The organism is Tianweitania aestuarii, from assembly GCF_018457165.1.
Taxonomy (GTDB): Bacteria; Pseudomonadota; Alphaproteobacteria; order Rhizobiales; family Rhizobiaceae; genus Tianweitania; species Tianweitania aestuarii.
Genome location: NZ_JAFMNX010000002.1, coordinates 622,448 through 677,707, shown reverse-complemented (window position 1 = coordinate 677,707; position 55,260 = coordinate 622,448). Strand labels below are relative to the sequence as shown.

General features: G+C 61.2%; 58 protein-coding genes (2 of these 58 only partly in view). 33 read left to right on the top strand and 25 right to left on the bottom strand.

Annotated elements, in window-relative coordinates; genetic code table 11:
- Window positions 1–97, bottom strand: the 5' portion of a protein-coding gene (locus JYU29_RS18535; protein WP_213984892.1) for a BrnA antitoxin family protein. It extends 119 nt beyond the left edge of the window; the window shows 97 of its 216 coding nt (coding positions 1–97); it begins with the start codon at window positions 95–97; the stop codon falls past the left edge of the window.
- 12 nt (window positions 98–109) lie between these two features.
- Between JYU29_RS18535 and JYU29_RS18340 the strand changes: the two genes are divergently transcribed.
- From JYU29_RS18340 to JYU29_RS11280, 13 genes are all read left to right on the top strand, one after another.
- Window positions 110–799: a hypothetical protein gene (locus JYU29_RS18340; protein ID WP_431192851.1), complete on the top strand. Its 690-nt coding sequence runs from the start codon at window positions 110–112 to the stop codon at window positions 797–799.
- Window positions 800–967: 168 nt separating this feature from the next.
- Window positions 968–1,720: an ABC transporter ATP-binding protein gene (locus JYU29_RS11325; RefSeq protein WP_213984891.1), complete on the top strand. Its 753-nt coding sequence runs from the start codon at window positions 968–970 to the stop codon at window positions 1,718–1,720.
- Window positions 1,713–2,459 carry an ABC transporter ATP-binding protein gene (locus tag JYU29_RS11320; protein ID WP_213984890.1) on the top strand — a complete coding sequence of 249 codons (747 nt, stop codon included), beginning with the start codon at window positions 1,713–1,715 and terminating at the stop codon, window positions 2,457–2,459. The genes JYU29_RS11325 and JYU29_RS11320 overlap by 8 nt, the downstream gene beginning before the upstream one ends.
- Before the next feature lie 43 nt (window positions 2,460–2,502).
- Window positions 2,503–3,699 (top strand): ABC transporter substrate-binding protein, encoded by a 1,197-nt coding sequence (locus JYU29_RS11315; RefSeq protein WP_213984889.1) that lies wholly within the window; start codon window positions 2,503–2,505, stop codon window positions 3,697–3,699.
- A 66-nt stretch (window positions 3,700–3,765) separates the two neighbouring features.
- Window positions 3,766–4,653, top strand: a complete 888-nt coding sequence (locus JYU29_RS11310; protein ID WP_213984888.1) for a branched-chain amino acid ABC transporter permease — start codon at window positions 3,766–3,768, stop codon at window positions 4,651–4,653.
- Window positions 4,653–5,636: a branched-chain amino acid ABC transporter permease gene (locus JYU29_RS11305; protein ID WP_213984887.1), complete on the top strand. Its 984-nt coding sequence runs from the start codon at window positions 4,653–4,655 to the stop codon at window positions 5,634–5,636. The genes JYU29_RS11310 and JYU29_RS11305 overlap by 1 nt, the downstream gene beginning before the upstream one ends.
- Window positions 5,633–6,070, top strand: coding sequence for an acyl-CoA thioesterase (locus JYU29_RS11300; RefSeq protein WP_213984886.1), 438 nt, complete (start codon window positions 5,633–5,635; stop codon window positions 6,068–6,070). The genes JYU29_RS11305 and JYU29_RS11300 overlap by 4 nt, the downstream gene beginning before the upstream one ends.
- Window positions 6,071–6,303: 233 nt before the next feature.
- The gene (gene glf / locus JYU29_RS11295; RefSeq protein WP_213984885.1) at window positions 6,304–8,526 is read left to right on the top strand and encodes a UDP-galactopyranose mutase; all 2,223 of its coding nucleotides are present in this window, start codon (window positions 6,304–6,306) and stop codon (window positions 8,524–8,526) included.
- 41 nt (window positions 8,527–8,567) lie between these two features.
- On the top strand, window positions 8,568–9,647 hold the full coding sequence (locus tag JYU29_RS18530) for a glycosyltransferase family 4 protein (protein ID WP_431192850.1): 1,080 nt from the start codon (window positions 8,568–8,570) through the stop codon (window positions 9,645–9,647).
- Between the two features lie 7 nt (window positions 9,648–9,654).
- A complete protein-coding gene (locus tag JYU29_RS18525; protein WP_431192849.1) occupies window positions 9,655–10,635 on the top strand; it encodes a Gfo/Idh/MocA family protein in 981 nt (326 codons plus the stop codon).
- A gap of 1 nt (window position 10,636) precedes the next feature.
- A complete protein-coding gene (locus JYU29_RS18520; protein WP_431192848.1) occupies window positions 10,637–11,740 on the top strand; it encodes a zinc-dependent alcohol dehydrogenase in 1,104 nt (367 codons plus the stop codon).
- Complete coding sequence (locus tag JYU29_RS11285) at window positions 11,737–13,974, top strand: glycosyltransferase family 4 protein (protein ID WP_213984884.1); 2,238 nt, start codon at window positions 11,737–11,739, stop codon at window positions 13,972–13,974. Before JYU29_RS18520 ends, JYU29_RS11285 begins: the two co-directional genes overlap by 4 nt.
- A gap of 85 nt (window positions 13,975–14,059) precedes the next feature.
- Window positions 14,060–14,350, top strand: coding sequence for a Dabb family protein (locus JYU29_RS11280; protein WP_213984883.1), 291 nt, complete (start codon window positions 14,060–14,062; stop codon window positions 14,348–14,350).
- Between the two features lie 472 nt (window positions 14,351–14,822).
- Here JYU29_RS11280 and JYU29_RS11275 read toward each other — a convergent pair whose 3' ends face one another.
- Window positions 14,823–15,314: a YciE/YciF ferroxidase family protein gene (locus JYU29_RS11275; protein WP_213984882.1), complete on the bottom strand. Its 492-nt coding sequence runs from the start codon at window positions 15,312–15,314 to the stop codon at window positions 14,823–14,825.
- 157 nt (window positions 15,315–15,471) lie between these two features.
- On the opposite strand from JYU29_RS11275, the gene katE reads away from it, so the two are divergent.
- A complete protein-coding gene (gene katE / locus JYU29_RS11270; protein ID WP_213984881.1) occupies window positions 15,472–17,583 on the top strand; it encodes a catalase in 2,112 nt (703 codons plus the stop codon).
- 44 nt (window positions 17,584–17,627) lie between these two features.
- Here the strand turns inward: katE and JYU29_RS11265 are convergent, their stop codons facing one another.
- The 5 genes from JYU29_RS11265 to aztA all read right to left on the bottom strand — a co-directional run bounded on the left by JYU29_RS11265 (window position 17,628) and on the right by aztA (window position 21,778).
- On the bottom strand, window positions 17,628–17,792 hold the full coding sequence (locus tag JYU29_RS11265) for a hypothetical protein (protein WP_213984880.1): 165 nt from the start codon (window positions 17,790–17,792) through the stop codon (window positions 17,628–17,630).
- 498 nt (window positions 17,793–18,290) lie between these two features.
- Window positions 18,291–18,725 (bottom strand): DUF983 domain-containing protein, encoded by a 435-nt coding sequence (locus JYU29_RS11260; protein ID WP_213984879.1) that lies wholly within the window; start codon window positions 18,723–18,725, stop codon window positions 18,291–18,293.
- Between the two features lie 318 nt (window positions 18,726–19,043).
- Entirely contained in the window at window positions 19,044–20,054 is a 1,011-nt protein-coding gene (gene aztC / locus JYU29_RS11255; protein WP_213984878.1) for a zinc ABC transporter substrate-binding protein AztC, read from the bottom strand.
- Window positions 20,055–20,084: 30 nt separating this feature from the next.
- A complete protein-coding gene (gene aztB, locus JYU29_RS11250) occupies window positions 20,085–20,960 on the bottom strand; it encodes a zinc ABC transporter permease AztB (RefSeq protein WP_213984877.1) in 876 nt (291 codons plus the stop codon).
- Window positions 20,960–21,778, bottom strand: coding sequence for a zinc ABC transporter ATP-binding protein AztA (aztA, locus tag JYU29_RS11245; protein WP_213984876.1), 819 nt, complete (start codon window positions 21,776–21,778; stop codon window positions 20,960–20,962). The genes aztB and aztA overlap by 1 nt, the downstream gene beginning before the upstream one ends.
- Window positions 21,779–21,904: 126 nt before the next feature.
- Here aztA and JYU29_RS11240 point away from each other — a divergent pair, with 126 nt between their 5' ends.
- Complete coding sequence (locus JYU29_RS11240) at window positions 21,905–22,303, top strand: Fur family transcriptional regulator (RefSeq protein WP_213984875.1); 399 nt, start codon at window positions 21,905–21,907, stop codon at window positions 22,301–22,303.
- A 42-nt stretch (window positions 22,304–22,345) separates the two neighbouring features.
- Window positions 22,346–22,810 carry a preQ(1) synthase gene (gene queF / locus JYU29_RS11235; protein ID WP_213984874.1) on the top strand — a complete coding sequence of 155 codons (465 nt, stop codon included), beginning with the start codon at window positions 22,346–22,348 and terminating at the stop codon, window positions 22,808–22,810.
- A 4-nt stretch (window positions 22,811–22,814) separates the two neighbouring features.
- On the opposite strand, the gene recQ is transcribed toward queF, so the two are convergent.
- Both recQ and JYU29_RS11225 read right to left on the bottom strand, forming a co-directional pair.
- Complete coding sequence (gene recQ, locus JYU29_RS11230) at window positions 22,815–24,626, bottom strand: DNA helicase RecQ (protein ID WP_213984873.1); 1,812 nt, start codon at window positions 24,624–24,626, stop codon at window positions 22,815–22,817.
- Between the two features lie 100 nt (window positions 24,627–24,726).
- Window positions 24,727–25,632, bottom strand: coding sequence for a LysR family transcriptional regulator (locus tag JYU29_RS11225; RefSeq protein ID WP_213984872.1), 906 nt, complete (start codon window positions 25,630–25,632; stop codon window positions 24,727–24,729).
- A 131-nt stretch (window positions 25,633–25,763) separates the two neighbouring features.
- On the opposite strand from JYU29_RS11225, the gene JYU29_RS11220 reads away from it, so the two are divergent.
- The 4 genes from JYU29_RS11220 (at window position 25,764) to JYU29_RS11205 (ending at window position 28,260) form a co-directional block, all read left to right on the top strand.
- Window positions 25,764–26,963, top strand: a complete 1,200-nt coding sequence (locus JYU29_RS11220) for an acyl-CoA dehydrogenase (RefSeq protein ID WP_213984871.1) — start codon at window positions 25,764–25,766, stop codon at window positions 26,961–26,963.
- Between the two features lie 536 nt (window positions 26,964–27,499).
- On the top strand, window positions 27,500–27,676 hold the full coding sequence (locus JYU29_RS11215; RefSeq protein ID WP_213984870.1) for a DUF3606 domain-containing protein: 177 nt from the start codon (window positions 27,500–27,502) through the stop codon (window positions 27,674–27,676).
- Between the two features lie 47 nt (window positions 27,677–27,723).
- A complete protein-coding gene (locus JYU29_RS11210) occupies window positions 27,724–27,882 on the top strand; it encodes a hypothetical protein (protein WP_213984869.1) in 159 nt (52 codons plus the stop codon).
- A gap of 57 nt (window positions 27,883–27,939) precedes the next feature.
- The gene (locus tag JYU29_RS11205; protein ID WP_213984868.1) at window positions 27,940–28,260 is read left to right on the top strand and encodes a hypothetical protein; all 321 of its coding nucleotides are present in this window, start codon (window positions 27,940–27,942) and stop codon (window positions 28,258–28,260) included.
- Window positions 28,261–28,266: 6 nt separating this feature from the next.
- On the opposite strand, the gene JYU29_RS11200 is transcribed toward JYU29_RS11205, so the two are convergent.
- From JYU29_RS11200 to JYU29_RS11155, 10 genes are all read right to left on the bottom strand, one after another.
- On the bottom strand, window positions 28,267–28,509 hold the full coding sequence (locus JYU29_RS11200) for a hypothetical protein (protein WP_213984867.1): 243 nt from the start codon (window positions 28,507–28,509) through the stop codon (window positions 28,267–28,269).
- 225 nt (window positions 28,510–28,734) lie between these two features.
- Window positions 28,735–29,511 carry an amino acid ABC transporter ATP-binding protein gene (locus JYU29_RS11195; protein ID WP_213984866.1) on the bottom strand — a complete coding sequence of 259 codons (777 nt, stop codon included), beginning with the start codon at window positions 29,509–29,511 and terminating at the stop codon, window positions 28,735–28,737.
- A gap of 1 nt (window position 29,512) precedes the next feature.
- On the bottom strand, window positions 29,513–30,175 hold the full coding sequence (locus JYU29_RS11190; RefSeq protein ID WP_213984865.1) for an amino acid ABC transporter permease: 663 nt from the start codon (window positions 30,173–30,175) through the stop codon (window positions 29,513–29,515).
- Window positions 30,175–30,822: an amino acid ABC transporter permease gene (locus JYU29_RS11185; RefSeq protein WP_213984864.1), complete on the bottom strand. Its 648-nt coding sequence runs from the start codon at window positions 30,820–30,822 to the stop codon at window positions 30,175–30,177. Before JYU29_RS11185 ends, JYU29_RS11190 begins: the two co-directional genes overlap by 1 nt.
- A 54-nt stretch (window positions 30,823–30,876) precedes the next feature.
- Window positions 30,877–31,695, bottom strand: a complete 819-nt coding sequence (locus JYU29_RS11180) for a transporter substrate-binding domain-containing protein (RefSeq protein WP_213984863.1) — start codon at window positions 31,693–31,695, stop codon at window positions 30,877–30,879.
- A gap of 155 nt (window positions 31,696–31,850) precedes the next feature.
- A complete protein-coding gene (locus JYU29_RS11175; protein ID WP_213985051.1) occupies window positions 31,851–32,918 on the bottom strand; it encodes a DUF2218 domain-containing protein in 1,068 nt (355 codons plus the stop codon).
- Window positions 32,919–33,001: 83 nt separating this feature from the next.
- Window positions 33,002–33,805 (bottom strand): ABC transporter ATP-binding protein, encoded by an 804-nt coding sequence (locus JYU29_RS11170; RefSeq protein WP_213984862.1) that lies wholly within the window; start codon window positions 33,803–33,805, stop codon window positions 33,002–33,004.
- Window positions 33,802–34,842 (bottom strand): FecCD family ABC transporter permease, encoded by a 1,041-nt coding sequence (locus tag JYU29_RS11165; RefSeq protein WP_347879881.1) that lies wholly within the window; start codon window positions 34,840–34,842, stop codon window positions 33,802–33,804. Before JYU29_RS11165 ends, JYU29_RS11170 begins: the two co-directional genes overlap by 4 nt.
- A complete protein-coding gene (locus tag JYU29_RS11160) occupies window positions 34,839–35,933 on the bottom strand; it encodes a FecCD family ABC transporter permease (RefSeq protein WP_213984861.1) in 1,095 nt (364 codons plus the stop codon). Before JYU29_RS11160 ends, JYU29_RS11165 begins: the two co-directional genes overlap by 4 nt.
- Complete coding sequence (locus JYU29_RS11155; RefSeq protein WP_213985049.1) at window positions 35,930–36,922, bottom strand: iron-siderophore ABC transporter substrate-binding protein; 993 nt, start codon at window positions 36,920–36,922, stop codon at window positions 35,930–35,932. The genes JYU29_RS11160 and JYU29_RS11155 overlap by 4 nt, the downstream gene beginning before the upstream one ends.
- Window positions 36,923–37,243: 321 nt before the next feature.
- On the opposite strand from JYU29_RS11155, the gene JYU29_RS11150 reads away from it, so the two are divergent.
- Window positions 37,244–39,373 carry a TonB-dependent siderophore receptor gene (locus tag JYU29_RS11150; RefSeq protein WP_213984860.1) on the top strand — a complete coding sequence of 710 codons (2,130 nt, stop codon included), beginning with the start codon at window positions 37,244–37,246 and terminating at the stop codon, window positions 39,371–39,373.
- 50 nt (window positions 39,374–39,423) lie between these two features.
- Here JYU29_RS11150 and JYU29_RS11145 read toward each other — a convergent pair whose 3' ends face one another.
- On the bottom strand, window positions 39,424–40,320 hold the full coding sequence (locus tag JYU29_RS11145) for a helix-turn-helix domain-containing protein (protein ID WP_213984859.1): 897 nt from the start codon (window positions 40,318–40,320) through the stop codon (window positions 39,424–39,426).
- A 64-nt stretch (window positions 40,321–40,384) separates the two neighbouring features.
- Window positions 40,385–40,846, bottom strand: a complete 462-nt coding sequence (locus JYU29_RS11140) for an Lrp/AsnC family transcriptional regulator (protein ID WP_213984858.1) — start codon at window positions 40,844–40,846, stop codon at window positions 40,385–40,387.
- Window positions 40,847–40,958: 112 nt separating this feature from the next.
- On the opposite strand from JYU29_RS11140, the gene JYU29_RS11135 reads away from it, so the two are divergent.
- The 7 genes from JYU29_RS11135 to JYU29_RS11105 all read left to right on the top strand — a co-directional run bounded on the left by JYU29_RS11135 (window position 40,959) and on the right by JYU29_RS11105 (window position 48,178).
- On the top strand, window positions 40,959–42,476 hold the full coding sequence (locus JYU29_RS11135; RefSeq protein WP_213984857.1) for an aminotransferase class V-fold PLP-dependent enzyme: 1,518 nt from the start codon (window positions 40,959–40,961) through the stop codon (window positions 42,474–42,476).
- Window positions 42,473–43,360, top strand: coding sequence for an MBL fold metallo-hydrolase (locus JYU29_RS11130; protein ID WP_213984856.1), 888 nt, complete (start codon window positions 42,473–42,475; stop codon window positions 43,358–43,360). The genes JYU29_RS11135 and JYU29_RS11130 overlap by 4 nt, the downstream gene beginning before the upstream one ends.
- A gap of 105 nt (window positions 43,361–43,465) precedes the next feature.
- A complete protein-coding gene (locus JYU29_RS11125) occupies window positions 43,466–43,897 on the top strand; it encodes a MarR family winged helix-turn-helix transcriptional regulator (RefSeq protein ID WP_213984855.1) in 432 nt (143 codons plus the stop codon).
- Window positions 43,898–43,976: 79 nt separating this feature from the next.
- Window positions 43,977–44,483 (top strand): 2Fe-2S iron-sulfur cluster-binding protein, encoded by a 507-nt coding sequence (locus tag JYU29_RS11120; RefSeq protein ID WP_213984854.1) that lies wholly within the window; start codon window positions 43,977–43,979, stop codon window positions 44,481–44,483.
- Complete coding sequence (locus JYU29_RS11115) at window positions 44,480–45,469, top strand: FAD binding domain-containing protein (RefSeq protein ID WP_213984853.1); 990 nt, start codon at window positions 44,480–44,482, stop codon at window positions 45,467–45,469. The genes JYU29_RS11120 and JYU29_RS11115 overlap by 4 nt, the downstream gene beginning before the upstream one ends.
- Window positions 45,466–47,799 carry a xanthine dehydrogenase family protein molybdopterin-binding subunit gene (locus tag JYU29_RS11110; protein ID WP_213984852.1) on the top strand — a complete coding sequence of 778 codons (2,334 nt, stop codon included), beginning with the start codon at window positions 45,466–45,468 and terminating at the stop codon, window positions 47,797–47,799. Before JYU29_RS11115 ends, JYU29_RS11110 begins: the two co-directional genes overlap by 4 nt.
- 136 nt (window positions 47,800–47,935) lie before the next feature.
- Window positions 47,936–48,178 (top strand): DUF6074 family protein, encoded by a 243-nt coding sequence (locus JYU29_RS11105; RefSeq protein WP_213984851.1) that lies wholly within the window; start codon window positions 47,936–47,938, stop codon window positions 48,176–48,178.
- 36 nt (window positions 48,179–48,214) lie between these two features.
- Here JYU29_RS11105 and JYU29_RS11100 read toward each other — a convergent pair whose 3' ends face one another.
- The 4 genes from JYU29_RS11100 to JYU29_RS11085 are packed head-to-tail and all read right to left on the bottom strand — an operon-like array spanning window position 48,215 to window position 51,359.
- On the bottom strand, window positions 48,215–48,988 hold the full coding sequence (locus JYU29_RS11100; RefSeq protein ID WP_213984850.1) for an SDR family NAD(P)-dependent oxidoreductase: 774 nt from the start codon (window positions 48,986–48,988) through the stop codon (window positions 48,215–48,217).
- A gap of 4 nt (window positions 48,989–48,992) precedes the next feature.
- On the bottom strand, window positions 48,993–49,328 hold the full coding sequence (locus JYU29_RS11095) for a hypothetical protein (protein ID WP_213984849.1): 336 nt from the start codon (window positions 49,326–49,328) through the stop codon (window positions 48,993–48,995).
- Window positions 49,328–50,194, bottom strand: a complete 867-nt coding sequence (locus JYU29_RS11090; protein WP_213985048.1) for a DUF6772 family protein — start codon at window positions 50,192–50,194, stop codon at window positions 49,328–49,330. The genes JYU29_RS11095 and JYU29_RS11090 overlap by 1 nt, the downstream gene beginning before the upstream one ends.
- 37 nt (window positions 50,195–50,231) lie before the next feature.
- Window positions 50,232–51,359, bottom strand: coding sequence for a mandelate racemase/muconate lactonizing enzyme family protein (locus JYU29_RS11085; RefSeq protein ID WP_250157347.1), 1,128 nt, complete (start codon window positions 51,357–51,359; stop codon window positions 50,232–50,234).
- A 101-nt stretch (window positions 51,360–51,460) separates the two neighbouring features.
- Here JYU29_RS11085 and JYU29_RS11080 point away from each other — a divergent pair, with 101 nt between their 5' ends.
- The 5 genes in view from JYU29_RS11080 to JYU29_RS11060 are tightly spaced (at most 53 nt apart) and all read left to right on the top strand, a layout consistent with a single transcriptional unit that may run on beyond the window.
- Window positions 51,461–52,216 (top strand): FadR/GntR family transcriptional regulator, encoded by a 756-nt coding sequence (locus JYU29_RS11080; RefSeq protein WP_213984847.1) that lies wholly within the window; start codon window positions 51,461–51,463, stop codon window positions 52,214–52,216.
- Window positions 52,213–53,001: an SDR family NAD(P)-dependent oxidoreductase gene (locus JYU29_RS11075; protein ID WP_213984846.1), complete on the top strand. Its 789-nt coding sequence runs from the start codon at window positions 52,213–52,215 to the stop codon at window positions 52,999–53,001. Before JYU29_RS11080 ends, JYU29_RS11075 begins: the two co-directional genes overlap by 4 nt.
- A gap of 53 nt (window positions 53,002–53,054) precedes the next feature.
- Window positions 53,055–54,296 carry an ABC transporter substrate-binding protein gene (locus JYU29_RS11070; RefSeq protein ID WP_213984845.1) on the top strand — a complete coding sequence of 414 codons (1,242 nt, stop codon included), beginning with the start codon at window positions 53,055–53,057 and terminating at the stop codon, window positions 54,294–54,296.
- A 12-nt stretch (window positions 54,297–54,308) separates the two neighbouring features.
- Window positions 54,309–55,235, top strand: a complete 927-nt coding sequence (locus tag JYU29_RS11065) for a carbohydrate ABC transporter permease (protein WP_347879880.1) — start codon at window positions 54,309–54,311, stop codon at window positions 55,233–55,235.
- Window positions 55,232–55,260: the 5' end (the start) of a carbohydrate ABC transporter permease gene (locus JYU29_RS11060; RefSeq protein WP_213984844.1), read on the top strand. It continues 805 nt past the right edge of the window; 29 of the gene's 834 nt are visible here — the first part of the coding sequence; its start codon is at window positions 55,232–55,234; its stop codon lies beyond the right edge, outside the window. The genes JYU29_RS11065 and JYU29_RS11060 overlap by 4 nt, the downstream gene beginning before the upstream one ends.

Genomic DNA, 55,260 nt, shown 5'->3' with positions numbered 1-55,260 from the left:
CGTCGACGCGTGGGTTCAGGTTGATCTTTTGTGCGCCATGATGGTCAACGGGGATCTCGATCCTCGTTGCGTCCAGAAGCTTGCTTTTATTGGGCATTGCCGCACTCCGGTGCTGCATCAAGCCAGGACATTAGCATCTTCTCACCTAGTTGCAAAGATAACCTGCGCGCTCATCTTTCGGCTCTTCTGGAACGAGCGAACTGCCGGACGGTTTGTCCTTCGACCAAGCGAAGGAGCCGGTAAACCGATGTCCAATCATGTCAAAGAAGAAGCGCTGTTGACCCGACTTGCGGTGCGTCACGATCTTTCCAGGGATGCGGTGAAGACCGTGTTCGACGCTTTGCGGCGCAGCGGCGGAGGCATGGCACAGTTCAATCACCCGGATTTCGGCGGCATGGCACAATGGTCGCCAGGCATGACGATGGTGGGCGACATGTTCAACAACGGGATGAAAGCCAAGCTCGACGCCGTTGCAACCGAGCTCGCCGCCTATCTGAAGGACACCCCTGCAGCAGATGAGCCTCAGCAGAAGGAAGCTGCTTCCGCGGAAAAATCCGGAGATCGGTGGTGGCCGTCCGATCTTGGCTCGCCATCCACCTCCGGCTCGCAGAATGCGATGCGTTATGCCGTTTTCCCGGAGAAACGACGGCTCGTGATCGACGAGGGTGGGACGATCAGCGTTTATGATACCGGTGATCACCGCATTCACGGCGTGGCGCAGGCGCAATCGTCGTCTGCAACCCTGAAGTTCACCAGCCAGAGTGGTACGGTCGACCTGACGCAACTCAAAAAACTTTAAGGCACATCTTAGTCCTTAGGTGCACTTGCGTCCTTCACGCGGACTGTGCATCTTCCCCAATGTAAGCGGATGGGAGCCGCTTACAGCCGTCAGGCAAGAGTACCTCTTGGGAGGAGGTCTCACAGAAAACGCATCGCTCAAGCGATGCCGGTGGGAACGTGAGGGACAATGAACGACGTCATTTTGGCGGCTGAAAACCTGACCAAGGAGTTCAAGGGCTTCGTCGCCGTGGACGGTGTGAACCTTCGGGTCCGCCGCGGTCAGATTCACGCCTTGATCGGCCCGAACGGGGCCGGCAAGACGACCTGCTTCAATCTTCTGACCAAGTTCCTGTCGCCGACGCGCGGCACGATCACCTATGGCGGCAAAGACATCACGGCGATGTCGTCAGCCGATATTGCGCGGCTTGGTCTTGTTCGCTCGTTCCAGATCTCGGCGGTGTTTCCGCATCTCACCGCGCTGGAAAACGTCCGCATCGCCTTACAGCGGCGGCGTGGCGACAGCTTCGATTTCTGGCGCTCACAGAAAATCCTGTCGCGCTTCGATGAAGAGGCGCTGAGCCTGCTTGCCGAAGTGGGGCTTTCGGAGTTCGCCAATACCTCGGCGAGCGAACTGTCTTATGGTCGCAAGCGCGCGTTAGAGATCGCCACCACGCTGGCGCTCAACCCGGAAATGCTGCTGCTCGACGAGCCGATGGCCGGCATGGCGCAGGCTGATGTCGAGCGCATCACGGCGCTGATCCAGCGCATTTCGGCAAACCGCACGATCCTGATGGTGGAGCACAACCTGTCCGTAGTCGCAACCTTGTCGAACACGATCACGGTTCTGGCGCGCGGCAAGGTTCTGGCGGAAGGCGATTACGCTACCGTGTCCCAGGATCCGCGTGTCGTGGAAGCTTATATCGGAGCCGGTCATGGCTGATGCTGCCCTTGCAACCCGCCCTGAGACCGCATCGATCAGCGATGCACTGCTGACGGTTCGTGACCTCGAAGCTTGGTATGGCGAAAGCCACGTGCTGCACGGCATCAATTTCGATGTGCGCGCCGGCGAGGTGGTGACGCTGCTTGGCCGCAACGGTGCGGGCAAGACCACGACGCTGAAGTCGGTCATGGGGATGATCCCGAAGCGCAAGGGCTCGATCACCTTTGAAGGCAAGGAGTTGATGCACTCGCCGGCCCGCTATGTCGCGAAGGCCGGCATTGCGATCTGTCCGGAAGAGCGCGGCATCTTTTCGTCACTGTCGGTCGAGGAAAACCTGATGTTGCCGCCCAAAGTGCGCGAAGGCGGCTTGAGCGTCGAGCAGATCTTCGAACTCTTCCCGAACCTGAAGGAGCGGCTTTCGAGCCAGGGCACAAAGCTTTCGGGCGGCGAGCAGCAGATGCTGGCGATCGGCCGTATCCTGCGCACCGGCGCCAAGCTTCTTCTGCTCGACGAACCGACCGAGGGATTGGCTCCGGTGATCGTGCAACAGATCGGCCATACGATCTCGCGGTTGAAGAACGAGGGCTTCACGATCGTCCTGGTGGAGCAGAACTTCCACTTCGCGGCTTCGGTCGCCGATCGCCATTACATCGTGGAGCAGGGGCGCACGATCGACATGATCGAGAACAGCGATCTCCAGGCCAATGAGGGGAAGTTGCACGCCTATCTCGGTGTTTGACTACGCAAAATAAGGCGAAAACGCCAATATGGAGGAGAATGGAATGAAGAAAACAGGGTTTCTGATTGCCAGCCTTGCCGCGACTTTGTTCGCGAGCACGGCATTCGCGGACGTGGCTGTCAAACTCGGCGTGCTCAATGACCGCTCGGGGGTTTACTCCGATCTGGCCGGCGAGGGCTCGGTGGTCGCGGCGCAGATGGCGGTTGAGGATTACAAGGCTGCCGACAAGGGCATCACCGTCGAGATCATCTCGGCCGATCACCAGAACAAGCCGGACATCGCCTCCAACATCGCGCGCCAGTGGTACGATCAGGATGGCGTCGATGTCATTCTCGACGTGCCAACGTCATCAGCGGCGCTGGCCGTTGCCGAGATCACGCGCGAAAAGAACAAGGTCTTCATGAATTCCGGCGGCGGTACGTCGGATCTCACCGGCAAGGCCTGTTCGCCGAACACCATCCACTGGACCTATGACAGCTGGCAGCTCGCTCATGGCACCGCAAGCGCCATTGTCGCCAATGGCGGCAAGAGCTGGTTCTTCGTCACTGCCGATTACGCTTTTGGCCAGGCCATGGAGCGAGACGCCAGTGAGGTAGTGAAGGAAGGTGGCGGCGAGGTCCTAGGTTCGGTGCGTCATCCATTCCCTGGAACGGATTTCTCGTCCTATCTCCTCCAGGCGCAATCCTCTGGTGCGCAGGTCGTCGCCTTTGCGAATGCCGGCGGCGACACGGTTAACTCCGTGAAGCAGGCTTCGGAATTCGGTCTGGCGCAAAGCGGACAGCAGCTGGCCGGTCTTCTGGTGTTCGTCAACGATGTGCATTCGCTTGGCCTGCAGACCGCGCAAGGGCTAATGCTGACCGAGAGCTTCTATTGGGATCTGAACGACGAGACCCGTGCATGGTCGGCGCGGTTCGAAGAAAAGATGAAGAAGAAGCCATCGATGGTTCAGGCCGGCGTGTATGCCAGTGTGCTGCATTATCTGAAGGCGGTGGAAGCGCTGGGCGACAAGGATCCGACAAAGGTCCTGGCCAAGATGAAGGAAATGCCGACCGACGATATCCTGTTCGGCAAGGGCATGATCCGGGCCGACGGTCGCAAGATCCACCAGTCCTACCTCTTCAAGGTCAAGAAGCCGGAAGAATCCAAGGGTGAGTGGGATCTTTATGATCTGGTTTCCACCATCCCGGCCGAGCAGTCCTTCCGTCCGCTGGACCAGGGCGGCTGCTCGCTCGTGAAGTAAACGGATCGCTTTCGCCGCGCTCGGTCATAACCGGCGCGGCGTTACCTTACCGCGCAGGATCGTTGAATGTTCGAGCTTCTGGGTATTCCGCCACAGGCCTTGTTTGGGCAGTTGCTGCTCGGCCTGATCAATGGCGCCTTCTATGCAATTTTGTCACTCGGCCTCGCCATCATCTTCGGCCTGCTGAACATCATTAATTTTGCTCATGGTGCGCAGTACATGCTGGGGGCGCTCGCTTCCTGGGTGCTGCTCAATTATTTTGGCATCAACTATTGGTGGGCTCTGCTTCTGGCTCCGATTGTCGTCGGCATCCTCGGCGTGATCCTCGAGCGCTTGCTGATCTCGCGCCTGTACCACCTCGATCATCTTTACGGTCTGCTGCTGACCTTCGGTCTGGCCCTGATCATCCAGGGCCTGGCGCGCAACGAATATGGCATTTCCGGTTTGCCCTATACGATCCCCAGTCAGTTGTCGGGCGGGCAGAACCTCGGCTTCATGTTCCTGCCGAACTATCGCGGCTGGGTTGTGGTGGCGTCGCTTGTTGTCTGCCTGACCACATGGTTCGTGATCGAGAAAACGCGGCTGGGCGCTTATCTGCGTGCTGCCACGGAGAACCCGACGCTGGTCGGTGCGTTCGGTATCAATGTGCCGCGCATGATCACGCTGACCTATGGCTTCGGCATCGCGCTGGCAGCCTTTGCCGGCGTGCTGGCGGCGCCGATCTATTCGGTCAATCCGAACATGGGCGCGGATCTCATCATCGTGGTTTTTGCCGTGGTGGTGATCGGCGGCATGGGCTCGATCCTCGGCTCCATCGTGACGGGCTTCGGACTCGGCGTGATCGAGGGCCTGACCCGTGTCTTTTATCCTGAAGGCTCGTCCGTAGTGATCTTCGTGATCATGGCCATCGTGCTGCTGGTCAAGCCCGCTGGCCTGTTCGGAAGGACCGCCTGATGACCGCACTCACCGAGACTAACGGCGCGACGATGGTTGTGGAGCGCGGCAACGGATCCATGCCGCGCTACCAGATTGCGATCTTCCTCGCCCTTCTGGCTTTATCGCTTGCAGCCCCCTTCTTCCTTTACCCGGTCTTCCTGATGAAGGTGATGTGCTTTGCGTTGTTTGCCTGCGCTCTGAACCTTCTGCTCGGCTTCGGAGGCCTTTTGTCCTTCGGTCATGCTGCCTTCTTCGGCAGCGCGGCCTATGTGTCCGCCCATGCCGCGAAAGTGTGGGGACTGACACCTGAAGTCGCCATCATCCTCGGCACGCTGGCGGCTGTGGTGCTCGGCTTCGTGATCGGCCTGCTGGCGATCCGGCGGCAGGGCATCTATTTCGCCATGGTCACGCTGGCCTTTGCGCAGATGGTCTATTTTGCTGCCTTGCAGGCGCCGTTCACCGGCGGTGAGGACGGTATCCAAAACGTGCCGCGCGGCGATCTGTTCGGCGCAATCAGCATGAGCTCCGACCTGTCGCTGTATTTCGTCGTGCTGGTCATCACCTTCGGCGGACTGCTGGCGATCTATCGCATCATCCATTCGCCATTCGGACAGGTGCTGAAGGCGATCCGCGAAAACGAACCGCGCGCTATTTCACTGGGGTACCGCGTCAACAGCTATAAGCTCGCCGTGTTCATTCTGTCGGCCGGCTTTGCCGGTCTGGCTGGTGCCACCAAGGCCATCGTGTTCCAGCTGGCATCGCTGACGGACGTTTACTGGAGCATGTCGGGCGAGGTGGTGTTGATGGTGCTCTTGGGCGGCATGGGCACCGTGTTCGGCCCGTTGGTCGGCGCGGCAGTGATCGTCACGATGCAAAACTATCTTGCGAGCTTCGGCGCCTGGGTCACGATCATCCAGGGCTGTATCTTCGTGGTCAGCGTCATGCTGTTCCGCGAAGGCATCGTCGGCGTTATCGCCAAGTTGATCCGCCGACCGCTGTGAGCGACAGGCCGGAAGACCAAGGCTTCTACCCGCATCAGCTGTCGGAGAAGCTGCGCTATGGCGACACGGATCGGCAGGGGCACGTCAACAATGCCGTGTTCTCCACGCTGCTGGAATCCGGCCGCGTCGCCATCATCTACGACAAGACCGACAGCCTGGCGGCTGAAGGCTGTGCTTTCGTGATCGCGCGGCTGGAGATCGACTTCCGTGCCGAGCTCGCCTGGCCGGGTGAGGTTGTCGTCGGCACGGCGGTTTCGAAGATCGGGCGGTCTTCCTTTGAACTGACACAGGGTATTTTCCGAGACGGCACCTGTGCTGCACTTTCACGCTCCGTGATCGTGCAGATGAGCGAAGAAAGCCGGCGCTCGCACCCGTTAAGCGACCATGCTCGGGAGGTTCTATCCCGCTTAATACGTAACCTTCCGCAGGCCTAAATTTGAGGCATCTGCCAGCCTGTTGTTTTTGTCAGCAGACTTCTTGTCCATAAAAGTCTTCGACTGGAACAAAGCCAGTTGAGTGTGGTTAGAAGGAGCTACAAATCTGGGGGTTGATCTTGGACGCTGCATTATTCCGTCAACCTGGCTTCGACCGCTCGAATCCCCTTCCACCCCTGATCTGCTTTTCCCACCTACGCTGGGATTTCGTGCTGCAACGGCCGCAGCACCTGATGACGCGCTTCGCCCGGGAACGTACCGTTTTCATCTTCGAGGAATGGATCCCTTGCGACCATCCCTTGCCTTACCTCGAATTCCACCGCTTCCCCGACGATCAGGTGACCGCTGTTCGCCCGCGCCTGCCGCATTGGTGGAGCGAGCCCGAGCGCGAAGCCGGCTTGAAGCGTTTGCTGGATGAAATGCTGGCGCTGACGCAGATCAAGCAGCCGGTCGTGTGGTTCTATACACCGATGATGTTCGGCTTTGCCGATCATGTCGAAGCGTCCGCTGTGATCTATGACTGTATGGATGAGCTATCCGCTTTCCGCTTCGCGCCACCGCGCCTGAAGACGTTGGAAGCTGCTTTGATCAAGCGCGCCGATGCGGTGTTTACCGGCGGCTACAGCATCTATGAGGCGAAGGCCGACCGGCACGACAACATTCATCCGTTTCCATCGAGCGTCGATACGAAGCACTTTGCGCAGGCGCGCGAAGGCAAGCTGGCCGTGCCCGCCGATCAGGCCGGCATCAGCGGACCGCGTCTGGGCTATTACGGCGTCATCGACGAACGCATCGACTTCGAACTGATCGCCGCGCTCGCCAAGGCGCTTCCGAAGTGCTCGATCGTGATGGTTGGTCCTGTGGTGAAGGTTGATCCTGCTCAGCTGCCGCAGGCCAAGAACATCCATTATCTCGGACAACGATCCTACGCGGAACTGCCGGCCTATATTGCCGGCTGGGATGTGGCCTTGATGCCGTTCGCGATCAACGAAGCCACCCGCTTCATTTCGCCAACCAAGACACCGGAATATCTCGCCGGCGGCAAGCCGGTGGTGTCGACGGCGATCCGTGATGTCGAGCGTCATTACGGCGATATCGATGCCGTCACGATTGCGCGCAATCATGCCGACTTCATAGCCGGGTGCGAGCGTGCCTTGACCCTCGAGGGGCGCGACTGGCTGGTTGAAGCCGACGCTTTGCTCGCCACCATGTCATGGGACCAGACCTATGGGCGCATGGCCGCGCTTGTGGAGGAGGCGGTGGCGAACAACAACAGAAACACGACGGCGAGCCGCCTGCCTATCCCGAGCTTAAGGCGCGCCGATCGCTCAAAGCCCTATGACTATCTCATTGTCGGCGCTGGTTTTGCAGGGTCGGTGCTGGCGGAGCGTTTGGCGGCCGGATCGGGCAAACGCGTGCTGGTTTGCGACAAGCGTCCGCATGTCGCCGGCAATGCCTATGACCATTATGATGAGCATGGCGTACTCGTGCATCGCTATGGTCCGCACATCTTTCACACCAACTCGGAAGAGATCTTCGCCTATCTTTCGCGCTTTACCCGGTGGCGCCCGTATGAGCATCGCGTGCTGGCCGATGTCGGCGGCAAGCTGCTGCCGATGCCGATCAACCGCACGACGTTGAACGGCCTTTACGGCCTCGATCTTCGTGATGAGGGGCAGGCAGCCGCGTTTCTCGCCAGCCGGGCTGAGCCGGTTGCCGATATCCGCACCTCCCGGGATGTGGTTGTTTCGGCCGTCGGCACGGATCTCTACGAGACCTTCTTTCAGGGCTACACGCGCAAGCAATGGGGTCTTGATCCCAGCGAGCTCGATAAGGCGGTGACGGCGCGCGTGCCGACCCGCACCTCGATGGATGACCGCTACTTCCTCGACACCTATCAGGCGATGCCGGCGGATGGTTTTACCGCGATGTTCGAGGCCATGCTCGATCATCCCAACATCACGCTGGAACTCGGCGTCGATTTCGAGGAGTTGCGTGCCGAGGGGCTGGCGCCGAAGCTGATCTTCACCGGTCCGATCGACGCTTATTACGGCCATCGCTTCGGGGCGCTGCCGTATCGCAGTCTGCGCTTCCAGCACGAAACGCTCGATCAACGCCGCTTCCAGCCGGTGGCTGTGGTGAACTACCCGGCTGAAACCGTGCCTTATACGCGCATTACCGAATACAAGTATCTGACAGGCCAGGTGCACCCCAAAACCAGCATCAGCTTTGAATTCGCCTGTGCCGAAGGGGACCCGTATTACCCGATCCCGCGGCCGGAGAATCAGGCCCTGTTCAAGCAATACGAGGCGCTGGCACGCGCTGAGCGGGATGTGACCTTTGTCGGTCGGCTTGGCACGTATCGCTATTACAACATGGATCAGGTCGTGGGTCAGGCGCTCGCCACGCATCGCAAGCTGGTAGGAGCAGCCGCGTCAATCGAGGCCGCTCTGTGAACGCCCCTGCTTTCGCGCAAGGGCGGCCTCGCATTGGTATCGTGACCGACAGCCTGGTTCCATCCGGCGTCGGCGAGCACATGCTGACGCTGGCCTGCGCCTTGAGCGAAGGCTTCGAGCCGGTTCTGGCTTTTCCCGATTGCGGCGGCGGTCCGGCCTTTCTGGCGCGAGCGCAGGCGCTTGGGCTGCAGACACATGCGTTGCGATTGGAAGAAGGGGAAGAGGGTATAGCGGATTGGCTGCGGGATGCAGGTTTGTCGCTGGTGCATGTCCATGCCGGCATTGCCTGGGAGGGACACGACCTTGGCCGCGCTGCCCGCAACCTGGCCTTGCCGGTGGTGCGCACCGAACATCTTCCCTTTGTTCTGACGGATGAAGACCAGCGCCGCGGTCACGCGCAGGCCATCGAGCTGGTGGATCGCGTGATCACCGTGTCCGACGCCGCTGCCGCCAGTTATCGCGATGCCGGTTTGAACCACGACAAGATCGTTTCGGTGCGCAATGGCATCGACAAACGCGTGTCGCAGCGCGATCGCGACGAGATGCGCGCGGAACTCGGCGTCGCGTCGGATGCCGCCTTGATGCTGATGATCGCGCGGTTCACGCCGCAGAAGGGGCATGCGGTTTTGCTCGAGGCTTTGCCGATGCTCGGGGAGCGTACGCCTGGTCCATACCAACTGCTGCTGGTGGGCGACGGCTCGGAGCGTGACGGCATCGAAGCAAGGATAGACGAACTTGGCATCCGGCCAAGCGTGTGCTGCTTGGGCGAGCGGCGCGATGTGGCTGATCTGCTTTGTGCGGCCGATCTCGTAATCCTGCCGTCCTTGTTTGAAGGCCTGCCGCTGGTGGTTCTGGAAGCCATGAGTGCTGGCGTGCCCGTTGTTGCAACACGCATTGGCGGCACAATCGAAGCGCTGGGAGACAATCATCCCTGGCTTGCGGAACCGGGCAACGCTGCGTCTCTCGCTGACTGCCTGGCCGATGCGCTGAAGGATGGCACCAAGCGTCTGGCTATGGCCGAGCACCTGCAAGTCCGCTTCCACGACCACTTCACAGCCGCCCGCATGGCTGCCGAAACCGCTGCCGTTTATCGTTCCTTGCTCCCCCTCCAAGTCGCATAGGTAATCCATGGAAAAGACCCGTATCGGCTTCATTGGCGCTGGGGGCATTGCGATGCGCCATCTTGGCGTGCTGCGACAGTTCGAAGATGTCGCGCTGACCGCCTTCGCGGACACGGATTTCGGTCGCGCTGAAGGGCTCGCAAACGAATATGGCGGCCAGGTCTATGCCGATCACCGCGCGCTGCTCGACAGCGAAGAGCTGGACGCCGTTTACATCTGCGTGCCGCCGTTCGCCCATGGCGAGCCTGAGCGCGATGTGATTGCGCGCAAGCTGCCCTTCTTCGTGGAAAAGCCGATCGCGCTTGATCTTGCGACCGGCGAAGACATTGCGGCGAGGGTGAAGGAGGCTGGGATCATCACCGGCGTCGGCTATCACTGGCGCTATCTCGACACGGTCGAGGAAGCGCGCAATCTGCTTGCCGACAATCCCGCGCAGCTGTTTTCCGGCTACTGGCTCGATCAGACGCCGCCGCCCACCTGGTGGTGGAAGAAGGATATGTCGGGCGGTCAGGTCGTGGAGCAGACCACGCATATCATCGATCTCACGCGCTTTATGTTCGGCGAAGTCACGGAGGTGACAGGCCTTGCTTCGCACAAGGTGCGCCCGGACTTCCCCGATCTCGACGTACCGACTGCCAGCACGGCCAGCCTGCGCTTCGCCAACGGCACAATCGGAAATCTTGCTTCCACCTGCCTGCTTCGCTGGGGCCATCGCGTCGGCCTGCACCTCTTTGCAGACGGGTTGGCGATCGAGCTTTCGGATCGCGAGATCATGGTCGACACCGGCCATGGGCGTCCGGTGCGCGGTGCGCATGGTGATCCAGTTTGGCACGAGGATCGCGACTTCATCGATGCCGTGCGTGGCGGCGAGAACCGGATACGTTGTTCTTACGAGGAAGCGCTGAAGACCCACCGCGTGGCGCTGGCCATCGCGCAGTCGGCGGAAACCGGCAAGCCGGTTAGCCTCACCGCCACGAAGGAAGCCTGATATGTCCGACCACCGCACCATTCGCTCGCTCGGCGTCGAGGCTCCAGAACGCGCTTATTTTTTCCAGTATGAGGAAGGTCCGCCGGCGGATGGGCATATCCGCCTCGACGCGCTTTATACCGGCTTTTCGGCCGGGACCGAACTAACCTTCGTCAAGAACACCAATCCCTATCTCAAGTCGCGCTGGGATGGCGGACGAGGCGTGTTCGTCCAAGGCGAGCCGGATGCGCGCTATCCCTTGCCGTTCCTCGGCTATATGGAAGTAGCTCGCGTCAGCGACAGCCGCAATCCGGGCTTCAGCAATGGCGATGTTGTCGCCACCACCTTCGGCCACAAGTCGGGCCACACCGCTGATCCCTTTCATGACCCGCTGTTCACCCTGCCAAAAGAGATCGACCCCAAGCTCGGCGTATTTGTTGCGCAGATGGGGCCGATCGCGGCGAATGGCATCCTGCATGCCGATGCCGAGATGCTCGGCACGACTGTCACGCAGCTCGGTCAGGGCGTTGCCGGTCGGCCGGTTCTGGTGTTCGGCGGCGGCACCGTCGGCCTGATGACGGCGCTGTTTGCAAGACAAGTGGGCGCCTCGGAGGTCGTGGTCGCAGAGCCCTCGGAGTTCCGGCGCAAGATTGCCGAGAAGCTCGGCCTGATTGCCATGACCGAGGAGGATGCGTGGGCTTATGCCAAGGCGCGCTGGCACAATGGCGGCGGCTCGGATCGTGGCGCGGATTTCGTGTTCCAGACCCGCGCGCGTTCGGAAAGCCTGCATCTCGCCATGCGCGCTTTGCGGCCGCAGGGCACGGTGATCGATCTCGCTTTCTACCAGGATGGCGCCAACGGTCTGCGTTTGGGCGAGGAGTTTCACCACAACGGCCTCAACCTGCGCTGCGCCCAGATCAACCGCGTGCCACGCGGCCTCGGCCATCTATGGGATCGTCGCCGCCTGGCCCATGAAACGATCAAGCTGTTGCAGGCGCATGGCAAGGCGATGGCCGAGCACATGATCACCCATGTCGTACCGATCGACGATGCGCCTCAATTCCTCGGCGATCTCGTCGCGAACCGTCCCGATTTCCTGCAGATCGTGTTCGAGTTCCCGCAATGATCGTCAAAGAGGATGGCGAGCCCGTCCGCATCCTCTTCGTTTTTGCGTGGCTGGTTGTCGGCGGCGAGGAAACCGAAATCCGGCTTCTCGCCCGCACGCTCGACCCCTCGCGGTACCGCATCGATGTCGTCGCCTGCTTTCGCAAGGAGGGCATGCCAGAGCAGACGCATCGGCAGCTTGAGGCGCTCGGCGTCGATGTCGATACCGTGCCGTATGACCTCTCCTTCGAGGATACGGTCAGCTATCTCGCGCACAAGGTCCCGAACTACGACATCGTTGTTTCCAGCCAGAACGTCGCCGACATCTATCCGGCTCTTGAGCAGCTGCATCATCGCCCGCCCTTGATCGAGCATGGCGGGCTGGTGTCGGAAGCGCTGGCCGGGCCGAAGCATTTGACGAGCCGCTATGTCGGCGTTTGCCGGTCGATCCGCGACGCGGCTGCATCCAGAATGCCGGAGCGACCCCATCACGCGCTCGAAATCCCGTCCATGGTGGATCTCGACGAGTTCGCCGGCGTGACCCCGGCGCCGTTGCATCAGCAGTTCGGTATGCCCGCGAACGCGCCCTTGATCGGCTGGGTCGGCCGGCTGGACGCCAAGAAGCGTGTCGAGGATTTTATCGAGGCGGCAGCGCTCGTCCACAAGACGCACCCGAACGCGCGCTTTGTCGTGGTGGGTGGGCCGGATGCTTTCATGCCGGATTATGCGGACGCGTTGAAAGCGCGCGCGAAGCGGCTTGGCCTCACAGGCATCCTTCATTTTCTGGGCGACCGTGCAGACATTCCGGCCGTCCTTGCTTCGCTGGATATCTTCACCTGGCTGTCGCGCGGCGAGGGGATGCCGCATGTGATCGCCGAAGCCGGTGCTGCCGGCCTGCCGGTTATTGCAACTGCGGACAATGGTTCGATGCAGCAGATCGAGGATGGCGTGTCCGGCCTCTTTGTCGGGCATGAGAACCCTGCCGAAGTAGCCGCTGCCATGCGGCGGCTGCTCGATAACCCGATTTTGCGTCGCGAACTGGGCTCGGCGCTGCAGCAGAAGGTGCACGCAACCTATAGCACGGATGCCGTGATCCCGCAGTGGCAGGCATTGTTTGAAGCGGTATTGGCGGAACGAGTGCCGGCACCGAAACCGGCCATTTTCCGCTCCTTCCTGCAAGGTGGCTTCGAATGTTCGACGCACCGGCGCGGCGACCATGAGCGGACGCGGCTTGATCTGACAGCCATGACCGGCCATGCGGCCAATGTCGAAGGTGATTATCGCCAGCTCGCCGAGCATCGCATCCGCACGGTTCGGGACGGTCTGCGCTGGCATCTGATCGAAACCAGCCCCGGCCATTACGACTGGTCGAGCTTTCTGCCGATGCTGCGGGCTGCGCGCGATACCGGCACGCAGGTGATCTGGGATCTGCTGCATTATGGCTGGCCGGATGATCTGGATATCTGGACGCCTGCTTTCGTTGACCGCTTCGCCCGCTTTGCGCGCGCGGCTGCGCAGGTGGTGAAAAACGAGACCGGTGACGTGCCGCTCTATTGCCCGGTGAATGAGCCATCCTTCTTCTCCTGGGGTGGTGGTGATGTCGCTTATCTCAACCCGTTTGCACGCGGGCGCGGCTTTGAACTCAAGGCGCAGATGGTGCGGGCGTCGGTCGCTGCCATGCGCGAAGTTCTTCAAGTCGATCCGCGTGCGCGCTTCGTGCATTGCGACCCTGCCATCAATGTTTTGCCGCAAAGTGGCTCTGCACATGACCGACGCGATGCCCAGGGCTGGCACCAATCTCAGTACCAGTCTTGGGACATGATCGCCGGCCGTTCTTGGCCGCAGCTCGGCGGGGAAGAGCGCTTCCTCGATATCGTCGGCGTGAACTATTATTTCGACAATCAGTGGGTGCATGCCGTCGGCCCCATCGATGAGCCCGACCCACGCTACAAACGCTTTCGCCGCGTGCTGACGGAGGTTTATGCCCGCTATGGCCGGCCGATCCTCGTTGCCGAGACCGGCACGGAAGGCGATCGCCGCGCGTCGTGGATGCGCATGATCCTGCATGAAACGGAGAAAGCGCGTGAAGCCGGCGTGCCGGTGGAAGGCATCTGTCTTTATCCCGTGGTGAACCATGTCGGTTGGGATGATGGCCGCAACTGTCCAAGCGGTCTGCTTTCGCTGGAGATCAGCAATGGTCGCCGCCAACCGCATCAGCCGCTTGCGGAGGTTCTGGCGGCGAGCAGGCTTGGGTGATTGACCGGAGATAAGTGGATCGGCGCTTGCTCAACTGCGCGGAAGCAGGGATAAGCGCGGCATCCATCCCGAGGGGTTTTGAGAATTGATACGCCACATCGTCTTCTTCACGGCGGAAGGGCCGGATCGTGTTGCCGAAGTCAAGCGTGGTTTGGCGCCGCTTGGAACGATCCCAGGCTCGCGTGTGTTCGAGATCACTGAAAATCTGCGTGTCGATCTCTACGAGAACAAGATCGACATCGTCGTTTATGCAGAGTTCGACGACGAGGCGGCATTGGCTGCCTACAAGGCGCATCCCACCTATTCCGCAACCACGGCTGCAGTGAAGCCAATGCGTGACATGCGCTTTGCAGCCGATGTCAAAGGTGGTGCTTAGACACCGGCAACGACGCCGAACCATGCGGTGCCTGATGGCGTTAGGATTGCGTTAACCATCTTCCATACTTGTCCGGAACCAGCCATCTGGAACCGCATTGCCTGGATGTGATTTCGGGCCAGTGGATGATGTCTAAAGCGCAACTACAAGAAACACGATTTTCCTGCTGCCGCGACTCCAACGGAGCTTGGATGGTGTGGGATCAACGCGATGGTAGGCCGGCGTGCCTCGGCGGTCTTGGATTGCATAACCTGTCGCATGGCCGAGCAGTTGCCGCTTTCAATATCCTTGAACGGATCTATTCAGCAGGACGCGACGCGCATTCGCTTCGTGCCACGACATTTATCCAGCGCGATGGGCTGTCGACACAGTCTTGACCTTCGGCGGGCCGGAAACTTTGGCGGGATGCCACTCTGGCGCTGGACGAAAAAAGAGGCGGCCTACGCCGCCCCTTGTCCTATAAATCAGGCTCTCAACCCATCGCCGCTTTGTTGACGGTGTCGGACAGCGTCGTGAGGTCTTCGTCGGTCTGGCTTTCTTCCTGAAGGTTCTGGTCGATCAGACCGGCTACGTCCTTCATGCCAAGGGTTTCGGCCCAGCGCTTGAGCGTACCATAACGGGTAATCTCATAATGCTCCACGGCCTGGGCGGACGATATGATGCCGGCATCAAGAGCGGGCATGCCCTTGAATTCGTCCATGATCTCCTCGCCTTCGGAGATGATGCCTTCGATTGCATCGCAGGTCTTGCCCTGCGCGCGCTTGCCTAGGATTTCGAAGACCTGCTGAAGGCGTTCAATCTGACCTTCGGTCTGATCCTTGTGCTTCTCGATTGCAGCTTTCAGCTGATCCGACTGCGCTGCCCGTGCCATTTTCGGCAGCGTCTTCAGGATCTTGCGCTCTGCGTAATAGATGTCTTTGAGCGTATCGTAAAACAGGTCGTCCAGTGTCTTCTCTTTAGCCACGTGTAACCCTCCTTGTTGGAAGCTGCAGAACTGAAGCGACCGAGGATTGTTCCTTCCTCACAGCGCCCTGAAACACATTTGCTTCAATGAAAATAAAGAGGAACTTGCAGCGCTGCTCAGCAGTTGGAGAGGGTTATCCAAGCCAAAGGAAATGCCCATGGCCCAGAGCTCGTCCCGTGCTTCGAATAAGACCACCACAGTCCACGATCTCAAGCTCGAGCGCGGGCAGGGGGGCGAACTCCATCAGACGGCTGAAGGCGATGTGCCGGTCATGACGACAGCCAACGGCGTGCCTGTGTCAGACGACCAGAACACGCTCAAGGCAGGTGCCCGCGGTCCCGCCTTGATGGAAGACTTTCATTTTCGCGAGAAGATGTTTCACTTCGACCATGAGCGCATCCCCGAGCGCGTGGTGCATGCACGCGGCTATGGTGCTCATGGGTATTTCGAAACCTATGACTCGCTTGCCAAATATACCCGTGCCGATCTTTTCCAGCGTCCTGGCGAGAAGACGCCGGCTTTCGTGCGTTTCTCGACGGTCGCCGGATCCAAAGGCTCGGCCGATCTCGCGCGCGATGTGCGCGGCTTTGCCGTCAAGATCTACACCCAACAAGGCAACTGGGATCTCGTCGGCAACAACATTCCCGTGTTCTTCATTCAGGATGCCATCAAGTTTCCCGACCTGATCCATGCTGCCAAGCCGGAGCCTGACCGCGATTTCCCGCAAGCGCAGACTGCGCATGACAACTTCTGGGACTTCATCAGCCTGACGCCTGAGTCCATGAACATGATCATGTGGATCATGTCGGATCGTACGATCCCGCGCTCGCTGCGCTTCATGGAAGGTTTCGGCGTTCATACCTTCCGCTTCTTGAACGACAAGGACGAGTCCACCTTCGTCAAGTTCCACTGGAAGCCGAAGCTCGGCCTTCAGTCGGTTGTCTGGAACGAAGCACTCAAGATCAACGGTGCGGATCCCGACTTCCACCGTCGCGATCTGTGGGATGCGATCCAGTCAGGGAATTTCCCCGAATGGGAGCTGTGCGTGCAGCTGTTCGATCAGGAGTTCGCCGACAACTTCGATTTCGACATTCTGGATGCCACCAAGATCATTCCGGAAGAAATCCTGAAGCCGATCCCGGTGGGTCGTCTGGTGCTCGATCGTATGCCGGACAACTTCTTTGCCGAGACCGAGCAGGTCGCGTTCATGACGCAGAACGTGCCGGATGGCATCGACTTCACGAACGATCCGCTGTTGCAGGGCCGCAACTTCTCCTACCTCGACACGCAGTTGAAGCGTTTGGGCAGCACCAACTTCACGCATCTGCCGATCAACGCGCCGAAATGCCCGTTCAACCACTTCCAGCAAGACGGCCATATGGCGATGCGCAATCCGACGGGGCGCGCAAACTATCAGCCGAACTCTTGGGGCGCCGGTCCACGCGAGAGCCCGCAGCGCGGCTTCCGCAGCTATGCCGAGCCGATGGAAGGGCATAAGGTTCGCTTGCGCGCCGAGAGCTTCGCCGATCACTACAGCCAGGCAAGGCAGTTCTTCAACAGCCAGACCGTGACGGAACAGCGCCACATCGCCATGGCATTGACCTTCGAGCTCAGCAAGGTTGAAACGCCGGCAATCCGCGAGCGGATGCTGTCGCATCTTCTCAACATCGACGAAGCGCTTGCAACAGCCGTGGCCGACAAGCTCGGCGTCAAGGACATGCCGAAGCCGGCGGACTCGGCCGTTCCGGTTCGCGATGATCTGGCCGCTTCGCCGGCGCTCAGCATCATCGAACGTGGACCGGACAGCTTCAAGGGGCGCAAGGTCGGTGTTCTCGTCAGCAATGGCGCGGACGCCAAGCTGTTGAAGAAGCTGCAGGATGCCATCGAGAAGGAAGGTGCGATGATGGAGATCATCGCGCCGAAGGTCTCCGGTGCTGAAGCGGATGATGGCACGATGATTGCCGGCAAGCACATGATCGACGGTGGCCCGTCGGTGCTGTTCGACGCGGTGGCTCTGGTGCTTTCGGCAGAAGGTGCCGAATTGCTGGCGGGCGAGGCGGCGGCGCGCGACTTCGTTGCCGACGCCTTTGCCCACTGCAAGTTCATTGCCTTCACGCCGGAAGCCGCTCCGCTTCTTGCGAAAGCAAGCGTGGAGATGGACGTCGATGAGGGCATGATCTCACTGGCCGACGCCAAGTCGATCGACACCTTCATCACGTCCTGCCGAAAGCTGCGTCTGTGGGCACGCGAAAAGAGCGTCAAGCTCTGATCTGATTAATAGTGGCGTCCTTCCTCGGGAGGGCGCTTTTTTTGCTATTTGCGCCAGCCCGGTTCGATGTCCGGCTGGCGCATGCGTTTAACATCAGCCATGCGACGCAATTCTTTCCTGCAGCGAACCCATTGATAACACGGCAGCGATCCCGCTGAAGACAGGTCAATTCCTTCAGGTTTCGATTTGTCGCAGCCAAGCTTCTTCATGAAACATGCCCCGCGTGTTAGACCGCGCTAAAGAACGGGGCTTGCAAATCGATGGGTTCAAAGCGCTGGGGCGCGCTTCTGGTCGCCCTTGTATTTCTTCTGCAATGGGGCGTCTCCGTGTGGACGGCGACAGCGATGCCGCTCGGGCCGCAGCTCGATATGTTCGGCAATCCGCTGTGCGCGACAGGGCCAGGTTCGAACCCGACCAGCACTGGCGGTGACCATGCCAAGGTGACGGCATGCTGCACGGCAGGATGCCATTTGGCGTCATCGGCGTTGGATGCAGGGGATGGCCGGGACTGGACAATTGCTACGGCGTTCGCCGCTGCCCAGTTTCTCCCGGTTAAAGGCACTGATGCCGTGGTTCTTGCCCGGCATCACGATCCAGGTCGACCGCGTGCGCCACCCGTATTGCTAGAGACGATTTAAGCCAGGCTTTGCCTGGCTTTTTTGTTGCGGGCTTACCAACGAAGCAGTCAGCGCTACTTGCACGCGTCCTTAAAGATCCGTCTGATCCTTGTTCTCTTCGTCTCGCCGAGACACGGCGTCAGCATGCCATTGCCGGTCGATGGAACCTGGTTCGGCCTTGTGGAAATATTGCGAACACACAAGCCAGCCTTTCAGCGGCCGTAACAGCACCAGGCAGCCGATGATCGTTAGCGGCAAGGTGACGAGCAGGTGTGCCCACCATGGCGGCTCAAAGGCCAGCTGAAACCAGAGCGCGAATGCCAATGCCGGCACGGATATGATGCTCATCGAGAAGAAGGCTGGACCATCGGCCGGATCGGCGAAGCTGTAATCCAGTCCGCAAATCTCGCACCGCGGTGCAAGCTTCAGGAAACCGCGGAACAGGTGGCCTTCCTGGCACTGTGGGCAGCGGCCCTTTATCCCTGTCAGCGCGGGATTGGTCGTCGGACTAAATGTTTCGGCCATGATGCATCTCCTCCACGGATCTCTAGACGTGTTTGTTCATCACGCCTCTGTGACCGTCGCGCGCATGGACAACATGTCCCAGCTCGCAGGGAGGAAGATAGTTCCTTTCGCAGTGTTTGGAACAGACCAACCTTCGGCAGCTCCGTTCAGCGAGCTGGCCGACACAATGAACGCCTCTGGAAGCCGCTTCGATCTTGCGAGTCGGGCAGGTAAAAACGAATTCCGGCCCGCCTGTTTGGCGAGCCGGATTTTCGTTGAGGTCAGATCGACCTGTCATCATGTTCGTTCAGCCAAGCCTGAGACAGCTGGCTTGCGCGATCAGCTGCCGGAGATGGCCGCTTTGATCGTTTCGGCGTTGTGCTTCATCATGTCGATATATGTGGAAGCCGGGCCGGATGCGTCGGACAGAGCATCGGAATACAGCGTGCCGCCGACCTTGATGCCGGTTTCGGATGCGATCTGCTCGATCAAGCGCGGGTTCGTGATGTTCTCCACGAAGATTGCCGACGCCTTGTCTTCGCGGACCTGGTTGATCAGCGCTGCGACATCGGCCGCGGACGCTTCCGCTTCCGTGGATACGCCTTCCGGTGCCAGGAAGGTCAGGCCATATTCGTGCTCGAAGTAGCCGAACGCGTCATGCGAGGTGATGATGGTGCGCTTGTCCTGCGGGATCGATGCGATGCTCTCCCTGACTTCCTTATCCAATGCCTGGAGCTTCGCCTCATAAGCTTCAGCATTGGACTTGTAAGTGTCGCAGCCGTCCTTGTCGGCAGCGCAGAGCGCGTCCGCAATGTTCTTTACGTAGGTTTCGGCATTGCCAACAGACTGCCAGGCATGCGGATCGAACTCACCGTGGTGGTGATGTCCGGCATGGCCGTGGTCATGTCCATGATCGGTCCCGTCCGCGGCATGATCATGACCTTTGCCTTCGGCCTCTTCCTTTTCTTCGTCGGCATCGTGATGATGATGCTCTTCTTCGTTCTTCAGGATCTCGCCGCCCTTGGTTAGTTCGACAACAGGCGCTTTTGTGCCGCTCGCCTCAATAAGGCGCTGCAGGAAGCCTTCCAGCTGAAGACCGTTAACGAGAACGACGTCGGCGTCAGCAACGGCTGCAGCGTCGGCCGGTTTGGGCTCGTAGACATGGGCATCGCCGTCCGGACCAACCAGCGTCGTGATGTCGATACGGTCGCCACCGACATTCTTGGCGAGATCGGCGATGATGGAGAAGCTGGCAACGACCTTGAGGTTCTCGGCGGAGGCCGGTGCCATGGTGGCGGGCATTAATGTTATAACACTCACAAAGCTGGCGAGACGCATGAGATTGAGCATGGGGGTACTCCTTCGTTCGAGGGGATAGGTTCAGGCCGTGCGGTGGCGGCTCGGTCGGTTCCGAGTGCCGAGTACGCCGCGCGATCCGACGAGGATCGAGGCGATATAAACTACGCCGGCCGAAAGGATGATCGCGGGGCCGGAAGGCAGCGAGAAGTGGTAGGACAGCAGGAGCCCGGAAACGCAGGAGGCCATGCCAATCACGGTTGCGAGCAGGCACATGGGTTCGACCCGGACCGTCCAGAACCGCGCGGCTGCAGCGGGCAGCATCATGAGGCCGACGGACAGAAGCGTGCCCAGCGCCTGAAACCCACCAACGAGATTGAGAACGACCAGCGCCAGGAAGATGAAGTGCACAGGTGTGCCGAGCTTCGAGACCGAGCGCAGGAAGAGCGGATCCATGCACTCGGCCACCAGCGCGCGCCAGAAGATGGCGAGAGAGATCAGTGTCACCACGGTAATCAGGCCGATCAGGGTCAAGGCCGCATCATTGAGCGCCAGAACCGTGCCGAACAGCACATGCATGAGATCCACACTGGACCCGCGCAGCGATACGATGAGAACGCCGACGGCCAGCGATATCAGATAGAAGGCGGCCATCGAGGCGTCTTCCTTCTGCACGGTGAAGCGCGCCACCGCACCCGAGCCGAGCGCAACAACCATGCCGGCGATCAGGCCACCGATCGTCATCGGAACGATCTGCAGGCCGAACAAGAGGAAGCCGGCAGCGGCACCCGGCAGAATGCCATGCGCCATAGCATCGCCGGTCAGGCTCATGCGCCGCAGCATCAGGAAAACGCCGACGGGGCACGAGGCCAGAGATAGAAGCAGGGAGCCGGAAAGGGCGCGCTGCATGAAGGCGAAGTCAAGGAAAGGCGCGAGCAGCCACTGATACACAGCCTCCATCACGCGGCTCCCTGGCGGATTGCGTTGGACGCATGATGTTCATCATGGTGATGGTGATGCTCGCCACCAGCGTGATCGTGTGTAGCGTCCGGGCCGCACCAGGGAGCGCTTTCGTCCCAGGCTTCGTGGAACTGGCGGGCGCGCAGCAGGTTTTCAGGTGCCAGCGTCTTGCGCGCATCGCCCCAGGCAATCGGCTGGCGAGCGAGAAGCAGGGCTTCGGGAAAATGCTCGCGAACGAGATCGAAGTCATGCGCAACAACAAGGATCGTGCGGCTTTCCTGATGCCAACGCTTGATCAGCGCAATCAGGTCGCTCAGCGTCTTCATGTCGATGGCATTGAAGGGTTCGTCGAGCAGGATCAGGTCGGCGTCTTGCACCAGAACGCGGGCAAACAGAGCGCGCTGAAGCTGCCCGCCGGACAGGGTATCCAGCGGCCGCTTCTCGAAACCCTCAAGGCCAACCGCGACCAAAGCGCGCGACACGGCTTCACCGTCTTCCTTGCGGTGGCGGCCAAGCAGGCCGCGCTGCGGCCACAGGCCGAGGGAAACGAGATCAACGACGCGCGCCGGAAATGACCGATCAAGCTCCGATTGCTGGGGCAAATAGGCGATCCGATTGCCGCTTTTCACCGAAACATGGCCGGCAATCGGCTTCAAAACACCGACAATTCCCTTCATCAGCGTCGACTTGCCCGACCCGTTGGCGCCGACGATGGCCGTCAGCGATCCTTTGGCCACGGTACCCGTCAGGTGATGAACGGCAGGGTGGTTGTTGTAGCCGAGCGTCAGATCGCTAAATGTGATACAGGCTTCGGCCATCGAACAGGGATTACCTTGCGTCTTAATTGATCGTTAGCGTCGAAACGATCGCTGCCCTTGAGATTAGGGTAATGTGATGTTATTACATTGGTGATCGACGTGCTGTCAAATGGGAATGATGAGAGAATGGTTCACGCACAGGAACTGACGAAGAACCAGTCGCTCGTGCTGGACGTGCTTTCGCATACCGAAGGTCCGCTCAGCGCCTATTCGCTGCTCGACCAGCTGCGCGACAAAGGTTTTCGCGCACCGCTGCAGGTTTATCGCGCGCTGGACAAGCTGATGGAGTTCGGGCTGGTGCATCGGTTGGAAAGCATCAACTCCTTTGTTGCCTGCACGCATGGACATGACCACAAGCATGGCGTGATTGCCTTCGGTATCTGTGACACCTGCGGACGCGTGGACGAGTTCTGCGATGCGGTTGTCGAAGAACGGCTCAAGGGCTGGTCGAAGGAGCATGCTTTTCGGCTGTCGAAGACCACGATCGAGATGCGCGGCACTTGCGCCAGCTGTTTGGCGGCGTAAAAGCGCCGCTTTGCGTTCCACACGCCTCAAGAAACGAATTAAATGACCGAAACGATCTACGACAATCTCAAGCAATTGGGCAGTGCGACCACTCTGCCGCAAAGCCCCGACGAGGCTGAACTCGAGCGCGTCGCCAATCCGCAGGCCGATGTGTCATATGTCGTGCGCTTCACTGCGCCGGAATTCACCTCGCTGTGCCCAATGACCGGCCAGCCTGACTTCGCGCATCTGATGATCGACTATGTTCCCGGCGACTGGCTGGTGGAATCGAAGTCGCTCAAGCTTTATCTCGGCTCCTTCCGCAATCACGGCGCTTTCCACGAGGATTGCACCGTGTCGATCGCGCGCCGGTTGGTGGACTTCTTGCAGCCGCGCTGGCTGCGGATCGGCGGATATTGGTATCCGCGCGGCGGTATTCCCATCGACGTGTTCTGGCAAAGCGGTGTGGCACCCGACGGTGTCTGGATCCCGGAGCAGGGCGTCCCGCCCTATCGCGGTCGCGGCTAAGCCTTCACAAGTCGGCTTGTTCGGCAATCACCGACAGGAAGGCCGGGCCGTAGCGATCAAGCTTGGCCTCGCCGACACCTGGAACCCGCGCCATCTCCGCCCGCGAGGAGGGCCGGGCAGCGGCCAGTTCGATCAGCGTCTTGTCGTGGAAGATCACGTAAGGCGGCAGGTTCTGCGTGCGGGCGATCTCGGAGCGCTTTTCGCGCAGAGCCTGGAACAGGCCTCGATGTTCTTCCGGAACTGTTGCTGAGGCAGCTTTGCCCGACATCTTGTCGCGACCACCAGCGGGACGCGGTGCGGAGGGCACGCGCAGCATGAGCGTAGGCTTGTCGCGCAGGAACTGACGACCACCTTCCGCGATCGAAAGGCTGCCATGGCCGGTCAAATCGACATCAATGAAGCGCAGTGCAATCAGTTGGCGCAGGATCGCGCGCCAGGTGCGGTTGTCATATTCCTTGCCGATGCCCCAGGTGGAAATCTGGTCGTGGCCGAACTGCGCGACGCGGTCGCTTTCGACGCCGAGCAGCACATCCACGATATAGGCTTGGCCGAAACGCGCGCCGGTACGATGGATGCAGGACAGGGCTTTCTGCGCGGCGATCGTGCCGTCGAAAAGCTGTGGTGGTTCCGCGCAGGTATCGCAGTTGCCGCAGGGCTCGCAGTGATCGCCGAAGTAGGACAGCAGCACCTGCCGGCGGCATCCCGCGGTTTCCGCAAGGCCGAGCAGTGCATCGAGCTTCTGTCGTTCCATATGCTTGCGTTGGTCGGGTGCGCCGGATTCTTCGATGAAGCGGCTGCGCAGCGCGATGTCTTCATAGCCGTAAAGCATCATCGTGTCGGAGGGCAGGCCGTCGCGGCCGGCGCGACCGGTTTCCTGGTAGTAGGCTTCGATGCTTCCGGGCAGGTCGATATGGGCGACGAAGCGGACATCGGGCTTGTCGATGCCCATACCGAAGGCGATGGTCGCCACCATGATGATGGCTTCGCCATGCTGGAAACGGGCCTGGTTGGCTTCGCGATCAGCCTTGTCCATGCCGCCGTGATAGGCGAGTGCATCGTAGCCCTGCTCGCGCAGCCAGGCGGCGGTTTCCTCCGTTTTGCGCTTCGATAAACAATAAACGATGCCGCTTTCGCCTTCGTGTCCCTTCAGGAACCGCTTCAGCTGCGCGCGCGGATTGTCCTTCTCCTGAATGGCATAGCGGATGTTGGGACGATCGAAGCCGGCAATAAAGGCGTCTTCGTCATCGATCTGCAGATGTGACAGGATTTCTGCGCGGGTTGGCTCGTCGGCGGTGGCCGTAAGCGCCATGCGCGGCGTGTCGGGGAACATGGTGACCAGCGCATCGAGCTGGCGATAGGATGGGCGGAAGTCGTGACCCCATTGCGACAGGCAATGGGCTTCGTCGATGGCGATCAGCGACAGCGGAATACGGGTCAACCGCTCGAGAAGGTCGCCGCGCAGCAGGGTTTCGGGCGCGATATAGAGCAGGTCCAGCTTGCCGTCTTGTATGTCACGCCAAAGAGCATAGCGGTCTTCGCCGGCCAGATCGGAGTTGAGGGCAGCGGCTTTGACGCCGGCTTGGCGCAAGGCCGAAACCTGGTCTGCCATCAAGGCAATCAACGGCGAGATGACCAATCCCATGCCCGGTCGCGCCAGGGCAGGGATCTGGTAGCACAGCGACTTGCCGCCGCCGGTCGGCATCAGAACGAAGGCGTTGTTGCCTTCAATGACATGCTGGACGATTTCACCCTGAAGGCCGCGGAATGCGTCATAGCCGTAGACGGTTTTCAGGATGTGGAGGGGATCGTTGGTCAAAGCGCTCTGCAAAAGGAATCAGTGTGAACCCGCCTCATAGCAGATTTCGCCTCGCAGCCCGGGGTGACGTATTTGCGCGGTTGTTGAAGCGATCGGGTTACTAGCTTGTGGCGGGTGCTGGCGGTACTTCGCTTTCCGCCATCCAGTTTCTGAAAGCGCGCAAGGGGCCGTAGCGATCCTTTGCTTCTGGCCACGCCAGCCAATAGCTTCCAGCACCCGACACGCTTGGGCGCAGGACAGGAAGAAGGCGGCCTTCCTTGATTTCGGCCCAGGCGAGATAATCCGGCAGAAGCGCGATGCCGAGGCTGGAAATAGCGGCCTGGATCATCATCGAGAACTGATCCATCAGCATGCCGGCTTTCGCCGGCGGGGTGGCGCCCTGGCCCTCGAACCAGGCGCTCCAGGCGGTGGGCCGAGTTTCAAGCTGGAGCAGTGGCAGGTTCGCAAGCTCGGCTGGGGTCGAGATTGGATGGCGCCGCAGGAAGTCGGGCGAGGCACAGGCCGTCAGATGCTCGTCGAAAAGCTTCATGTGGTTGGCGCGCAGCCAATTGGCTTGCCCAAAGAAGATCACGGCATCGAAGCTTTCGTTGTCAAAGCTGAAGCGCTGAACGCGTGTTGCCAGATTGACGGTGATACCGGGATTGGCCTGCAGGAACGGCGCCAGACGCGGTGCCAGCCAGCGCGTGCCGAAGGTCGGCAGGACAGCGAGGGATAGGGAGCCGCCGTCGGGATTGGTCATCAGCCCCATGCTGGCGCGTTGGATCATGTTCAGTGCCGCAGACACGTCGGCGCAATAGGCTTTCGCGGCATCGGTCGGGACGAGCCTTTTGCGCTCGCGAACAAACAATGGCTGGCCGATCTGGCCTTCGAGATTCTGTAAAAGACGCGTAACGGTGCTTTGCGTGAGGTTCATTTCCTTGGCCGCAATCGTCACGGATTGATGCTGCACCACCGCTTCAAAGGCGAGGAGCTGGCTGAGCGAGGGGATAAAGCGGCGTGCGCGCATGATTCATTCATTCAATGCATGAAGTCATGGAAAAATAGCGCTTTGCCCCTAGGTTGGAAAGCATTAGCGAATGATCTGAAATCGCACCGGCCGCATTGGTGGCAGGGTGCTGCCTTCAATGGGAGCAGTTTATGTCGAACACCTCAGCCAAGACGGCCGCATTCAACTGGTCGGACCCATTCCTCCTCGAGGACCAGCTGACGGAAGAAGAGCGGATGATCCGCGACACGGCAGCCGCTTTTGCCGCCGACAAGCTCATGCCGCGGATCGAGCGCGCTTATCTCGATGAAACGACCGATCCCGAGATCTTCCGCGAGATGGGCGAAGCCGGCCTGCTCGGCGTGACGATCCCGGAAGAATTTGGCGGCGTGGGTGCAGGCTATGTGTCCTACGGCCTGGTTGCGCGGGAAGTCGAGCGCGTCGACTCCGGTTATCGTTCGATGATGAGCGTGCAGTCTTCGCTCGTGATGTATCCGATCCATGCGTATGGTTCGGATGAACAGCGCCAGAAATACCTGCCGAAGCTTGCTTCCGGCGAATGGATCGGCTGCTTTGGCCTGACCGAACCGGATGCAGGCTCCGATCCGGCTGGCATGAAGACGCGGGCGGAGAAGATCGACGGCGGGTATCGTATTTCGGGCTCCAAGATGTGGATCTCCAACTCGCCGATCGCCGACGTTTTCGTGGTCTGGGCGAAGTCGGCGGCGCATGATGATGCGATCCGCGGTTTCGTGCTGGAGAAGGGAATGAAGGGGCTTTCGGCGCCGAAGATCGATGGCAAGCTTTCGTTGCGGGCGTCGGTTACGGGCGAGATCGTGATGCAGGGCGTTGAGGTCGGCGAAGATGCGCTGCTGCCGAATGTGTCCGGGTTGAAGGGTCCGTTCGGCTGCCTCAATCGGGCGCGCTACGGCATTTCGTGGGGCTCGATGGGTGCGGCGGAAGATTGCTGGCATCGGGCGCGGCAGTATGGTCTCGACCGCAAGCAGTTCAACAAGCCGCTGGCGCAGACGCAGCTCTTCCAGAAGAAGCTCGCCGACATGCAGACGGAAATTGCGTTGGGATTACAAGGTTCTCTGCGGGTCGGCCGGTTGCTGGACGAGGGCAAGATGGCGCCTGAGATGATCTCTCTCGTCAAGCGCAACAACTGCGGCAAGGCGCTGGATATTGCCCGACAGTCGCGTGACATGCATGGCGGCAACGGCATTCAGAGCGGCTACCACATTATGCGCCATTCGCAGAACCTGGAAACGGTGAACACCTATGAGGGCACGCATGACGTTCATGCGCTGATCCTTGGACGGGCACAAACCGGACTTCAGGCGTTCTTCTGAGCGTCGTTGGTCGCGCCTGAAAACGGGCGCGACTACCCTTTTTTACGGGTGCATCAGAGCGCCATTTGGTTGAATGGTAGCGCAGAATGCGCGTTTGGCTGGCCCGAAAGTGCCTCATTTGCGCATATGGCAAACAGAAAAACCGGGCATGATGGGCCCTCGGCCGTCGTCCCGGAGCTAGCGGCCATCTGGGTCGGTTGGTTGTTGCTCAGACTGCGCCGAGGGCGGCACATGAGCGTAGACCACGTCCTATCTGGGCGTGGATAGAAATTCTGCACGGCTAAAAATTTTGGCGGCGCCTTGTTGCCAAACGAGGTGCTCATCGACGCGCTCGACCAAAGTTTGACGGTACGGCTCGGCGGAGCCTCAGCACCGATTGTTGGTCGGCTGCCGGAATGTTTGGCCTTTGCCGTGCAAAAATGTGATAGGTTACCTATCTAAACACCCATGAAGCGGCGAATGCGGCCTTGTTTCGAGCTTTTTTCAGGCTCGACAGGTCAAGATCAATCGCGCCGCTCGATGCCAGGAGGCACACGATGACAACGAAATCAGCAGGCAAGGTCGATCCCAAAGCTGGAAGTGCCGACACGTATGAAGCCGCAGCTTTCGCTGCAAAGTTCGGCGTTCCGATCAGCGAAGCCAAGACCATCATCAAGCGCTACGGACCGTCCCGTCGCAAGCTCGATACCTATATGGAAGCGCGCGGCGCCTGAACCAGAACTCGACGGAACCACAAGACGACTGAAGAAGGGGAGAGCGCATGGCCAAGACACCTAATTACGACTTCGAAAAGCGGCAGCGCGAAATGCAGAAGGCTGCAAAGAAAGCGGAAAAGCTGGCTGCAAAGGCCAATGCTCGCGAGAAGTCTACGGACGATGCTCAAAGCGACACCGCTGCCGCGACAAGCGACAGCAACTAAACAAGCCAGCCCGACGCGGAGATCTCCGGTCGGGCTGCTTTTTTTCGGCGGGCGAGAATGATGGTTGTTATCGACGAAGAGCCTTATCTCTGGCTCCTGCTGCGAGACGAAGCCGTTCTTTATCTTAACGTGTTTTGCAGCCACAGCGCCGTGGACTACTTCTTTCTCATGGCTCTGAACGAGGAAGAGTGCCGATCGTTCGACAAGGTCGGGCGACCTTACCTCAACCGACTGGCGCAAGAGATCCATCATAGCGCATCGGCGGTCAAAGGCAGTCGATCGCGCTTCAAGGCGCGCGGGTTGACGCCAATGCTCGGCACCAAGGTTCAGGACGCCTGGAGCGTCTGGTTGGCCGAACAGGAACGCCAAGCGCGCTGAGGAAACTCAGGCGACGCCCTTGATGGCGTTGACAACCTTTTCCAGTAGCTTTTCGCCTTCATCCGTCAGAACGCCGCGCGGACCATCGACATCGAGCATGCCGGCTTCGGTGAGTTCGGTGACGCCTTCCGGTTCGGCCTTATGGCCGGAGCCGTCTTCCAGCACGACATCGCGAACGATCATGCCGCTGGACAGCTGGTGATAGGCGGCAAAGGTCAGGATGGAGAGGGCTTTGTTGGACAGCGCCATGATGTGCTCCTTGGGGTGTGTCGGGAGCAATGCACAGGGCGATCAAGCGATCCAACCATAGCTGCATCCTCCTGACGCCCGGGCTTTGCCTGCTGCCTTGAAGACTTGCGAGATGGCGCTTCTGGGCAGGACAGCCCAGCGCGACGCGATCGCGCTTTGGCTGGGTCGAGCCATCCGGTTGTACGTGGCCAAAGCCTTGGAGCGGTGCCCGCAGGAAGCTCGCCGCTAGAAGCTGTTGCGCTCGTGATAGGTGCGCAGGAAGGCCTTGATGCGGGGATCTTTGGGCTGGTGCAGGATCTTGTCCGGCACATCCACGCTGACGAGTTCGCCTTGTTCCATGAAGGCCACCTGATCGGCAACGTGGGCGGCGAAGCCCATTTCGTGGGTCACGACGATCATGGTCATGCCTTCGGTCGCAAGCGTCTTCATGACGTTGAGAACTTCGCCGACGAGTTCGGGATCAAGCGCCGAAGTCGGCTCGTCGAACAGCATCAGGCGCGGCTCCATGGCAAGTGCACGGGCAATCGCCACGCGCTGCTGCTGGCCGCCGGACAGGCGCGACGGATGGTTCGCCATCTTGTCGGCGAGGCCGACCTTTTCGAGCGCGTTCTTCGCGCGGCGTTCGGCTTCCGCTTTCGGCAAACCGCGTACGCGCATGAGGCCTTCAGCAACGTTGCCGAGTGCCGTCATGTGGGGCCACAGGTTGAACTGCTGGAACACCATGCCGATCGAGCGGCGCATTTCGCGCAGCTTGCGGGCCGGCATCTTTCGGCCGCCGGGGCTTTCATAGCCGATCAGCTGGCCGTCGATGCGGATCTCGCCCGATTCATATTCATCGAGGAAGTTGATGCAGCGCAGAAGGGTGGACTTGCCGGAGCCGGACGGGCCGATCAGGCAGGTGACCTTGCCGGGCAGAATGTCGAGGTCGACATCCTTCAGGGCATGAAACTGCCCATGATGCTTGTTGACCTTGCGGATCTCGACGGATGATGCGCCGGGCATCTTACGTCCTTTCAGTCAGATGGCGTGTGACGCGTTTTTCGAGCCTGCGGCCGACGCGTGAAATCGTTTCCACCAAGGCCCAGAAGAACAGCGCCAGCGCCAGATTGGCTTCGATGTAGCGGAAGGTTTCCGTGGACATGCGCTGCGTCTGGTAGGTGAGTTCCGGCACCGTGATGATCGACAGGATCACGGTTTCCTTGGTCAGGATGATCGAGAAGTTCACCAGAGCGGGCAGGGCGGACACGAGGCCGAGCGGCAGGAGGATGCGCCGGATGATCGATGGCTCAGACATGCCGATGGCGCGCGCAGCCTCGATCTGGCCGAGCGGCACGGCATTGAAGGCCGAGCGGAAGATTTCCGCGAAATAGGGGCTGCCATAGATGGTGAGACCGAGAAGGCCGGCAGGCAGGGCGTCGAGCCGCAAGCCGATCAGCGGGCCGCCGTAATACAGCACGAAGAGCTGCACGAGAAAGGGCGTGCCGCGGATGATCTCGATATAGGCCTGGATCACCCAGCCGACCGGACGCGGCGCGTAGCGCTGAACCAGCGCGATCAGGAGGCCGAGGATCATGCTGAAGATCGTGCCGAGTGCCCAGCACAGGATCGTGGTGGCGAAACCGCTGAGAAGCAGCGGTCCGTATTGCTGCAGGATGCTCCACTCCATCAGACGGCCATCCTGTGCTCGAGATAACGCCCGAGTGCCGCGAGACAGAGATTGATGAGGAGATAAATGCAGGCGGCCGCGAGATAGACTTCGAGCGGACGGAAGGTGGTGGCGGCCTGCGCCTGAGAGGCGCGGGTGAGTTCGAGAATGCCGACCACCGACACCAGCGAAGAGGCTTTGACGAGCAGGATCAGCTCATTAACGAGGGCAGGCAGCGACAGCGTAAAGGCCTGCGGCAGGACGATGCGCGACCAGATATCGCGCGGGGCCATGCCGATCGCGGTTGCTGCGGCGACCTGGCCGGTCGGCAGAGCCTGAATGGCACCGCGCCAGATCTCGCTGATATAGGCGCTGGCACAGATGCCGACGGTACCGACTGCGGCCACCAAAGCCGGCACGTCGATGCCGATCACCGGCAGGAGATAATAGAAAAGCAGAAGCTGCACGAGCAGCGGAACGCCGCGCAGGAAGCTGACCCAAAGAGCGGCGAACCAGCGCAAGGGCGCGATGCGCGAAAGCGAGGCGGCGCAGATCAGAGCGGCAATCACCAGACCGAGCGCGATACCCAGCACGGAAATCAACAGCGTGTAGCGCGCAGCCCAGAACAAGGGTTCGAAGCTGCTCAGGAAGGTTGCAACCGAAAACATGGGTGGTCCGAACGCAACACAGGCGGATCGCGTGACCCGCCTGCATCTGTGTTTTTACTTGGCTGGCACTTCGCGCGGCAATTCGGTGTAGGTGCCCAGCCACTTTTCCTGGATGGTCTTGATGCGGCCATCGTCGGTCATCTTCAGAAGGGCGTCGTTGACGGCCTTGGTGAAGCTTTCGCTTTCAGCATCCTTGCGCATCACCCAGGCGAAATAGGTCGGATCGCCGAAGGTCGGCTTGTCGAACAAGGCGAAGGTCTCGCCACGGTTCTTCACGAGATAAGTGAGGTTCGGCATGGAGCCGGCAACGGCATCCAAACGGCCGGCTGCCAGATCGGCATAGGCTTCGTCGGTGGTGCCATATTCCTTGACGGTGATGCCGCCGATCTTTTCGCCGAACGCCTGAAGCTGGCGGAACTGCGCGGTGCCCTGCTGGACGCCGACCGTCTTGCCCTTGATGTCTTCGGGCTGCTTCAGCTCGTCATTGCCGGCTGCGCGCACGAGCGCGACGGTGGCATCGGCGATCGGCAGGCTGAAGGCGTAGCGCTCGAGACGCTCTGGCGTGATCGTGACGGGCGCGATGACGATGTCGAACTTCTTGACTTCGAGACCCGGCAGCTCGGCCGTCCACGGAATGTCCTGGTAAACCGGCTCGGCACCGATTTCCTTGGAAACGCCGTCGAACAGGTCCTTCGTCATGCCTTCGTATTCGCCGTTGGTCAGCATGTCGAAGGGCGCATAGTGCATGTCGGTGGCAGTGATGATCTTGCCGGCCGACTTGATGTCGGCGAGCTGGTCGGCGAGGGCCGGACCGGCAAGGGTGGCAAGCGCTGCGCCGAACAACGCGGCTTTGAGTGTTCCCGGGAGGTTCATGATGGTCTCCTTGTTCTTGATTGCGCATCTATTCCGCATTTTCGTGCGCGTTGCCAGTGGTCCGGCGCGGCAAAGATGCAAAGAATGTGGGCAACCCCGAACGAAGATCATTAATCCGGCAGGGAAGAGCCGCGCGGTCGGGCGCGGTTGAACCGCTACTTGCGGGTTTGGGCGCGTGACCAGTACCAGGCGATATACATCAGCTTCTTGTCGTGGCCGCGCTTGGTCATCAACGAGCGGATGGTGCGCACATCTTCCTTTTCGCAGGCAACCCAGACGAAGGTGCCGTCTTCGGTCGCCTTGATCGCCTGGTTGGCGGCGTTGCGCAGCACGTTGGTGGCATCAGTCGGATAGGTTTCGCGGTGAAGCCACTGGGTTTCCAGAATGCCCTTCGTGGGAAGGGGCTGTTCTTCCGCCGCGTTCTCGACCTCGATGATCGCCTTCATGCGCGTGCCGGCCGGAACCTCGGCGGCAATCCGGGCAATGGCGGGCAAGGCGCTTTCATCGCCAACGAGCAGGATCGTGTCGGCCTGGGGAAGATCGCCGCCGCCGGGTCCAATCAGCGCTGCGCGGTCGCCCGGCTGAGCATCGCGGGCGAAGTCGGCGCCGGGGGTGGGAACGCCGGGTATCGGGTGCTGGAGGAAGTCGACCCACAGCTCGTTGCGCTCAGGGTCCACGGCGCGAATGGTGTAAAGGCGCACCAGCAGTTCGTCTTCGCCTTCGGGAAAGGCCAGGCGGCCATCGTCGCGCACGCCGGGCCAAACCGGTTCGCGCCCGCGCGGCGGAACCAGAACGCGCACATGCATGCCCGCGCCGATGAAGGGCTCTACGGTGTCGCAGTGGAACTTCACGCGGCGCATATGCGGCGTGACCTCTTCGGTCGACACCACTGTGACTTCATAAAGATTGGGCAGAGCGGCGAGCGCCGGGGCTTCCGACCAGGTGAGTTCCAGCGGATCTTCGCCGGCGAAATAGAACAGGTGTTCGGCGATCGAGTTGCGGCTGAGATGCAGTGCGTCGCGTGTCGGGCAGGTGAGGTCGATCAGGAGCCGGTCTTCGCGCAAAACGATGTCGGCATGGCCGATCGGGCTCTTGAGGCGGGCGAAGTTTTCGGTGCGCTCGACATCGGAATGTTCAACGAAGTGCTCGCAAATCTCGTCGAGCATGCTCAGCGCATTCTTGGGACGCGCGGTGCCCGAAAGCTTGAAGGTCTCAGCCTGCATGGTCACTGGGTCTCCTCGGAACAAGGGATCGTCGAGCCGATCGCGGTGTTAGCAATGATATAAGTTGATGTCGACCGTCAAGATTACTTGTGGATCATTCCGTGACGCCCGATCGGCAGCATCAGCGGGCGGCCGGAGGTGGGGTCGGGGATGATGCGGCTTTGCAGGCCGAACACGGTTTGCACGGTGTCTTCGGTGAGGATCTCGTTTGGGCTGCCGGCGGCGTGGATGCGGCCGTCGGTCATGGCGACGAGATAATCGGCATAGCGTGCGGCGAGGTTGAGGTCGTGCAGCACCATGACGATGGTGGTGCCGCGCGTTTTGTTCAGGTCGGTAAGAAGATCGAGCACCTCGACCTGATGGCTGATGTCGAGAAAGGTCGTGGGTTCGTCGAGCAGGAGGAGATCGGTTTGCTGGGCGAGCGCCATCGCGATCCAGACGCGCTGGCGCTGGCCGCCGGAAAGCTCGTCCACCGCGCGTTCGGCGAGGTCGAAGGTTTTTGTGGCTTCGAGGGCTGCGGCGACCGCTTCGTCGTCGGCATGGGTCCAGCGCGACAGGATGCCTTGATGCGGATGGCGGCCGCGGCTGACGAGATCGGCGACGGTGATGCCTTCGGGCGCGATCGGCGATTGCGGCAGAAGGCCGAGCGTGCGGGCGAGCTGGCGCGGCGGCATGCTATGGATCGACTTGCCATCGAGCAGCACCTGACCGCTTCTTGGGGACAGAAGACGCGACATGACGCGCAGAAGCGTGGACTTGCCGCAGGCATTGGCGCCGACGATCGCGGTGATGCCGTTGGCGGGAATGTCGAGCGCGAGGTGATCGAGCACGAGGCGGTCACTATAGCCGGCGGCGAGGTCGCTCACGGTGAGGGAATGCTGGGTCATAGGGATTTGCCGGTGCGATTGACCCTGATGATCAGGTAAATCAGATAGGGCGCTCCAAGCGCGCCGGTGACGACGCCGACGGGATAACGGCCGGGCAGAAGGAACTGGCCGCAATAATCGCCGACGAGAACGAGAACGGCGCCGACGAGGGCGGCTGGGATCAACAGCGATCCTTGCGCGCCGACCATGCGCGCGGCGATGGGGCCGGACAGAAAGGCGACAAAGGCGATCGGGCCGGTGACGGCGGTTGCGACTGCGATCGTGCCGACGGCAGCGAAGATCACGAGGGCGCGGGTGCGGGCAACGTTTGTGCCGAGCGCTGCGGCCATGTCGTCGCCGAGGCGCAGGGCTTCGAGGTCGCGGCTGCGAAGAAGGAGGAGGCCGCCGAACACGATCAGCGCGCCGAGCAAAGGCAGGGCCTGGCCGAGTTGCGCGCCGTTGACGCTGCCGGTCAGCCAACGCATCGCTTCCTGCAGGCTCCAGGCGGGAGCCTTGGACAGGATATAAGCGATGAAGCTTTCCAGCATGGCCGATACGCCGATGCCAACCAGAATGAGGCGCGTTCCCGCAACGCCGTTTCGGAAGGACAGGCCATAGATCAGGAGGGCAACGCCAAGGCCGGACAGGACGGCGAAGAGCGACACGATCGGGCCGCTGAGGGATAGAACCACGATGGCGAAAACGGCGGCGGCACTTGCGCCCACGCTGATGCCGATGATGTCGGGGCTGGCGAGGGGATTGCGCAGCATGGTCTGAAAGGCTGCGCCGGCGAGGCCAAACGACAGGCCGGCGAGGATCGCCATGACAGCGCGCGGCAAACGCAGCTGACCGACGGTGAAGGATGCGCCCGGCACATCCTGGCCAAGCAGCACGCGGATGACGTCAGCCGGCGGGGTGAAGGACTGGCCGAGCATCAAGGTCAAGATGAACATGGCGACGAGCAGGAGCGCGGCGGCGACCAGCAAGGTGCGGCGTCGGTTCTGGCGCTTGCGGCGGCTGGAGGCGATCGCTTCGATGGAGCAGGCGGCGGTTGTCACAGATCGCGAACCCGCTGGCGTCGAACGATCCAGATAAAGAAGGGTGCGCCGACGAAGGCCGTGACGATGCCGACATCAAGCTCGCTCGGGCGGGCGATGATGCGGCCGAGGATGTCGGCAAGAAGCAGCAAACAGGCGCCGGTGATGGCCGAGAAGGGCAGGAGCCAGCGATGATCGATGCCTATAAGGAGGCGGCAGAGATGAGGCACAACCAGTCCCACAAAGCCGATCGGTCCGCAGATCGCGGTGGTTGCACCGCATAAGAGAACGGCGCCGAAGGCTGCGGCCGTGCGCGCAAAGGCGACACGCTCGCCAAGGCCGGCGGCCATGTCGTCGCCGAGCGCAAGGGCGTTCAGCTTGCGCGCCGACAAAAGGCTGATGGCAAAGCCGACGGCAAGAAAGGGCAGCACATGCTCCATGCGCTCGAAGGTGGCCCCGCCGACGCCGCCGATCTGCCAGGAGCGCAAACCGCCCGCGATGTCGTTTCTGCCGAGCACGAAGGCGATCACCAGGGATGACAAAGCGATGGATGTGGCGGCACCTGCGAGCGCCAGTTTCAAGGGCGTAGGACCGCCGCGACCAAGCGAGCCGATCGTGTAAACAAAGATCGCCGAACAGGCCGCGCCACCAATCGCCACCCAGATAAAGGCTTCGGCGGTTTCGATGTTGAACCAGACGACGCCGACAACCACGGCCAGCGACGCCCCCATATTGACGCCGAGAATGCCGGGATCGGCGAGGGGATTGCGGGTGACGCCCTGCATGATCGTGCCGGCAACCGCGAGTGCGGCGCCAGCCAGAACGGCCAGCAGCGTGCGGGGTATGCGCACGGTGACGGCTGCCTGGCCGATGCTCTCGACCTGTCCTGAAAGAGCGAGCCAGATGTCCGACCAGGACACATCGCGCGTGCCGATCGCAACGGAGGCGGCGACGAGAAGGGCCAGCGTTGCCAGCAGAACGATCAGCCACAGGCTGCGCTGCCGGATGGAGACATGCGCGGCGGCTCGGATCGGGCGGGAGCGTCGAAAGCTGCGCCGGATGCCTGAGCCGACCGCGATGCCGGTGGCGGGACTGGCGCTTCGTTCCGTCATTTCGCCTTCTTGGCCGCTTCGGACAGCAGATCGAGATAGTCGTTCAGCACATAGGAGATCGAGAGAGGCGTCGGGTTGGCGGCAGTGCCAAGCGGATTGCGGCCGAGCGTCACGATCGCGCCGTGCTTCACTGCAGGCATTCTGGACAGGAGCGGATTGGCGCTCACTGCATCCACCAGTTTCTGCGTGCCATAAGTGACGAGAATGTCGACATCATCGAAGGAATCGACGCGTTCGGCGCTGGCGGAGCCGGAGAAAACACCGGCCTTGGAGGCTTCCACCACGCTTCTTGGCGAAGTCAGACCCAGATCCTCGAAGAAGGCGACGCGGGTATCGTTGGCCGTGTAGAAGTTGACGATGCTGAGATCGCTTGGATCGAGATGGGTCACGAACATTGCCGACTTGCCAGCGAGGTCGGGATGTTTGGCGACGGCCTCGGCGATCTCTGCTTCGATGCTTGCGATCAGCGCATCGCCTTCCTTGGCTAGCCCGAGTGCGGTGCTGTTGGAGCGGATCATGTCGCGCCAGCTGGTGGACCAGGGGGCGGAGGGATAGGCGACAACCGGCGCGATCTGGCTCAGCGTGTCATAGTCGGACTGGCTCAGACCGGAGTAGGAAGCAAGGATCACGTCGGGCCGCGTAGCGGCAACCGCTTCGAAATCGATACCATCGCCTTCGTCGAACAGCGCCGGCGTGTTCGCGCCGAGTTGCGTCAGCTTTTCAGCCACCCAAGGCAGCAGGCCATCGCCATCATCGTCGCCGAAATTGGCTGCGGCCATGCCGACGGGAACAACGCCCAAAGCCAGTGGCACTTCGTGGTTCGCCCATGCGACAGTCGCGACGCGCTCCGGCTTTTTGGCGATGACCGTGGTTCCCAGAGCATGTTTGATGGTGATGGGAAAGGCAGGCTCTTCCTGCGCAGCCGCGCCGGTCACGCTCCATGCCGACAGGCAAAAAAGGGCAAGAAGGGAACGGAAAAGCCGCAGCAGCATCGAAAAGCCCCATGGTTTCTAAAAGTTGAGCTTCAGTTTCAGGTTTGATTGGCGAGGTCAACACAGATGCCCCGTGCCGTCCGGATGGGGATGCAAGTAGCCGGGGTTTTTTACAATGACGCAGGAATTTACAATACTTGACCGTTGTGCTCAAGTTATCGAGGCGGTGGGGGTAAAACCGGACTTTCGTTGAGCAAGCAGGGATGGGGTTCCCGGTTGTTCGAGGGTTGGAAGGCGTTCGGCCATGCTCCCCCGGCTTGCACCTTGCGTGCGGCCGGCTGCCGGTCTCGCAACATCAACACCTGGAAATTCCGAACGATGAACACCAACGGACACAACCGCGCTCCTGTCAGGCACCGCGCTGCGGTTCTTCTTGGCTGTACGGCCGTGATGGCTTTCGTGCCGACGCTTGGCTTCGCGCAACAGGCCGAAGCAACGGGCAATGCCGTTGTTCTGCAACAGGTCGTGGTTTCCGGCGGCGGCAACGGGGTAGGCGGCGATGACGACGGCAACTCGATCGTTGCCGAACATACCAATGTCGGCGGCAAGATCCCGGCGGCGATCCTCGATACGCCGGCTTCGGTGTCCGTCGTGACGTCCAAGGAGATCGAAAAGCGCGATGCCGAATCCGTTGAAGAGGTTCTGCAATATACTGCCGGTGTCGTGACCGACTTTTATGGCTCCGACGATCGCTTCGACTTCTTCCAGATCCGCGGCTTCGACGCTTACACCTATCGCGACGGCCTGACGCTGGGGCGGCCCTTCGGCGGTATTCGCGAAGAGCCTTATGCTTATGAGCGCGTCGAAGTGCTGAAGGGCGGAAGTTCCACGACATTCGGTGTGTCGGATCCCGGTGGCGCGGTGAACTATGTCACCAAGACCCCGAAGCGCGACCGGTTCGGCGAGGTATATGTCACCGGCGGCTCGTTTGAGCGCAAGGAAGTGGGCTTCGACTTCGGCGACAACATCACCGAAGACGACACGCTGTCTTACCGGCTGACCGGCAAACTGAAGGATGCCGATCTCGAATACGAACATTCGCGCAACGACGACAAGTTCATTCAGGGCGGTTTGACCTGGCGGCCGGACGGCGCGACCAATTTCACCGTGGTGTTCGATCATCTCCACAAGAACGGCGTGCCGGGCAGCGGCGGTTATCCGAACGGCTACGACTTCGACCGCAGCAAAGATTTCTTCGGCGAGCCGGGCTACAATTTCCGCGGCACGGACCGCAATACGGTCAGCGCGTTCTTCGATCATGACTTCGGCAACGGGCTGAGCTTTGCCGCCAATACGCGCTACAGCGATGCCGATACCGATTTCGGTTACGCTTATATCTCGTCGACCCCGACCGATGGCTCGACGATCGCGCAGCGCGCCTTCTTCGGCAGCGACGTGGCGAGCCGGCAGTGGATCGGCGATGCGCGGCTGCAATATGACAGGAGCTTCGGGACCGTCGAAAGCAAGACGCTGGTCGGCCTGATGCACAATGACCAGGTGTCGGATTCCAAGAGCTATTTCGGCGGCGCGCCGGGCATCGACTGGACCAATCCGGTTTACACCGGGCGGCCCGCTTCCGTTCCGCTTTACCAGGCACAGAAGAACGACCAGCAGACCACGGGGCTGTATTTCCAGGAAGAGCTGACCTTTGCCGACAAGCTGATCGCCAGCATTGGTTTGCGCAACGACTGGATCGATACCGAGCTGACGAACAACCTGACGGGGCGGACAACCAGCGGCGATTTCAGCGAGTTCACCAAGCGCTTCGGTTTGACCTACAAGATCACGCCTGAACTCGCGACCTATGCGAGCTATGCGGAATCGGTGGTTCCGGCCTCGTCGCTTTTGAACGATGTCGAGCGCGGCGAGCAGTATGAGCTTGGCGTGAAGTATCAGCCCCTTGCGTTTCCAGGGCTGTTCACGGCCTCCGTCTATGATCTGCGCAAGACCAACCTGACGGTGACGGATCCGATCTCCTTGCTGCCGTCCTCGATCGGCGAGGTGCGGGTGCGGGGCGTGGATCTCGAAGCCAAAGCCGAGCTGCCGCAGAACTTCAGCCTGACGGCCGCTTACTCCTATCTCGACGCGGAGATCACCGAGAACGGCACGGGCGGCAACGAGGGCAATCGCCCGCAGTTCATTCCCGAAAACATCGCATCGCTTTGGCTGGATTATACCTTGCAGGGCGAGGGCAAGCGCGGTGACCTGACGGTGGGCGGCGGCATTCGCTATGTGGGCTCGTATTTCCTAAGCGCGGTGAACGACAGTTCGTCGGATGACCACGTGATCGTGGATGCGGCCCTCAACTACGAGATCGTCGAGAACACCTCGCTGCAGGTCAACGTCAACAACATCTTCGACGAGAAGCATGTCGCTTATGGCGGCTTCGGCGCGGACTTCTACAATCCGGGCCGCTCGTTCTCGGCGACGCTGCGCAAGACCTGGTAAACAAGACAAGCTCCGTCGGTTTTTTGGCCGGCGGGGCTTTTCGCTTCCCCTCAGGCGTCCTGGTGCAGGCGGCGCCAGGCGGCGGGCGTTTCGCCGGCGACCTGCCGGAACGCCTTGGTGAGATGGGCCTGATCGCAGAAGCCGAGCTGGGCGGCGATGCCGGCGAGCGTCAGATCGCCCTGCATCAGGAGGGTCTGGGCGCGTTCGACGCGGCGGGCAAGCTGCCATTGTAGCGGCGTTTTGCCGGTGGTGTGCTTGAACACGGAGGCGAACCAGCTTTCCGACAGGCCGACGGCTGCGGCCATTTCGGCCACGCTCAGGCGCCGGTCGTGACAGGCCTCGATGCGGGCGACGAGCTTGTTCATCTGCGCCTGTGTCAGCCTGCCGTCGTTTGGCTCGCCCGATCGCGTATCGGGCATATCAAGCAGGGCGGCGACGATGCCGGCAACCAGGCTTTCGGCATAAAGCGCATGTTTGGCCGGGCTCGAGACTTCATCCACCAGCAGTTCGGCCAGCGCCTCGATCGCGCCGATGTCCTGGATCTCCACGGGCTGACGCGCGGCTGTGAGGGCTGCCGAGCGCCCGATCGCCGGCGACAGCAGCTTGATCAACCGATCCTGATGCAGATGCAGGTCGAGATGCGAGAAGCGGTGCGCGGCGGTGAATTCGGTCCACAGCGGCACGCCGGCCGGGACATAGATCGCGCGGGTCATGCGGCGGGTGTCCGGTCCGAACCGGTCGTCGCGGCTCGACATGCGGATCTGCTGCGCGACGTCGTTGAAGAAGATCATGATGCGCGGATCGGGCGACAGATAATAGCCGCGCGCGCCGATCTGGCCTTCCGCTTCCCAGAACACGCCGAGCATGCCATCCAGCCCGCGCCATCTGGCGGGCGCGAGCGCGCGGATGCCTTCGGTTTGCGCGGTCATGGAATGCTGGTAGGTCACGATCGGCAGCCTTTGCTGAAACTTGATGCTTTGGCTCCGCTTTTCGCACGAGGACGCTCGGCGATCAAATCATCAGCGGTCGATTTTCGGCGATGGCTTCCATGGCGAAGTAGGAGGTGACGGTTTCGAGCTCCAGCTTGTCGATCAGGCGCTGATAGACCTGGTCATAGCTGTTCATGTCACGCGTCACGATCTTGAGGAGATAATCGTAGTCGCCGCCGATGCGGTAGAAGTCGATCACATCGGGAATGGCGCCGACATGGGCGCGGAAGCGCTTCAGCCAATCGGCGGAATGATTGCGGGTGCGGATCATGGCGAAGACGACGAGCCCGAGGCCGACTTCCTCGCGGGCAATGCGAGCGCTGTGGCCTTTGATGATGCCGCGTTCTTCCAGTATCTTGACGCGCCGCCAGGTCGCGTTCTGCGACAGGCCGATGCGCTCGGCGAGGTCGCGCTGCGATTGATTTGCATCCCGCTGAAGCTCGCGCAGGATGTGGGCGTCGATTTGATCGAGGGTCTGGGCCATTCGTCGATCAAAATCACAATTTTTACCAATGCTGAAGCCTTATTTGAGAGAAAATCATCCTCGATCTTCGCTTATCCTTGTGCCGGTGGACGAGGGGTAAGGGAAAACCGGCATGAGCAAGCTGATCGCGTTCAGGAATGCGCTTCGAAACGGTGAGGTGATCGCGGATCTTCGCTCCGGGCTGATCGGCGACGGGATGGCGTTCGAAACGCCTTTCGGCGAGCGCAACCTGCTTTATGCCGATTATGTCGCGTCCGGTCGCGCGCTGCGGCAGGTCGAGGACTTCGTTCAAACCGAAGTGCTGCCGTTCTACGCCAACAGCCATACGGAAGCGTCGTTCTGCGGCGGGACGATGACACGGATGCGCAACGAAGCGCGCTCCATTATCGGCGAGCTCGTCGGCGCCGGGCCGGATTGCCATGTGGTTTTCACCGGTTCGGGCGCAACGAGCGGCATCAACCGGATCGTCGGCCTGTTGCGGGTTCGCGAGCGGGTGTTGGCCGGTGAGCGCGTTACCGTTCTGATCGGCCCTTACGAGCATCATTCCAACATTCTGCCTTGGCGCGAAACCGGTGCGACCATGGTGGAAGTTCCAGAGCGCGCGGAAGGCGGACCGTGCCTCGCAGCGCTGGAAGCGGCGTTGCGGGATGCGGCCGGTTCCGATCTCGTGGTCGGCAGTTTTTCGGCTGCCTCCAACGTCACCGGCATTCTGACCAATCCGGATCCGGTGACGCAGCTGTTGAAGGCGCATGGGGCGATGGCGATCTGGGATTACGCCTGCGGCGCGCCGTATCTGCCGATGAACATGGGCGAGGGGAACGCGGCCAAGGACGCGATCGTGTTTTCGCCGCACAAGTTTCCCGGTGGACCGGGTGCGAGCGGCGTCATGGTGATCCGCGACACGGTGGTGCAGCGCCAAACGCCGACTGCGCCGGGCGGTGGAACGGTGTCCTTCGTGTCGCCGTGGTCGCATACCTATAGCTCGCGCGTGGAAGCGCGCGAGGAAGCTGGCACGCCGAATGTCGTCGGTGATATTCGCGCAGCACTGACGCTGCTCGTGAAGGATGCGGTGGGTGAAGCTGCGCTTTTGCAGCGCGAAACCGAGCTGCGGGACAAGGCGCTAGCGGCCTGGAAGGATGTTCCCGCCATCCGGCTGCTCGGACAGCGGAAGGGCGCCGAGGCGCTGCCGATCTTTTCCTTCCGCATCGCCGGCGGATCGGGCGATCTCGTTCATCATCAGCTTTTCACGCGCATGCTGAGCGATGTGTTCGGCGTGCAGGCGCGGGGTGGGTGTGCCTGTGCGGGGTCTTATGCGCATCGCCTGCTGGAGATCGACGAGACCGCTTCCGGCACCCTGTTCAAGCGGCTTGCGGCTGGCTACGAGACGGAGAAACCCGGCTGGATCCGGCTCAGCCTGTCTTATCTGCATTCAAACGAAGATGCGGAAAAGATCATCGAAGCTGTTGCGCGATTGGCCCTGCATGCGGAAGATCTCGCCGGCCAATATGAGGTGGATGCGGCAACGGCCCGGTTCAGGCCCAAGCCAAGCGCCAGCCTGGACGCCGTGCCCGCTCTTCAACCAGCGATCCTCGTGGAACAGGATCGCTTTGAAAGGAGTGCTGCTGCATGACGTGTTCGCCCGATGTCCGCGCTTTCTATGAACCGCGCACCTTCTCGGTTCAGTATGTGGTGGCCTGTCCAACCACGCGGCGATGCGCGATCATCGATCCGGTGCTCGATTACGACGAGAAATCCGGGTCCGTGCGAACCGACAGCGCGGATGCGATCCTGGCCTATATCGCGCAGGAAAAGCTCGAACTCGAATGGATCCTAGACACCCATCCGCATGCCGATCACCTTTCGGCGGCGGATTACCTGAAGCGCAAGACGGGTGCGCCAACGGCGATCGGCGAGAAGATCACCGAGGTGCAGAAGCTGTGGAAGGCGCTCTACAACTGGCCTGAGCTTGCAACCGATGGCTCGCAATGGGACCGGTTGTGGAAGGACGATGAGCAGTTCCGCATCGGCGACATGGATGTGCGGGTGTTGTTTTCGCCCGGACACACGCTGGCGTCGATCGCCTATGTCGTGGGCGACGCAGCCTTCATCCATGACACGCTGTTCATGCCCGATAGCGGTTCGGCGCGTGCGGATTTTCCCGGCGGGGATGCCGGGCGCTTGTGGCAGTCGATCCAGGCGATCCTGGCTTTGCCGGATGAGACGCGCCTTTTCACCGGTCATGATTATCAGCCGAATGGACGCGAGCCGCTTTGGCGAAGCACGGTGGCCGAACAGCGCCGCTCCAACATCCATCTGGTGAAAGCCGACACGCGCGAGGCGTATGTCGCCCTGCGGCAGGAGCGGGACCGCACCTTGCCGATGCCCAAGCTCATTCTTCATGCGCTGCAGGTGAACATTCAGGCGGGGCGACTGCCCGAGCCCGAAGCCAACGGCTCGCGCTTTCTCAAGATCCCGCTCGGCGCGTTCAACGATGTGCCCTGGGGCAAGCCATAGTTTTTTCGGCCGGCACGCATTTCGTCGTGGAACAAGGGTGCCGAACGGATCGCCTATGCATGAAGCCGTCTGGTTTTTGGCTCCAAAGCCGCTGTATGGTGAGGGATGACCCACCCGACCGACAAACAGCTTGCCACCTTGGGCGCTGCGTTCAATACTTTCACCCGCCGCTACAAGCTGGCGGACGCGCTCGGTCCGGACAAGCCCCTGAACGAGCTCGACAAGCAGGCGCTTTTTTACGTGGCGGAGCATCCGGAATGCGGCCCAAGCGACATCGCGCGTTTTCTGGCCGTTCCGCATACGACGATTTCCTCCGCAACCGACCGCCTCGTGAAACGCGGGCTGTTGAAGCGGACGCGTCCGGAAGAAGACCGTCGCGCGGTGGCGTTGGGTTTGACGGATGAAGGCAGGCGACGGGTGGACGGCTTTCTTGCAGCCTATCGCCAGATGCATCTACGGATGCTTGGACCGCTTTCAGCGGCCGAGCGGGACGCCTTTATCGGCATGATGACGAAAATCGTTTATGACGAAGGTTGAATAATACGAAGATCGTCATATCATTCTGATTGATTGAGCGCGGTTCAAGCGTTCTTGCCTAGCCCTCGGAAGGATAGCCATGGCAATCAGGATCAACGGCACGGACGTGCAGGCGCCAAGCGACCCGCGTGTCTCCTTGCTCGACCTGCTTCGGGAAGAGCTTCATCTCACTGGAACAAAAAAGGGTTGCAACCAGGGTGCCTGCGGCGCCTGTACCGTGCTTGTGGATGGCGAGCGCGTCGTGTCCTGTTTGGCTCTCGCCGTGCAGTATGAGGGATGCGAGATCACCACGATCGAGGGGCTCAGCAAAGAGGGCGCGCTGCATCCGCTGCAGGAAGCCTTCGTGGAGCATGACGGTTTTCAGTGCGGTTATTGCACGCCCGGCCAGATCTGTTCGGCCATCGGCATGGCGGCCGAAGCCAAGCGCGGCGTGCCCAGCCATGTGACGGACGATCTTTCAACCGACACGATCGTACTGACGCATGATGAACTGCGCGAGCGCATGAGCGGCAATCTTTGCCGCTGCGGCGCTTACAACGGCATTGTCGCCGCCATCACCGAAACCTTCGTGGAGGCAGGCGAATGATCCCCTTCACCTATGCCCGCGCCGCAAACACTGCGGACGCCGTTGTTCATGGCAGCGCGGCCGGCGCCAAGTATCTCGGCGGCGGCACCAATCTCGTTGATCTCATGCGCGAAGGGATCGAGCATCCGGCAGGGCTGGTGGATGTCAGTGGCCTGTCGCGCGACATCACCGAAACGGATAATGGCGGTGTGCTGATCGGTGCCGGCGTGAAGAACACGGCTTTGGCCGAAAACCGGCTGGTGCGCACGCGCTTTCCCGTGCTGTCGCGCGCGATCGTTGCCGGTGCGAGCGGGCAGATCCGCAACATGGCGACGGTGGGCGGCAATATTCTTCAGCGCACCCGCTGCACCTATTTCTATGATGACACGGGATCGCGCTGCAACAAGCGAGAACCGGGGCAGGGCTGCGACGCGATCGACGGCTTCAACCGCATTCACGCAATCCTCGGCGCGTCGCCATCCTGCGTTGCCACGCATCCCTCCGATATGTGCGTGGCGCTGGCAGCGCTCGATGCCGTGGTTCATCTGGAAGGGGCCGGCGGCAAGACGCGCAGGCTGCCTTTTACCGACCTGCACCTTTTGCCCGAAGGCCGGCCCGATGTGGAAACGGTGCTGGAGCCCGGCGAGCTGATCACGGCCGTGGAACTGCCGGCGCAGCCGATGGCTGCCCGCTCGACCTATCGTAAGGTGCGCGACCGTTCGAGCTATGCCTTCGCGCTCGTGTCGGTTGCAGCCTCGCTCGAGATGGACGGCGCTACGATCGGTGATGTGCGTTTGGCGCTGGGCGGGGTGGCGCACAAGCCCTGGCGGGCGTGGAAGGCGGAAGAGGTTCTGCGCAGCAAAGCGGCAACGCAGGCGACCTTCCAGGCGGCTGCGGAGGCCGAACTCGCAGATGCCGTGCCGCTGAAGGACAACGGCTTCAAGATCGAATTGGCCAAGCGGACGATCATCGCCGTGCTCGGCGAGCTGTCGGGAGTATCGGCATGAGCATCCTCGAACAAGCCAAGCAGGCCGCACAGGGCGCGGCGCAATCGGTGATCCAGAAGGCGGTGGAGCTTGCGCCGGAAAGCTGGTTGCCGGGCGGCAAGCCGGACCCGCTGATCCATCAGAAGCACGGACTGATCGGCAAGCCGGTGTCGCGCATCGACGGTCCGCTGAAGGTGCAGGGCAAGGCGACGTTTGCCGCCGAGTTTCCCATGGATGGGCTTCTTTACGCCTCCGTGGCCTTTTCCACCGTGCCGAAGGGGCGGATCGCCAGTTTGGACACGAGCGCGGCGGAAGCAGCGCCCGGCGTGGTCCTGGTGATGACCTATCGCAATGCGCCGCGCATGAAGCCGATGCCGGTGTTCATGTCGAACGCAAAGGCCGCCGGAGGCGACAATCTGCCGGTGATGCAGGACGACCGCATTCACTGGAACGGCCAGCCGGTCGCGCTTGTTCTGGCTGAAACGCAGGAACAGGCCGATCACGCAAAGTCGCTGATCCGCGTGACCTACGAGGCGGAGCCCGCCACGACGCGCTTTGTTGAAGCAAAGGCGCAGAACACGCAGCCCGGTTTGTTTATGGGACAGCCCATGAAGCAGGAAATCGGCGATGCGGAGGCGGCTCTGGCTGCCGCGCCGGTGAAGGTCGATGTCACCTATACCACCCCGCGGCACAACCATAATGCGATCGAACCGCATGCGGCGACGATTGTGTGGCAAGGCGACGAGCTTCTCGTGCACGACGCTTCGCAGGCGGTAACGCATACCGCTTGGTCGCTGAGTGAAGTCTTCGGCATCGAGGAAAGCCAGGTTCATGTCACGTCCCCTTATGTGGGCGGTGGGTTCGGTTCCAAGTCGCTGTGGCAGCATCAGGTGCTGGGTGCTGCGGCGGCGAAGCTGACGGGACGACCGGTGCGGATCGCGCTGTCGCGCGAAGGCGTTTACCGCATGACCGGCGGACGCACGCTGACCGAACAGCGCATGGCGATCGGAGCGGCACAGGACGGGCGCTTCGAGGCGATCATCCACACCGGAACGGTGGCGATGACGCATCATAACGCCATGCCCGAGCCGTTCATCCTGCCCACCAGGTCGGCCTATGCGGCGCGCACCTTCAAGCTCGACGTGGAAGTCACTTATCTCGACATGATAGCCAACACGTTCATGCGTGCGCCGGGCGAATCCGTTGGCACGTTTGCGCTGGAAAGTGCGGTGGACGAAGTCGCGGTTGCGCTTGGCATGGATCCGGTGGCGCTGCGCATGGTGAACGAGCCGAGCGAAGATCCAACGGAAAAGAAGCCGTTCTCGTCGCGCAACATCGTGGAAGCCTATCGCACGGGTGCCGAGCGGTTCGGCTGGACCAAGCGCAATCCCGTACCGGGTTCGGTGCGGGATGGCGAATGGCAGGTCGGCATGGGTGTCGCGACCTCGACCTATCCGTATCATCGCATGCCTGGCGGCGCGGCCAGGCTGACGTTGACCCGTGACGGACGCATGAAGGTGGAAATCGCCGCGCATGAAATGGGCATGGGCACCTCGACCGCGCAAACGCAGGTGACGGCCGATCGCTTCGGGCTCCAACTCGATCAGGTTGATTTCGCTTATGGCGACTCCTTCCTGCCCGGTCAGGTTCTGGCCGGCGGATCGCAGCAGACGGCTTCGATCGGCGCGTCGGTCGTGGCGGCACAGCATGCGATGGTGGCCGAACTGCTGAAGCTTGCCGGCAACGATTCACCTCTCGCCGGATTGCGGGCCGACGAAGTTGGCGGAATGGAGGGCGGCCTTGCCAAGCTCGACGAGCCGGGTCGGCACGAGACCTACGCGTCCATCCTGTCGCGCGCCCAGCGTGACGAGGTTGCGGTGGTGGGAAGCGCTCCGCCGCCGTTGGAAACGATGCATTGGTCGATGCACTCCTGGGGCGCGATGTTCTGCGAAGTGCGGGTCAACAGCGTGACGGGCGAAGTGCGCGTCAGCCGCTTCCTCGGCTCGTTCGACTGCGGCCGCATTCTCAACGCCAAAACGGCGTCGAGCCAGTTCCGCGGCGGCATCATCATGGGTCTGGGCATGGCGCTGATGGAAGAAACGCAGTTCGACGAGCGCAACGGGCGCATCATGAATCCGAGCCTTGCCGAATATCATGTGCCGGTTCATCTCGACGTGCCGGAGATCGACGTGATGTGGACCGACATCGCCGATCCGCATGCCCCGATGGGCGCGCGCGGCATTGGCGAGATCGGCATCACCGGCGTGGGTGCTGCGGTGGCCAACGCGATCTACAACGCCACCGGCAAGCGCATCCGCGACCTGCCGATCACACTCGACAAGCTGATGTGAGTGTCAAACGGGAGGCGCGGCGACGTGCCTCCCGACCATCTGCCGACCATCTCTCGTCGTGGCGGCTCGCCCGAAAATCGACAAATTTCCTGCCGGTCTTTAGAGGTGGGTAACCATGTTCCCGTATGGTCTTGGCATGTCCGAGATCATCCCTTTCCCCTTGTACCGCCGGGTCTCCGTTGTGCGAGAAATCGCCGATCGCATCGAGACTTTGCATGGTCCCGCTGCGAATTCCTATTGGCGTGAGCGCATCGCCATCGTTGTGTCCCAACTGAAAAAGATGGGTGTCGACAATGATGCGATCCGTACCGAAGTCCTGAGTTTGCAGGATGCGGTTCAAACCCGCATCCGTGACCAGTCGATGGCGCGCCAAGGCTGATTTCGCCAGGCGGCTCGAGTGAGCGCCGTCGGCTCGTTAGCGGAAGCTCGAGCCGCCATCTACGTCCACCGACGAGCCATAAACAAAGCTGGCTTCGGGTGAACACAGGAAGAGAATGGCTGCGGCCATATCGTCCGGGCGGCCCATGCGGCGGCGCGGGAGATTGGCGGCGATACGCTCTTTCAGCGACGGGTCGATGTGGTTGTGCATCGGAGAGTCCGTCGGGCCGGGATTGAGCCCGTTGATGCGCACATTCTTTCCGGCGAGCTCGCGCGCAACCGACTTCACGATCGACAACGTTCCGGCCTTGGACGCGGCATAGGCCGTGTCGGCAATCAAGCCGCCGCCGCCGTGATAAGCGACATCGGACGCCACGCACACGATGTTGCCGCCTTCCGCATTGCCAAGCATCCGCGTGACGGCGCCCTTCACGGTGAAGAAGGTGCCCAACAGGTTCACCGACATCACACGCTCCCAATGCGCCCAATCCTGATCGGGGATCTTCTTGGCGGTGATGATGGCTGCGCAGCAGATCACATGATCGAGCTGGGCGAGATTGGCGTCGCAATAGGCGAACATCGCTTCGATGCTGTCGTTCTGGCCGATATCCACGGTGACCGTGTGGACCTTGCCGGTCAGCTCGCTTTTCGCGCGCGCCAGACCTTCGGCATCGCGATCGGCGAGAACGACTTCCGCACCCTTGCTCAGGAAGGCGCGGGCAGTTTCCAGGCCCATGCCCGAGGCCGCACCCGTGACGAGAACGGTTTTGCCGGCAAAGGCGTCGGAAGCGAAGGTGGGATAAGACGTCATCGGTTCAAGCTTTCAGGTGCAGGGTGACAAGAACGGTGCAGTGGGCGCCGTCATCCAGCTGCGCACGCACACGCAGCCAGTTTCCGAAATGCGTGATGCGAGCGACCGCGATGGCATCGCGCGCGGCGGGCAGAGTGAACTCCGTTCCTTCCGCGATCCAGTGGATGCCATCGGGAGAGATTTCCACCGAACCTTTGCCCGGTGTGCCCGACGGTTCCTTCAAGGCGCGAACAAAGAAGACCGCTTCCTTTGCCCATCCCGCCTCGAACGGCTCGCTTGCGGTTGTGCCGGTCCAGGTTTCGTTGCGGGTGACGATGGCGGTGATGTTTTCGGGCAGCATCAGAAGTCTCCCGAAAGGCAAACGGAATCGACGTAAAGAAAGGCGCGCTTGTTCGTATCGGTCTCGGCAAACAGGCAGATGTTGAGCATGCACCAGAGGTTCTTCATGGCCGGCATCTTGATGCTCTCGAAGCCGCTCAGATCAAAGACGCGGTCATTGCAGCGGAAGCCGGTGGCTTTCATCGTTTTGAGATCGAAGTCGAAGCAAAGATAGGTCCAGTTTACCTTGGTCGGGATCTCGTTGTAGCAGAGACGCTGTTCGCCGCCCGGCAGGTCCTGCCAGTCATTGGGATTGAGGTGATCATGGCTGACGATCTTGTCGTCGGCGCCCATCGGCTTGATGTCGCTCGTTTGCTGCTTGAACTGCCATTTCTGCGTGTGAACGCCGTTCTCAGCATTGAGAAAGCGAAGATGCGGCATGACGCGCATGGCATCGCCGTCTTGATCGCCGCCCTGCAGATCGAAGAGAAAGCCGAAGGAGCGCACATCCGTTTCGGACAGTTTCAGCTCGTTGGCTTCGGGCTTGAAGGTGACATAGGCTTCAAGGCGGATCGGACCGCGCTTGCGGAACGTGTGGCGCTTGATGGCGACATTGCGCGCCCCGGCAACCGGCTTGGTTGCGATCTTGAGCGCGTAGGACGAGTTCATGCCGCCATGCGAGCCTGAGTCCCAATGCGACAGCGTGGACAGCATCGCGCTGCTGTGCTGCGCATAACCCGGCAGCATCGTGTCGAGATCGCCCTGATAGTTGCCGATCAGCTGGGACCATCCGCAATGCCCGTTGGCAAAGCTGTCATTGGCAATGATGCGAGGCAGCGGATCGAAGTGGCTGAGCGCGGGATCGGATCGCAGGAGGGCCAGGCGCATGTCCTGCGCAAGGCTTGGAGTGGTTGGTGCATTCATATCATTCAGCCCTCAGGGTCTTCACGGCATCCCAGTCGATTTCGATGCCAAGACCGGGCCCTTGCGGCACGTCGAGAACACCGTTTTTCTGGCGCAAACAGCCGGGTTCAAGATCGGCCAGAAGCGTCTTGAAGGGGCTGCGATCGCATTCGCATTCGAGAATCTTGAAGTTTGGAACGGCCGCCGCGAGATGGATGCTGGCGGTTTCGCAGATGATGCCGGACATGCCGATATGCGGCGCATAGGCCACGCCATGCGCGGCGGCGTAATCCACCATGCGGCGGGTTTCGGTAAAGCCGCCGGAGCGGGCAATGTCGGGCTGAAGGATCGACAGGGTGCGCCGGGATAAAAGCCGGGTCGCCTGATCAAGCGTGTAGTTGCTTTCACCGGCAGCGAGCGGCACGGAACAGCGCTTGCGCAGTTCCTCATAGCCTTGCTCGTTTTCGGGCGCGAGCGGTTCCTCGAACCAGAAGTAGCCGTTATCGGCAAGCGCGCGACCGATCTCGACCGCGTCATCGAGGTCATAGGCCCAGTTGGCGTCGACGCAGAGGCTGATGTGATCGCCGGCTTGCTGACGCATCCGCTCCACGCGCTTGATGGCGTCGCGCACGGGATCGGCCAGCTTGATCTTGATCTTGGTGAAGCCCTCGTTGAGGTAGCGCCGCAGCTCGCGGTCGGCTTGCTCGTCCGGTCCCCAGTTCACGGCGGCGGCATAGACGTCGATCTCGGTGCGGCCCATCCCGCCGAGCAGCCGGGCGATCGGCTGTTTCGCGGCCTTGCCGGCGATGTCCCACAAGGCAATGTCCACGCCGGCGATTGCCTCGATCAGCATGCCGCCGGAGCGGCCAGACAGGGCGCGGCGCATGCTGGCCCAAAGCCTGCCGATATCGCGCGCATCCTGATTGAGCAGGCGCGGGCGCAAGGCTGTGTGGATGAGCTCGGCATAGGCTTTGGGTGCGAAGCGCCCCAGCGTTTCGCCGACGCCGACCAATCCGCAGCGCGTACGCACCTCGACCAGCACCATGCCAACAGTCGTGTAGGTGCCCCAGGAGGTGACGGTCGGGACGGGAAGGTTCTGCTGAAGCGGATGCGCGATGACATCGACAATCTCGATCGGCTCGGAAGTCATGTCCGCAGCTTTCATTATCCTGCTAGGTTCGGCGTCAGACCAAAACCTAACAACAAACAAACCTAGTTGCCAAGTTAAAAAGTTGCCATTAGGTTGGGAGCATGAACGAGATGAAGCGCAGCACGATCTTCAGCGGAAAAGTGGCCAGTCCGCTTCGGCTTGCCGATACGGTGTCCGATGCCATCGCCGCAGCCTTGCTCGAGGGCAGCATTGCGCCGGGTGAAGCATTGCCGCCCGAAGGCGAGATTGCGCGGGAATTCGGCGTTTCGCGGCCGATTGCGCGGGAAGCGCTGAGGCAGCTCACTTCCGCCGGGCTCGTTTCGACGCAGCAGGGCAAAGTGGCGCGGGCCAAGGCGCTGAGCGGCGAGCCGATGGACAAGATCTATGGCTATGCGGTGCGCTCCAGCATCAAGTCGCTGCAAGAAGCCAATGAGATGCGGCGCGTGATGGAAGTCGGCGTCGCCAAGCTCGGTGCCAGCCGCCGCGATCCCGATGGTCTTGCCATGATGCGCAACGCTCTGGCCGATCTCGACGCGTCCGTCGGGCAGCCGGCGGAGTTCACTGAGGCGGATATTCGGTTTCACCTCGGCATGGCCATGGCCACGGGCAATTCCATGATCCGCATTCAGATCGAGGGGCTGCGCTCCATCCAGCGCCAGGTTTCGGAGATCTTCTCCAACCGCTCAAAGCGAACCGAGGCCGATTGGCGCAGAACGGTTGAGCGCCATGCGGCGATCCTGCAGGCGATCGAAGCCGGCGATGTGAGCCAGGCCGAAAACAAGATCATCGCCCATTACGAAGCGGCCGACATCGCGTCGATCGAGGTCGCGCAAGATGGACAGCGCGTGCAGCAATGACGGTTGATCGTTTCAGCCTTGTCGGAAAACGCGCGCTGGTGACCGGGGCAAGCTCGGGCATCGGCCGTGCGGTGGCCCTTGGTCTGGCCGAACATGGCGCGTCGCTCGTGCTGCATCACTACAATGACGAGGCCGCGGTTCAATCGCTGGCGCAGAGCCTTGGCGGTGCGGTGCCCGTTCTGGAAGCCGACTTCACCAAGCCGGATGCGGTGGCGCGGTTTGCACAAGACGCGGCAGCATTGAGTGAGATCGACATTTTGATCTGGAACGCGGCGATCGAACGGCGTGGTGCGTGGCAGGATCTTTCGCAGCAGACGATCGCCGATCACGTTGCAGCCAACTTCGCCGCCCTGGTGGCGGTCGCACAGCATCTGGTTCCGCCGATGGCCGCGCGTGGCTGGGGCAGGGTGGTTGCTACGGGCAGCATCATGGCAACGCGTCCGCGCGCCGAGACGGTGGTCTATGCGGCGATGAAGTCGGCCCAGCTGACGACGATCCGCGCGATCGGGCGCGAGGTGGCGTCATCAGGCGTGACGATGAATGTCGTGTCGCCGGGTGCGATCGAGATCGAGGCCAACGCGCATCTTTATGCCGCGGAGTCGTTTCGCGCTGCCGTGAGCGCCAAGATACCGGCCGGGCGCCCCGGCACACCAGCCGATCTCGTTGGCGCCTATGTCTACCTTTGCAGCGACGCGGCCGCCTATGTCACGGGCGCCGACATTCCCATCAACGGCGGCTGGTCGATCGGCGACGCGCCTGTCGTTCAAACGAGCGCCGCGACCTGAGCCAGACCAACGCGCCCAAGCGCAAAACCTAGTCTTCACATCGGGAGGAAACGATGAAGGGCATTCTCAAGCTAGCAGCATCCGCTATCGTGTTGATGGCGACACAAGCGTCGGCGGAAGATCTCCGCGTCGCGGTTTACACGAGCAGTGAGCCGCATTTGAAGCTGCTCAATCAGCTCGCCGACAAGTTCAAGGCTTCGCATCCGGACGTCAATGTCCGGTTCGAAACCATTCCGGTTGCCGATTACACGCAGAAGCTGTCGTTCCAGGTTGCCGGCGGCAAGGCTCCGGATGTCGCCTGGATGATGGAAGATGCGGCACCCGCCTTCATCGAGGCCAACATCCTGATGGACCTCACGCCGGTTCTGCAGGCCTTCCCTGATTACGACCTGGCCGACTTCACCGATCCCGCGATGGCGCTGTGGCGCAAGGGCGACCAGGTTTATGGCGTGCCGTTTTCGACCTCGCCCTTCCTGATCTACTACAACAAGGCCATGTTCGATAAGGCCGGCCTGGAAGATCCTAAGCAGCTTGCCGAAAAAGGCGAGTGGACCATGGCGAAGTTCCAGGACGTCTCCAAGAAGCTCGTTGCCGCCAATCCCGGCAAATATGCCTTCGAGTTCAAGGACGGCGAAGGCTACGCCTCGCGCATGACGCATGCGCTGCTTCCGCCCATTCGCGCTTATGGCGGCGATCTGTGGGAAGATGGCAAATGCGGCATGGATAGCCCGGCCGCAGTGAAGGCCGTGCAGCAGATCCATGACATGGTGTTCAAGGACAAGACCATTGTGCCGCCCGGCACGCAGGGCGACTACTTTTCCGGCAATTCGGCAATGACGGTGAACCAGATTTCGCGTGCCTCGAAGATGGCGGAAGCCGGCTTCGAATGGGGTGTCGCGCCCTTGCCGACGGGTCCGAACGGTGAAGAAGGTCCGGTGATCGGTCAGGCCGGCTTCGTGGTGTTCGATGCGAGCCCGAACAAGGAACTCGCCGCCGAGCTGGTTGCGCAGATGACGGACAAGGAAGGCGTTGCCGCCTTGGCGCAGTTCTTCCCGCCGGCACGACGCAGCGTGCTGTCGAGCGACGCGTTCCTCAACAAGAACCAGTATCTCTCGCCCCAGATGATGGGCTTCGTTGCCGACGGGATCGAGAAGGGCCGCGTGGTGGCTGCGCATGAGAAAGTGCCGCAAATCCTCGCTGCCATGAAGCCGCGCGTGGACGCCTTGTGGCGGCCGGATGCCGATGTCGCGAAGTCGCTTCAGGGCGTCTGCGCAGCGATCCAGCCGCTGCTTTAAAGAGGCGATGACGTGACCAACTCTTTATCGCACCGTTCCGGGGCGCAGGCTCGTGCGCCCTGGCTGACCCTGCAGCGCCGCGACGCAATAGAGGGTTGGTTGTTCGTCAGCCCGACACTGCTCGGGTTTCTGATCTTCTTTCTCGGCCCGCTGATCGCGATCTTCATCTATGCGATGTCGGATTGGAACTTCCTGTCGGGTGAGGCCACCTTTGTCGGCCTCGCCAATTTCGAAGATGCGCTGCTTGCCAATCCGGATTTCTGGCTGGTGCTGCGCAATTCGGCGGTGTTCGCGCTCGGTCTCGTTCCGCTGAATGTTGCGCTCGCTTTGTTTCTGGCAGTTGCGCTGTCGCGGCCGTTTCGCGGCGTGATCGTTTTCCGCACGATCTTCTTTGCGCCCGTGATCACCTCGGCCATTGCCTGGGCGATCGTTTGGAAGTTCCTGCTTCAGGGCGAGGGTGGTCCCATCAACCAGATGCTGGCGATGATCGGCATTACCGGGCCGAACTGGCTCCGTGAGCCGAACTGGGCCATGGCCGCCGTGATCGTGACGCGGGTCATCAAGATGGTTGGCCTCAACATGATCCTTTACATCGCAGCCCTTCAGGCGATCCCGCGTGATTACGATGAGGCGGCGGGTCTGGAAGGCGCGTCGCGCTGGCAGATCTTCCGGCTGATCACATGGCCGCTGCTGGGACCGACGACGCTGGTGATCGTGATCCTGACGACGATCGGCTCGTTCAAGGTGTTCGACCACATCTACCAGATGACAGGCGGTGGCCCTGAAAACGGAACGCTGGTGCTGGCCTTCTATATCTACCAGCAGGGCTTTCAGTTCTTCGACATCGGCTATGCGTCCGCGCTTGCGATCATCATGTTCGTGATCGTCACGATCCTCACCCTCATCCAGGTTTCCCTGCGCCGAAAGGACGATGCATGACGCGCGCTTCCTGGAACCGTCTCGC

Excerpts from the sequence above, each read along its gene's own strand:
- JYU29_RS11125 (WP_213984855.1), top strand. The coding sequence starts at position 43,466 with ATGACCCACCCGACCGACAAACAGCTTGCCACCTTGGGCGCTGCGTTC.
- JYU29_RS11240 (WP_213984875.1), top strand. The coding sequence starts at position 21,905 with ATGGTTCACGCACAGGAACTGACGAAGAACCAGTCGCTCGTGCTGGAC.
- JYU29_RS11070 (WP_213984845.1), top strand. The coding sequence starts at position 53,055 with ATGAAGGGCATTCTCAAGCTAGCAGCATCCGCTATCGTGTTGATGGCG.
- katE (WP_213984881.1), top strand. The coding sequence starts at position 15,472 with ATGGCCCAGAGCTCGTCCCGTGCTTCGAATAAGACCACCACAGTCCAC.
- JYU29_RS11170 (WP_213984862.1), bottom strand. The coding sequence starts at position 33,805 with ATGACCCAGCATTCCCTCACCGTGAGCGACCTCGCCGCCGGCTATAGT.
- JYU29_RS11210 (WP_213984869.1), top strand. The coding sequence starts at position 27,724 with ATGGCCAAGACACCTAATTACGACTTCGAAAAGCGGCAGCGCGAAATG.
- JYU29_RS11185 (WP_213984864.1), bottom strand. The coding sequence starts at position 30,822 with ATGTTTTCGGTTGCAACCTTCCTGAGCAGCTTCGAACCCTTGTTCTGG.
- JYU29_RS11175 (WP_213985051.1), bottom strand. The coding sequence starts at position 32,918 with ATGCAGGCTGAGACCTTCAAGCTTTCGGGCACCGCGCGTCCCAAGAAT.
- JYU29_RS11120 (WP_213984854.1), top strand. The coding sequence starts at position 43,977 with ATGGCAATCAGGATCAACGGCACGGACGTGCAGGCGCCAAGCGACCCG.
- JYU29_RS11215 (WP_213984870.1), top strand. The coding sequence starts at position 27,500 with ATGACAACGAAATCAGCAGGCAAGGTCGATCCCAAAGCTGGAAGTGCC.
- aztC (WP_213984878.1), bottom strand. The coding sequence starts at position 20,054 with ATGCTCAATCTCATGCGTCTCGCCAGCTTTGTGAGTGTTATAACATTA.
- JYU29_RS11080 (WP_213984847.1), top strand. The coding sequence starts at position 51,461 with ATGAACGAGATGAAGCGCAGCACGATCTTCAGCGGAAAAGTGGCCAGT.
- JYU29_RS11160 (WP_213984861.1), bottom strand. The coding sequence starts at position 35,933 with ATGACGGAACGAAGCGCCAGTCCCGCCACCGGCATCGCGGTCGGCTCA.
- JYU29_RS11265 (WP_213984880.1), bottom strand. The coding sequence starts at position 17,792 with ATGAAGAAGCTTGGCTGCGACAAATCGAAACCTGAAGGAATTGACCTG.
- JYU29_RS11105 (WP_213984851.1), top strand. The coding sequence starts at position 47,936 with ATGTCCGAGATCATCCCTTTCCCCTTGTACCGCCGGGTCTCCGTTGTG.
- JYU29_RS11090 (WP_213985048.1), bottom strand. The coding sequence starts at position 50,194 with ATGCGCCTGGCCCTCCTGCGATCCGATCCCGCGCTCAGCCACTTCGAT.
- JYU29_RS11305 (WP_213984887.1), top strand. The coding sequence starts at position 4,653 with ATGACCGCACTCACCGAGACTAACGGCGCGACGATGGTTGTGGAGCGC.
- JYU29_RS11195 (WP_213984866.1), bottom strand. The coding sequence starts at position 29,511 with ATGCCCGGCGCATCATCCGTCGAGATCCGCAAGGTCAACAAGCATCAT.
- JYU29_RS11135 (WP_213984857.1), top strand. The coding sequence starts at position 40,959 with ATGAGCAAGCTGATCGCGTTCAGGAATGCGCTTCGAAACGGTGAGGTG.
- JYU29_RS11325 (WP_213984891.1), top strand. The coding sequence starts at position 968 with ATGAACGACGTCATTTTGGCGGCTGAAAACCTGACCAAGGAGTTCAAG.
- queF (WP_213984874.1), top strand. The coding sequence starts at position 22,346 with ATGACCGAAACGATCTACGACAATCTCAAGCAATTGGGCAGTGCGACC.
- JYU29_RS11315 (WP_213984889.1), top strand. The coding sequence starts at position 2,503 with ATGAAGAAAACAGGGTTTCTGATTGCCAGCCTTGCCGCGACTTTGTTC.
- JYU29_RS11225 (WP_213984872.1), bottom strand. The coding sequence starts at position 25,632 with ATGCGCGCACGCCGCTTTATCCCCTCGCTCAGCCAGCTCCTCGCCTTT.
- JYU29_RS11205 (WP_213984868.1), top strand. The coding sequence starts at position 27,940 with ATGATGGTTGTTATCGACGAAGAGCCTTATCTCTGGCTCCTGCTGCGA.
- JYU29_RS11115 (WP_213984853.1), top strand. The coding sequence starts at position 44,480 with ATGATCCCCTTCACCTATGCCCGCGCCGCAAACACTGCGGACGCCGTT.
- aztB (WP_213984877.1), bottom strand. The coding sequence starts at position 20,960 with ATGGAGGCTGTGTATCAGTGGCTGCTCGCGCCTTTCCTTGACTTCGCC.
- JYU29_RS11180 (WP_213984863.1), bottom strand. The coding sequence starts at position 31,695 with ATGAACCTCCCGGGAACACTCAAAGCCGCGTTGTTCGGCGCAGCGCTT.
- aztA (WP_213984876.1), bottom strand. The coding sequence starts at position 21,778 with ATGGCCGAAGCCTGTATCACATTTAGCGATCTGACGCTCGGCTACAAC.
- JYU29_RS11320 (WP_213984890.1), top strand. The coding sequence starts at position 1,713 with ATGGCTGATGCTGCCCTTGCAACCCGCCCTGAGACCGCATCGATCAGC.
- JYU29_RS11075 (WP_213984846.1), top strand. The coding sequence starts at position 52,213 with ATGACGGTTGATCGTTTCAGCCTTGTCGGAAAACGCGCGCTGGTGACC.
- JYU29_RS11095 (WP_213984849.1), bottom strand. The coding sequence starts at position 49,328 with ATGCTGCCCGAAAACATCACCGCCATCGTCACCCGCAACGAAACCTGG.
- JYU29_RS11150 (WP_213984860.1), top strand. The coding sequence starts at position 37,244 with ATGAACACCAACGGACACAACCGCGCTCCTGTCAGGCACCGCGCTGCG.
- JYU29_RS18525 (WP_431192849.1), top strand. The coding sequence starts at position 9,655 with ATGGAAAAGACCCGTATCGGCTTCATTGGCGCTGGGGGCATTGCGATG.
- JYU29_RS11100 (WP_213984850.1), bottom strand. The coding sequence starts at position 48,988 with ATGACGTCTTATCCCACCTTCGCTTCCGACGCCTTTGCCGGCAAAACC.
- JYU29_RS11085 (WP_250157347.1), bottom strand. The coding sequence starts at position 51,359 with ATGACTTCCGAGCCGATCGAGATTGTCGATGTCATCGCGCATCCGCTT.
- JYU29_RS11190 (WP_213984865.1), bottom strand. The coding sequence starts at position 30,175 with ATGGAGTGGAGCATCCTGCAGCAATACGGACCGCTGCTTCTCAGCGGT.
- JYU29_RS11220 (WP_213984871.1), top strand. The coding sequence starts at position 25,764 with ATGTCGAACACCTCAGCCAAGACGGCCGCATTCAACTGGTCGGACCCA.
- JYU29_RS11130 (WP_213984856.1), top strand. The coding sequence starts at position 42,473 with ATGACGTGTTCGCCCGATGTCCGCGCTTTCTATGAACCGCGCACCTTC.
- JYU29_RS11110 (WP_213984852.1), top strand. The coding sequence starts at position 45,466 with ATGAGCATCCTCGAACAAGCCAAGCAGGCCGCACAGGGCGCGGCGCAA.
- JYU29_RS11260 (WP_213984879.1), bottom strand. The coding sequence starts at position 18,725 with ATGGCCGAAACATTTAGTCCGACGACCAATCCCGCGCTGACAGGGATA.
- JYU29_RS18520 (WP_431192848.1), top strand. The coding sequence starts at position 10,637 with ATGTCCGACCACCGCACCATTCGCTCGCTCGGCGTCGAGGCTCCAGAA.
- JYU29_RS11200 (WP_213984867.1), bottom strand. The coding sequence starts at position 28,509 with ATGGCGCTGTCCAACAAAGCCCTCTCCATCCTGACCTTTGCCGCCTAT.
- JYU29_RS11285 (WP_213984884.1), top strand. The coding sequence starts at position 11,737 with ATGATCGTCAAAGAGGATGGCGAGCCCGTCCGCATCCTCTTCGTTTTT.
- JYU29_RS11140 (WP_213984858.1), bottom strand. The coding sequence starts at position 40,846 with ATGGCCCAGACCCTCGATCAAATCGACGCCCACATCCTGCGCGAGCTT.
- glf (WP_213984885.1), top strand. The coding sequence starts at position 6,304 with ATGACGCGCTTCGCCCGGGAACGTACCGTTTTCATCTTCGAGGAATGG.
- JYU29_RS11310 (WP_213984888.1), top strand. The coding sequence starts at position 3,766 with ATGTTCGAGCTTCTGGGTATTCCGCCACAGGCCTTGTTTGGGCAGTTG.